Annotated in this window: 47 protein-coding genes, 1 tRNA gene and 1 pseudogene; 18 read left to right on the plus strand and 31 right to left on the minus strand. The window is 71.0% G+C overall.

The features are described 5' to 3' along the window. Positions 1 to 18: 18 nt before the first annotated feature. On the minus strand, positions 19 to 627 hold the full coding sequence (locus KBX71_RS31340) for a DedA family protein (RefSeq protein WP_210821350.1): 609 nt from the start codon (positions 625 to 627) through the stop codon (positions 19 to 21). 101 nt (positions 628 to 728) lie between these two features. Next, complete coding sequence (locus tag KBX71_RS31345) at positions 729 to 1,412, minus strand: methyltransferase (protein ID WP_374102671.1); 684 nt, start codon at positions 1,410 to 1,412, stop codon at positions 729 to 731. Positions 1,413 to 1,605: 193 nt separating this feature from the next. Here KBX71_RS31345 and KBX71_RS31350 point away from each other — a divergent pair, with 193 nt between their 5' ends. Further along, positions 1,606 to 1,809, plus strand: coding sequence for a cold-shock protein (locus tag KBX71_RS31350; protein WP_007462771.1), 204 nt, complete (start codon positions 1,606 to 1,608; stop codon positions 1,807 to 1,809). A gap of 48 nt (positions 1,810 to 1,857) precedes the next feature. On the opposite strand, the gene KBX71_RS31355 is transcribed toward KBX71_RS31350, so the two are convergent. From KBX71_RS31355 to KBX71_RS31375, 5 genes are all read right to left on the minus strand, one after another. Then, positions 1,858 to 3,138: an MFS transporter gene (locus KBX71_RS31355; protein ID WP_210821351.1), complete on the minus strand. Its 1,281-nt coding sequence runs from the start codon at positions 3,136 to 3,138 to the stop codon at positions 1,858 to 1,860. Then, complete coding sequence (locus tag KBX71_RS31360) at positions 3,135 to 3,710, minus strand: helix-turn-helix transcriptional regulator (RefSeq protein ID WP_210821352.1); 576 nt, start codon at positions 3,708 to 3,710, stop codon at positions 3,135 to 3,137. Before KBX71_RS31360 ends, KBX71_RS31355 begins: the two co-directional genes overlap by 4 nt. 107 nt (positions 3,711 to 3,817) lie before the next feature. Continuing rightward, a complete protein-coding gene (locus KBX71_RS31365; RefSeq protein WP_210821353.1) occupies positions 3,818 to 4,693 on the minus strand; it encodes a hypothetical protein in 876 nt (291 codons plus the stop codon). A gap of 159 nt (positions 4,694 to 4,852) precedes the next feature. Then, positions 4,853 to 6,529: a CocE/NonD family hydrolase gene (locus tag KBX71_RS31370; RefSeq protein ID WP_210821354.1), complete on the minus strand. Its 1,677-nt coding sequence runs from the start codon at positions 6,527 to 6,529 to the stop codon at positions 4,853 to 4,855. A gap of 3 nt (positions 6,530 to 6,532) precedes the next feature. Next, on the minus strand, positions 6,533 to 7,048 hold the full coding sequence (locus KBX71_RS31375; RefSeq protein ID WP_196925474.1) for a MarR family winged helix-turn-helix transcriptional regulator: 516 nt from the start codon (positions 7,046 to 7,048) through the stop codon (positions 6,533 to 6,535). Positions 7,049 to 7,171: 123 nt separating this feature from the next. On the opposite strand from KBX71_RS31375, the gene KBX71_RS31380 reads away from it, so the two are divergent. Beyond that, positions 7,172 to 9,298, plus strand: coding sequence for an efflux RND transporter permease subunit (locus KBX71_RS31380; RefSeq protein WP_210821355.1), 2,127 nt, complete (start codon positions 7,172 to 7,174; stop codon positions 9,296 to 9,298). Positions 9,299 to 9,343: 45 nt separating this feature from the next. On the opposite strand, the gene KBX71_RS31385 is transcribed toward KBX71_RS31380, so the two are convergent. Both KBX71_RS31385 and KBX71_RS31390 read right to left on the minus strand, forming a co-directional pair. Further along, positions 9,344 to 10,210, minus strand: a complete 867-nt coding sequence (locus tag KBX71_RS31385) for a lytic transglycosylase domain-containing protein (protein ID WP_210821356.1) — start codon at positions 10,208 to 10,210, stop codon at positions 9,344 to 9,346. Positions 10,211 to 10,245: 35 nt separating this feature from the next. Next, positions 10,246 to 11,664, minus strand: a complete 1,419-nt coding sequence (locus tag KBX71_RS31390) for a DedA family protein (protein WP_210821357.1) — start codon at positions 11,662 to 11,664, stop codon at positions 10,246 to 10,248. 133 nt (positions 11,665 to 11,797) lie between these two features. Here KBX71_RS31390 and typA point away from each other — a divergent pair, with 133 nt between their 5' ends. The 3 genes from typA to KBX71_RS31405 all read left to right on the plus strand — a co-directional run bounded on the left by typA (position 11,798) and on the right by KBX71_RS31405 (position 15,408). Next, positions 11,798 to 13,666, plus strand: coding sequence for a translational GTPase TypA (gene typA, locus KBX71_RS31395; RefSeq protein WP_210821358.1), 1,869 nt, complete (start codon positions 11,798 to 11,800; stop codon positions 13,664 to 13,666). A 115-nt stretch (positions 13,667 to 13,781) separates the two neighbouring features. Continuing rightward, positions 13,782 to 14,633, plus strand: a complete 852-nt coding sequence (locus KBX71_RS31400) for a serine hydrolase (RefSeq protein ID WP_210821359.1) — start codon at positions 13,782 to 13,784, stop codon at positions 14,631 to 14,633. A gap of 73 nt (positions 14,634 to 14,706) precedes the next feature. Then, a complete protein-coding gene (locus KBX71_RS31405; RefSeq protein WP_210821360.1) occupies positions 14,707 to 15,408 on the plus strand; it encodes a lysoplasmalogenase in 702 nt (233 codons plus the stop codon). Here KBX71_RS31405 and KBX71_RS31410 read toward each other — a convergent pair. Continuing rightward, complete coding sequence (locus KBX71_RS31410; RefSeq protein ID WP_210821361.1) at positions 15,377 to 16,174, minus strand: tyrosine-protein phosphatase; 798 nt, start codon at positions 16,172 to 16,174, stop codon at positions 15,377 to 15,379. The genes KBX71_RS31405 and KBX71_RS31410 overlap by 32 nt on opposite strands. A gap of 44 nt (positions 16,175 to 16,218) precedes the next feature. Here KBX71_RS31410 and KBX71_RS31415 point away from each other — a divergent pair, with 44 nt between their 5' ends. Together KBX71_RS31415 and KBX71_RS31420 are read left to right on the plus strand one after the other, a co-directional pair. Further along, on the plus strand, positions 16,219 to 17,316 hold the full coding sequence (locus tag KBX71_RS31415) for a mandelate racemase/muconate lactonizing enzyme family protein (protein WP_124816683.1): 1,098 nt from the start codon (positions 16,219 to 16,221) through the stop codon (positions 17,314 to 17,316). 60 nt (positions 17,317 to 17,376) lie between these two features. After that, entirely contained in the window at positions 17,377 to 18,300 is a 924-nt protein-coding gene (locus KBX71_RS31420) for an NlpC/P60 family protein (protein ID WP_210821362.1), read from the plus strand. An 86-nt stretch (positions 18,301 to 18,386) separates the two neighbouring features. On the opposite strand, the gene KBX71_RS31425 is transcribed toward KBX71_RS31420, so the two are convergent. The 3 genes from KBX71_RS31425 to pnuC form a co-directional block, all read right to left on the minus strand. Continuing rightward, positions 18,387 to 19,385 (minus strand): TerC family protein, encoded by a 999-nt coding sequence (locus KBX71_RS31425; protein ID WP_210821363.1) that lies wholly within the window; start codon positions 19,383 to 19,385, stop codon positions 18,387 to 18,389. Between the two features lie 312 nt (positions 19,386 to 19,697). Next, positions 19,698 to 20,783, minus strand: coding sequence for an AAA family ATPase (locus tag KBX71_RS31430; protein ID WP_307847425.1), 1,086 nt, complete (start codon positions 20,781 to 20,783; stop codon positions 19,698 to 19,700). A 35-nt stretch (positions 20,784 to 20,818) separates the two neighbouring features. Then, on the minus strand, positions 20,819 to 21,475 hold the full coding sequence (gene pnuC / locus KBX71_RS31435) for a nicotinamide riboside transporter PnuC (RefSeq protein ID WP_210821364.1): 657 nt from the start codon (positions 21,473 to 21,475) through the stop codon (positions 20,819 to 20,821). A gap of 82 nt (positions 21,476 to 21,557) precedes the next feature. Between pnuC and KBX71_RS31440 the strand changes: the two genes are divergently transcribed. After that, the gene (locus KBX71_RS31440; protein ID WP_210821365.1) at positions 21,558 to 21,851 is read left to right on the plus strand and encodes an antibiotic biosynthesis monooxygenase; all 294 of its coding nucleotides are present in this window, start codon (positions 21,558 to 21,560) and stop codon (positions 21,849 to 21,851) included. A 121-nt stretch (positions 21,852 to 21,972) separates the two neighbouring features. Here KBX71_RS31440 and KBX71_RS31445 read toward each other — a convergent pair whose 3' ends face one another. From KBX71_RS31445 to uvrB, 4 genes are all read right to left on the minus strand, one after another. Continuing rightward, entirely contained in the window at positions 21,973 to 22,830 is an 858-nt protein-coding gene (locus KBX71_RS31445; protein WP_210821366.1) for a helix-turn-helix transcriptional regulator, read from the minus strand. A gap of 180 nt (positions 22,831 to 23,010) precedes the next feature. Next, positions 23,011 to 23,379 (minus strand): VOC family protein, encoded by a 369-nt coding sequence (locus KBX71_RS31450; RefSeq protein ID WP_210821367.1) that lies wholly within the window; start codon positions 23,377 to 23,379, stop codon positions 23,011 to 23,013. A gap of 117 nt (positions 23,380 to 23,496) precedes the next feature. Beyond that, positions 23,497 to 24,309 carry a helix-turn-helix domain-containing protein gene (locus KBX71_RS31455; protein WP_307847427.1) on the minus strand — a complete coding sequence of 271 codons (813 nt, stop codon included), beginning with the start codon at positions 24,307 to 24,309 and terminating at the stop codon, positions 23,497 to 23,499. Positions 24,310 to 24,382: 73 nt separating this feature from the next. Beyond that, positions 24,383 to 26,491: an excinuclease ABC subunit UvrB gene (gene uvrB / locus KBX71_RS31460; RefSeq protein WP_196925464.1), complete on the minus strand. Its 2,109-nt coding sequence runs from the start codon at positions 26,489 to 26,491 to the stop codon at positions 24,383 to 24,385. Positions 26,492 to 26,709: 218 nt separating this feature from the next. Between uvrB and KBX71_RS31465 the strand changes: the two genes are divergently transcribed. Next, a complete protein-coding gene (locus tag KBX71_RS31465; RefSeq protein WP_374102674.1) occupies positions 26,710 to 28,422 on the plus strand; it encodes a hypothetical protein in 1,713 nt (570 codons plus the stop codon). A 9-nt stretch (positions 28,423 to 28,431) separates the two neighbouring features. Here the strand turns inward: KBX71_RS31465 and coaE are convergent, their stop codons facing one another. Then, complete coding sequence (gene coaE / locus KBX71_RS31470; protein WP_210821369.1) at positions 28,432 to 29,613, minus strand: dephospho-CoA kinase; 1,182 nt, start codon at positions 29,611 to 29,613, stop codon at positions 28,432 to 28,434. A 382-nt stretch (positions 29,614 to 29,995) separates the two neighbouring features. Next, a complete protein-coding gene (rpsA, locus tag KBX71_RS31475; RefSeq protein WP_196925462.1) occupies positions 29,996 to 31,507 on the minus strand; it encodes a 30S ribosomal protein S1 in 1,512 nt (503 codons plus the stop codon). A gap of 427 nt (positions 31,508 to 31,934) precedes the next feature. Here rpsA and KBX71_RS31480 point away from each other — a divergent pair, with 427 nt between their 5' ends. The 3 genes and pseudogenes from KBX71_RS31480 to KBX71_RS31490 all read left to right on the plus strand — a co-directional run. Next, positions 31,935 to 32,741, plus strand: coding sequence for a class I SAM-dependent methyltransferase (locus KBX71_RS31480; RefSeq protein WP_210821370.1), 807 nt, complete (start codon positions 31,935 to 31,937; stop codon positions 32,739 to 32,741). 54 nt (positions 32,742 to 32,795) lie between these two features. Continuing rightward, on the plus strand, positions 32,796 to 33,401 hold the full coding sequence (locus tag KBX71_RS31485; RefSeq protein WP_210821371.1) for a Uma2 family endonuclease: 606 nt from the start codon (positions 32,796 to 32,798) through the stop codon (positions 33,399 to 33,401). A gap of 94 nt (positions 33,402 to 33,495) precedes the next feature. After that, a pseudogene (locus KBX71_RS31490) lies at positions 33,496 to 33,840 on the plus strand (DUF3140 domain-containing protein); the annotation flags it as partial. A gap of 171 nt (positions 33,841 to 34,011) precedes the next feature. Here the strand turns inward: KBX71_RS31490 and polA are convergent. From polA to KBX71_RS31540, 10 genes are all read right to left on the minus strand, one after another. Continuing rightward, entirely contained in the window at positions 34,012 to 36,711 is a 2,700-nt protein-coding gene (polA, locus tag KBX71_RS31495; protein WP_210821372.1) for a DNA polymerase I, read from the minus strand. Between the two features lie 101 nt (positions 36,712 to 36,812). After that, positions 36,813 to 37,565, minus strand: a complete 753-nt coding sequence (locus KBX71_RS31500; protein WP_210821385.1) for an amino acid ABC transporter ATP-binding protein — start codon at positions 37,563 to 37,565, stop codon at positions 36,813 to 36,815. A 53-nt stretch (positions 37,566 to 37,618) separates the two neighbouring features. Continuing rightward, a complete protein-coding gene (locus KBX71_RS31505; RefSeq protein ID WP_196925458.1) occupies positions 37,619 to 38,596 on the minus strand; it encodes an amino acid ABC transporter permease in 978 nt (325 codons plus the stop codon). A 3-nt stretch (positions 38,597 to 38,599) separates the two neighbouring features. Beyond that, complete coding sequence (locus tag KBX71_RS31510; RefSeq protein ID WP_210821373.1) at positions 38,600 to 39,511, minus strand: ABC transporter substrate-binding protein; 912 nt, start codon at positions 39,509 to 39,511, stop codon at positions 38,600 to 38,602. 37 nt (positions 39,512 to 39,548) lie between these two features. Further along, positions 39,549 to 40,259, minus strand: coding sequence for an ABC transporter ATP-binding protein (locus tag KBX71_RS31515; RefSeq protein ID WP_124815740.1), 711 nt, complete (start codon positions 40,257 to 40,259; stop codon positions 39,549 to 39,551). Continuing rightward, positions 40,249 to 41,040 carry an ABC transporter ATP-binding protein gene (locus KBX71_RS31520; protein ID WP_167492923.1) on the minus strand — a complete coding sequence of 264 codons (792 nt, stop codon included), beginning with the start codon at positions 41,038 to 41,040 and terminating at the stop codon, positions 40,249 to 40,251. Before KBX71_RS31520 ends, KBX71_RS31515 begins: the two co-directional genes overlap by 11 nt. 46 nt (positions 41,041 to 41,086) lie before the next feature. After that, complete coding sequence (locus tag KBX71_RS31525) at positions 41,087 to 42,196, minus strand: branched-chain amino acid ABC transporter permease (protein ID WP_124815743.1); 1,110 nt, start codon at positions 42,194 to 42,196, stop codon at positions 41,087 to 41,089. Next, positions 42,193 to 43,143, minus strand: a complete 951-nt coding sequence (locus KBX71_RS31530) for a branched-chain amino acid ABC transporter permease (protein WP_210821374.1) — start codon at positions 43,141 to 43,143, stop codon at positions 42,193 to 42,195. Before KBX71_RS31530 ends, KBX71_RS31525 begins: the two co-directional genes overlap by 4 nt. A 109-nt stretch (positions 43,144 to 43,252) precedes the next feature. Further along, complete coding sequence (locus KBX71_RS31535; protein WP_210821375.1) at positions 43,253 to 44,410, minus strand: branched-chain amino acid ABC transporter substrate-binding protein; 1,158 nt, start codon at positions 44,408 to 44,410, stop codon at positions 43,253 to 43,255. A gap of 639 nt (positions 44,411 to 45,049) precedes the next feature. Further along, positions 45,050 to 45,670 carry an ANTAR domain-containing response regulator gene (locus KBX71_RS31540; protein ID WP_112582684.1) on the minus strand — a complete coding sequence of 207 codons (621 nt, stop codon included), beginning with the start codon at positions 45,668 to 45,670 and terminating at the stop codon, positions 45,050 to 45,052. 97 nt (positions 45,671 to 45,767) lie between these two features. Between KBX71_RS31540 and KBX71_RS31545 the strand changes: the two genes are divergently transcribed. From KBX71_RS31545 to KBX71_RS31555, 3 genes are all read left to right on the plus strand, one after another. Then, positions 45,768 to 45,842: transfer RNA gene (locus KBX71_RS31545), tRNA-Leu, on the plus strand. A 36-nt stretch (positions 45,843 to 45,878) separates the two neighbouring features. Next, positions 45,879 to 46,628: a transcriptional regulator gene (locus tag KBX71_RS31550; protein WP_210821376.1), complete on the plus strand. Its 750-nt coding sequence runs from the start codon at positions 45,879 to 45,881 to the stop codon at positions 46,626 to 46,628. A gap of 85 nt (positions 46,629 to 46,713) precedes the next feature. Next, positions 46,714 to 47,364, plus strand: a complete 651-nt coding sequence (locus KBX71_RS31555) for an NAD-dependent epimerase/dehydratase family protein (protein WP_210821377.1) — start codon at positions 46,714 to 46,716, stop codon at positions 47,362 to 47,364. Positions 47,365 to 47,368: 4 nt separating this feature from the next. Here the strand turns inward: KBX71_RS31555 and KBX71_RS31560 are convergent, their stop codons facing one another. Next, entirely contained in the window at positions 47,369 to 48,547 is a 1,179-nt protein-coding gene (locus KBX71_RS31560; RefSeq protein WP_210821378.1) for a PLP-dependent aspartate aminotransferase family protein, read from the minus strand. A gap of 83 nt (positions 48,548 to 48,630) precedes the next feature. Here KBX71_RS31560 and KBX71_RS31565 point away from each other — a divergent pair, with 83 nt between their 5' ends. Together KBX71_RS31565 and KBX71_RS31570 are read left to right on the plus strand one after the other, a co-directional pair. Further along, positions 48,631 to 49,110, plus strand: coding sequence for an Lrp/AsnC family transcriptional regulator (locus KBX71_RS31565; RefSeq protein WP_124815755.1), 480 nt, complete (start codon positions 48,631 to 48,633; stop codon positions 49,108 to 49,110). Positions 49,111 to 49,183: 73 nt separating this feature from the next. Next, positions 49,184 to 50,194 carry an LLM class flavin-dependent oxidoreductase gene (locus KBX71_RS31570; protein WP_307847428.1) on the plus strand — a complete coding sequence of 337 codons (1,011 nt, stop codon included), beginning with the start codon at positions 49,184 to 49,186 and terminating at the stop codon, positions 50,192 to 50,194. A 200-nt stretch (positions 50,195 to 50,394) separates the two neighbouring features. Here KBX71_RS31570 and KBX71_RS31575 read toward each other — a convergent pair whose 3' ends face one another. Then, complete coding sequence (locus KBX71_RS31575; protein ID WP_210821380.1) at positions 50,395 to 52,638, minus strand: cellulose binding domain-containing protein; 2,244 nt, start codon at positions 52,636 to 52,638, stop codon at positions 50,395 to 50,397. A gap of 257 nt (positions 52,639 to 52,895) precedes the next feature. On the opposite strand from KBX71_RS31575, the gene KBX71_RS31580 reads away from it, so the two are divergent. Then, positions 52,896 to 54,320 (plus strand): pyridoxal-dependent decarboxylase, encoded by a 1,425-nt coding sequence (locus KBX71_RS31580; RefSeq protein WP_210821381.1) that lies wholly within the window; start codon positions 52,896 to 52,898, stop codon positions 54,318 to 54,320. The last annotated feature ends 586 nt before the right edge of the window (positions 54,321 to 54,906 follow it).

A 54,906-nucleotide genomic window follows, 5' to 3' on the forward strand; every position in this document is an offset into this window, starting at 1 on the left:
CCCCGGCACGAAGACAACTCAGCCAACGACGGAGAACAACCGCCGCCGCGCCCCCAGCAACGCGACGGAGGCCAGCACCAGCCCCACCCCCATCGTGACCAGCAGCGGGCTGGGGTTCCCCGGCACCAGCCCGGCCACCGACCGTGAGGCGGTGCCCAGGGCGAGGTAGAGACCGGCCCAGGCGGCCGCGCCGATCGTCGCGCAGCCGAGGAATCGGCGGTACGACATCCGCAGCCCGCCGGCGGCCAGTGGCAGCAGCGCGTTGAAGACGGGCAGGAACGGCGCCACGACCATCATCCGGCCGCCGCCGCGGCGCAGGATTCCTTCCGCCGCCGTCCAGCGGGTCTCACCGATCCAGCCGCCGACGCGGCTGTGGCGCAGTCGGTCGGAGTAGCGGCGGCCGATCAGGAAACTCAGCGACCAGCCGGCCAGGCAGCCGATCAGCACCGCGGTGAAGGTGGCCAGCCCGGTGCTCGGGCGGCCGACCCCGACGGCGGCGAGGATCGCGATGTCGCCGGGAATGAGGACACCCAGCAGGGGTACGGCGTCGAAGAGCATGACGAGCCCGAGCGCACCCATCAGCAGCAGAACCGGTAGTTCTCCGATCTGGGCCAGCCATTGCGTCATGCGTCGACGCTATGGCCGGCGCGCCACTTCGGACATCGGGTCGTAGCCCCCAGTCACCCCTGGTATCCACCTCGGGGTCGCCCCTGAGTGGGAACCCTGGCTCAGGCGGGGCGCAGCACCTGCACGTGGCGTAGCGACGAGTCGACCGACGGTTCGGTGGTGGGCACCGGGTAGTCGGCCAGCACGGTCAGGCGGTCCGCCGGTAGGTGTCCGCGGCCGGGGTCGCCGACCAGCACGTCGGCGCCTGCGGCGGCGGCCCGCTGTAGGAAGGGCAGCATCCGGTCGGCCATCGCGCGGTCGTAGAAGACGTCTCCGGCGACCACCAGGTCGACCTTCGCCTCGGTGCTGTCGAGCAGGTCGTCCCCGGTGGCGTCGACGGCGACGTGGTTGGCCCGCGCGTTGACGGTGACGGCGGCGACGGCGTACGGGTCAATGTCGTTGGCGACCACCTCCGCGGCGCCGGCCAGCGCGGCGGCGATGGCCACCAGCCCGGACCCGGCGGCGAGGTCGAGCACCCGGCGGCCGGCGACCAACTCCGGGTGGTCCAGGAGGTGACGGGCCAGGGCTTGTCCTCCGGCCCAGGCGGACGCCCAGTACGGCGCCGGCAGCGCGTGCCCGGCGGCCGCCTCCATCCGGGCCCACCAGACGATCGCGTCCTCGGCCAGGTGCAGCCGTACCTCGGGGACGAACGGGGTGGGCATCAACCGGAGCCGGTCCAGACCGGCGCCGGGTGCGTGGATCTCGCGTTCCAGCTCGGTCAGCGCGTCGGCAGCGGCATCCTTCATCGGCGCAAGCATGCCCCAGCGGCGGTTGGTCGGGGCGGGTTTCGCATGCCGCCGCGCAGAGTTCACCCGAGTTCAGTCAAATACCTACGGCACTTCGGCCAGCGGATCGGGGTTTTGCCCGTTACTGTCGAACAGGTACGGGCGATCATCGGCCAGAGGCCGAGGGTCAGCCGCTTTGAACAGGGAGAGATGCATGGCAACCGGCACGGTTAAGTGGTTCAACTCGGAAAAGGGCTTCGGCTTCATCGAGCAGGACGGTGGAGGGCCGGACGTGTTCGTCCACTACTCCGCCATCGCTTCGAGCGGCTACCGGGAGCTCAACGAGGGCCAGAAGGTCGAGTTCGAGGTGACCCAGGGGCAGAAGGGTCCGCAGGCGGACAACGTCCGCCCGATGTAGCTCCGTGCCGGTGACGGCGGCCGGTCTCCGGCCGCCGTCGCAGCGCACTCAAGACGCCGCCGGGGCGGCGGGCAGGTCCCGCCGCCTCCGGATTGGCCCGACCAACAGAATCAACGGGGTGAGCGCCAGCCAGGCGGTCATCCCGACTATTGCTGTCTCGACGCCGTAACGTGCGCCGATCGCACCGGCCAGCACGGCTGCCACCGGGATCGTGCCGTAGTTGAGCAGGTGCATGCTCACCGTCACCCGGCCCAGCAGGTGGTGCGGCGTGTAGGTCTGCCGGAAGGCGCCCTTGACCACGTTGCCGATGGCCACCCCCAGGCCGATCAGCAGACCGCCGAGGGCCGGCCAGGCCAGCCCGACGCCGGGTGCGGCGAGCGGGATGAGCAGCGCGGGCGGGCCGGTGAGCACCGCCGCGATCAGCAGGGCCCGTGCGGTGCCACAGCGCCGGGCCACAGTGGTGGCGAGCAGCGCGCCGATGATCCCGCCAGCGCTCATCACCCCGACGAGCCCGCCCACCAGGCCCGGTTCGAGACGCAGTTCGCGGACCAGGAAGACCACCAGGACGGCCTGGTAACCGGTCAACCCGATGTTGCTGGCCGCGCCGAAGACCGTGAGCACCCGCAGGTACGGGTCCCGGACGACGAAGCGCAGCCCCTCGGTGATGTCGCGGCGCAGCGATCGGGACCGCTCGGACGGGCGTACGCGGGGCTCGCGGGTGCGGATGCGCAGCAGGAACACCGCGGAGAGCAGGAACGTGAGCGCGTCCAGCAGCAGTGCGGCGACGGCACCGATGAGCTGGGCGATCAGGCCGGCGAGGCCGGGCCCGACGACGTAGCTCGCGGTCTGGGTCGCCTGGAGCTTGGCGTTGCCCTCCGCCAGTTGCCCCGGTCGCAGCAGCACCGGCAGGTAGACCTGGTCGGCGGTTTCGAAGAAGACCCGCGCGGCGCCCGCGCTGAGGGCGACCACCAGCAGCTGCGCGACGGTGAGCCGGTCCAGCAGGGCGGCCAGCGGCACGCTGAGGAAGGCCGCCGCGCAGAGCAGGTCGCAGATCACCATCACCGGCCGACGGGGCAGCCGGTCGACCCACGCGCCGGCCGGCAGGCCGATCAGCAGCCAGGGCAGCCACGCCGCGGCGGTGAGAACCGCCACCTGGAAGGTGCCGGCGTCGAGGACGGCGACCGCGACCAGGGGCAGCGCGACAGTGGTGACGTTGCTGCCGACGCTGCTGACCGCCTGGCCGGCCCAGAGCAGCCGGAAGTCGCGGTGGCGCAGCAACCCTCCGGTCGGCCGGACGTCGGTGGGGTCGTCGCGGGTGGCGGTGGTCACGGTCGGGCCGGTACGCCGTGGACGAAAACGAAGACCGTCCTGCGGTCGGCGTCGTCGTCGGGCAGGTCCCGGTCGGCCCAGCGCCTGAGGAGATCGATCATCTCGCGGCTCAGCTCGGCCAGCTCCTCGGGCGTGAGTCGCAGCCAGTGGTCGGTGGAGAACGGCGCGTCGTTCCAGGTGGCCTGGGTGGTCTCGTCGGCGGCGTGCCAGGCCCGGGCCAGGGCGACGTGCCGGTCCAGGTTGAGCGAGGTGGCGGCGTCGGCGACCGCTCGGTCGGCCGGATCGGCGTCGAAGTCGACGTTGGACCAGCGCAGCGCCCGGTTGACCAGGCGCCACCACCGCTCGCGCCGGTCCCTGGCGAACTCGGGCGCCTCGGTGACCAGGTCCGCGGCGGCGAGGACCTTGAGGTGGTGGCTGACGTTCGCGGGGGCCTGGTCGGTGCGCTCGGCGAGCAGCCCGACGGTGGAGGGTCCGTGGACCTTGAGCACGTCCATCAACCGGCGGCGCAGCGGGTGGGACATGGCGGCCAGCACCCGGGAGTCGCTGATCTGGCGTACGTCAGGTCTGTCCATGCCAGCAGCCTGACATCCGCAACGCCTGTTGCGCAACATCTATTGCTCAACAGTCGTTGCGGATTGCGTCAAGAGGGGCGGCCCGGCGGCTACGAGCCGCCCCTCGCTCAGGCGACGAGCCGCCGGGCCAACTCGTCGGCTACCTGCTTGGCAATCGTGGGTGGGATCGCGGCCGCGATCTCCTCCGGCGTCAGCCCGGCCAGCACGCCCTGGATGATCGCCTCCTCGTCGGTGAAGTCCCGGTTGGACAACGCCGTCAGCGCGGCCTGCAGGGCGGTCAACTGGACGCCAAGCGACGTCAGCGTCGGGTGCGCCGAGACGAAGTTCGGGACTGTGGCATCCTCACCCATCGCCATCCGGGTGTAGATCTGCCCGACCGGGTTGCGGCCGTCCAGCACTGTGAGGTTCTTGTGGACGGTGGCCAGCCAGTTGTGTTCTTCGGGGGTCATGTCGTCGTCCTCCAGGAGTCCGATGGAGCTGAGGTAGCGGCGGAACAGGGGCCGCTGGTCGCGGCCCGCCTTGATGGCGTCGCGGAAGAAGCTGAAGTGGGTGTGCCAGCGGTGTGAGCTGTCGCCGCTGGTGCGCTTGCCGAGGCGATCCCACCGCTTCACCGTGCTGCCGTCGAGGCTGTAGATGATCTCCCGGATGTCCCGGGTGTCGGCCGCGTTCGCGGTGCACTGCGCGACGCACCACGCCGAGAAGCTGGCCAGGGTGTTGGTACGGCCACCGGAGCGGACATCGAACATGCCGACGTCCAGCGCCGCCGCGTCGAGGGTCAGCCCGGCCCGGTCCCGGGGCGACTCGACCACCGAGTAGTCGTTGGTAACCACCCGGTCCGATCCGCAGTGGTAGCCGCCCCGGTGGGCCGGGTCGCCGACGATGCCGACCTCGCCCGGCTCCAGGTCGTCCGGCCCGGGGGCGTTGTCGAGGTGAGTGAGGAGGAGGCTTCGGACGGCCAGGAGATTAGCCGGGGCCCGGGTCATGGGGTCCCCCTTTCCGAGAGGCGGGGACCGGGCACGACGTCACACCGCGTACGCGGTGCTGGGCTTTGGGACGAGCCCGGCCTACTGGTGCACGGCGCCGGGCGTTGACTCAACCATAGCCCGCAGTTTCGGCAAATGCCCAGCTCAGGATGGGTCTGTTCAGATTGGAGGCTGCGGCGGGGCAGAGTGGACGATCGGCAACACCAGCGCCGAGGGGTGAGTCGGGTCGTGCAGAATCTGCCGCCGGCCGGCACACAGCGTCACCGCCGTGCCGAGGGGTTCCCCGGTGCCGGGGTTGCGGGCCCACCGTGGATGGGCGCCACCGGAGACCTGCACCCGCAGTCGGTGCCCGGCGGCGAACCGGTACGCGGTCGGCCAGAGCGGCACCGGAATCCGCAGCGCTCCGGAAGAATCGGCCGGGAAGCGCTCGGGTGTGACCCGCACCAGACCGTCGCACACGTTCCACGAACGACCTCGGCGGTCCACGTCGCACAGACGGACGAAGACGTCCAGGTACGGCAGGTCGCTGCGGACGTGGATCTCGGCGTGGACCGGGCCGATCACCTCGACCGGCCCGGTCAGCGGGGCGCTGGTGTAGGTCAGCACGTCGGGGCGGGCCTCGACGCGCCGGTTGTCCACCGGGCCGGCCCGCTGGGCGACGAGCAGTGGCCCGCCCAGTGACGGGGTGGGGTCGGCGGGGTCGTAGCGGAACTCGTCAGGTGTCGACACGACCGGCGGGCGCGCCGCCAACTCACCACCGGGTTGCAGGTGCCAGGCGGTCTCGACCGCCGGTGGCGGCCAGTCCGGCAGGTCCCGCCAGCCACCGCCGGCGCCGCTGACGTGCAGCCGGACGGGCGCCGCGGTGGGCCGCGCCCGTCCGCGCGGCCGAGGCGCGGCGGGCAGGCGCTCGTCGAGCCAGGCCAACCCCTCGCGCAGCGCGGCCACGAACAGTCCGGGGCTGCCGTGCGTCCACGGGCCGATCACCAGGCGCAGCGGGGTGCCGGCGGCGCGCAGAACGGCGTGGTCGTCGAGCTGGGCGGGCAGGAAGATGTCGTGCCAACCGGTGACCATGACCACCGGCGCCCGCACCTTCGCGACCTGGTCGGCGAAGACCCGGGTCCGCCAGTACGCGGCCTGCGGGGTGTGGTGGCGCAGCCACTCCTGGAAGAACGGGATGGTCACGCCGGTGGCCACCCGGTCGGCGTCGGCCAGGGGCAGGTGCTCCAGCGCGGCGGCCAGCCGGGGTTGCCCACGCTTGAGCTCCCACTGCCGGGCCAGCCACGGCACGGTCTGCGCGTGCAGCAGCTCCGCCCAGGTCAGCACGGTGTCCAGGGCGAAGGACTCCCCCGCGTACGTCGAGTCGCGGGTGGCCGAGGCGGTCACCACGGCGACCATCGCCCGCAGTTCCTCGCCGGCGTCGGCGGCCAGCGCCCACTGCGCGAAGCCCTGGTAGCTGACCCCGAACATGCCGAGTTGCCCGGACCACCAGGTTTGGCGACGCAGCCAGTCCAGGGTGTCCGCGCCGTCGTCGCGCTCGTGCACCAGCGGGGCGAACGTCCCGCCGGAGCCGCCGGTGCCCCGACAGGACTGGATCACCGCGTGGCAACCCCGCGCGGCGAGCAGCCGACCGAGCAGTCGCAGGGGCCCGCCCCGCCCGTAGGGGGTGCGGATCAACACGGTCGGCGCGTCGCGGACGGCCGGGGCGTAGTGGTCGGTGCGCAGCACCACACCGTCGCGGGCCCGCACCGGGAGGTCCCGACCGACCCGCACCGGGCCGGGACGGGTGGGAGGCAGGCGCAGCGCGGCGCTGGCGAGGCGGGTGACGGGGTCCGGCAACGGTCAGCCCGTCGGGCGGCGGGGTGGCTCCGGCCGGGCGGCGCGCACCGCGTCCCGGTGCCCCCGCAGCGACTCGCTCATCTCCGCCATGAAGCGGTGCACGATCTCCAGCTCGTCCTCGGCGAAGCGTGCCATCACCGTGTCGGTACGGGCGCCCAGCGGCTGGAAGAACTCCATGGCCAGGGCGGCGCCCTGGTCGGCGTAGTGCAGCAGCACCTTGCGCCGGTCGACGGTGTCCCGGTCACGGCGGATGTGCCCGGCGCGTTCCAGCCGGTCGATCAGGGCCGTGACCGAGCCGGAGGAGAGGTTCAGCTGCTCACCGAGGCGGCCGGGGGTGATCGGGTCACCGAGCAGTTCGGCGTCCATCACCGCGATCAACGCCTGCAGGTCGGTCGGGTTGAGGCCGTGCAGGTTGGCGAAGGCGTGGCCGACCTGTTGGGCGTCCACCGCGTACCGCCGAAGGTTGTTGGTGATCTCCGCGACCAGCTGCTCGCGGCGCGTGTCGCGCCGTCGGTACATGCCGTGAGTCGCCACCTCGCGCCGCTCTTCCCGTCGTCGGTCCCCCGGGTTGCAGCATAGAACAGCCCTCGATAATCTCGGCTATCAAGATACTCGACTAGCGAAAGACCTTGGGGTTCCCTGATGTCCGTGTTCGCCAGAGTCGCTCGCGGCCGGCTGGCCGCCTGGCTCACCGTTGCCGCAGCGATCGTCGTGGGCGCGGCCGTCTTCGGAACGCCCCAGCCGGACAACCCGGCGCCGGTCTCCGCCACCGGACTGTCCGTGCGCTGGCAGTCGACCCAGGTGCAGCGTCTCCAGGACCAGTTGCCGTCGCGGGACGTGCAGCCGGCCATCGTGGTGGTCAGCCGGGGCGACGGCGGCGCGCTGAGCGAAGCCGACCGGGCCACCGTCGGCGTGCGCGCCCAGGACCTGCGCCGCTTCGCCGTGGGCGGGCAGGTCAGCCCCGCACAGGTCTCCCCGGACGGCGCGGTGGCCCTCGTCGCCGTGCCGCTGGACACCGCCGGCGGGCAGGAGGTCGTCACCGACACGGTGACCCAGCTACGCACCGCCCTGGCGGACCTGCCCGACGGCCTGACCGTCGAGGTGACCGGCGCCCCGGCCTTCACCGCCGACCTGTCCTCGGTCTTCGACGGCGCCGACGTCACACTGCTCGCGGTGACCGCCGCCGTGGTCGCGCTGCTGCTGCTGATCACCTACCGCAGCCCGTTCCTGTGGATCGTGCCGCTGGCCGTCGTCGCCGCGACCGAGCAGCTCACCCTGCGCGCGGTGGACGTCATCGTGCCGGGCGTCGGCATCAACCTCCAACAGGGTCAGGTCACCGGCATCGCCAGCGTGCTGGTCTTCGGCGCCGCCACCGACTACGCGCTGCTGCTCATCGCCCGCTACCGGGAGGAGTTGCGCCGCGAGGAGGACCGGTTCGCGGCGATGCGCGCCGCCCTGCGCCGCACCGCGGAGCCCATCCTGGCCAGCGGCGGCACAGTCGTGCTCGGCGTCCTCACCCTGCTGCTCAGTGAGCAGGAGACCAACCGGGCGCTGGCGGTGGCCTGCGCCACCGGTGTGGTCTTCGCCATGCTCTCGGCCCTGTTCGTGCTCCCCGCCGTGCTGGTGCTCTTCGGTCGCGGCCTGTTCTGGCCGTTCGTACCCCGGGTCGGCGGCCCGGTCCGCGAGGGCCGCCTCTGGGGTCGACTCGGCGCCGCCGCGCAACGCCGCCCGGTGGTGGTCGCGACGCTGGCCACAGTGCTGCTCGGCGGCCTGGCACTGGGTGGGCTGGGCATCCGCACCGGCCTGTCCGAGACCGAACAGTTCCGCGCCGAACCCGAGGCGGTGACCGGGGCGCAGACCCTGGCGCGGGCCTTCCCCGCCGGCAGCACCCAACCCGTCGCGGTGATCACCACCCCGGCGGCGGTGCGGGCGGTCACCGACGCCGCCACCGCGGTACCCGGTGTCGCCTCGGCGCGCCCCGGCGACGCTGGCGCGGCCGTCGCCCAGGTCGACGTGGTCCTCGACGCCGAACCCGGCACCACCGCCTCGGACCGGGCGATCGAGGCGCTGCGCCAGGCCGTCGCCGCCGTTCCCGACTCCGCGCCGCCGGCCGCCACCGGCGCCGACGCCCCGTCCGGGGCGATCGTCGGTGGCTCCGTGGCCGCCACCTACGACTCCGACGAGGCCAACGACCGGGACCTGCGACTCATCCTGCCGATCATCCTGCTGCTGGTCGGCGGCGTGCTCGTGCTCCTGCTGCGTGGCCTGCTCGCGCCGCTGCTGCTGGTGCTCACCGTGATCGCGTCGTTCTTCGCCAGCCTCGGCGCGGCCTGGCTGCTCTTCGACCACGTGCTGGGCTTCCCCGCCCTGGACAGCGGTGTCCTGCTGCTCGCCTTCGTGTTCCTGGTGGCGCTCGGGGTGGACTACAACATCTTCCTGGTCACCCGGGCCCGGGAGGACGCCCGCACCGCCGGCACCCGCGCCGGGATGCTTTCCGCCCTGCGGGTCACCGGCGGCGTCATCACCAGCGCCGGAGTGCTGCTCGCCGCGGTCTTCGCCGTGCTCGGCGTGCTGCCGCTGATCACCCTGACCCAGATCGGCATCATCGTCTGCATCGGTGTCCTGCTCGACACCCTGCTGGTCCGTACGGTCCTCGTGCCGGCGCTGGCATTCCTGCTCGGCGACCGCTTCTGGTGGCCCGGCCGCATCACCCGCGACCCGGTGGAGACCACCCCGCGGTCGCCCGAGCCGGTCGCCGCGCACGACTGACCGACGCGTCGGGGCCGTGGCGTATCCGTCGCGGCCCCGACGAGGTCAGTACGCCAGGCAGACGCACTCGTTCATCAGCGCCCGCACGTTGCGCACGTACGACGGGTTGGGAATGGCCAGCGGCTTCCCCTCCTGTGCCACCGCGCCGTGCCCGAAGTTGTACGCGGCGATGACCGCGTTGAGCAGGCAGGAATTCAGCGCGCTGGTGCACAGTGCCGGGTCGAGACGGAAGTCGGACTCGAAGTACATGTCGCCGATGTACTTCGTCGCCCAGGCCAGGTAGGTGGCGCCCAGGTAGGCGTTGTCCTGGTAGGCGTCGATCTTGTAGCTCTTCTCGAACCGCTGGTTCATCCAGCTCGCGGTGGCCGGCATCACCTGCAACAGCCCGACCCCACCGTCGCAGGCGTAGATGTTGGACTGCCAGCCGCTCTCCTGCCAGGCGGTCGCCTTGAGCAGGGTGAGCGGGATCTTGATGTCTGGCGCCGAGACCGGCCAGTAGGTGCGGTCGGCCGCGTCGGTCAGCGCCGCCTTCACCTCGGCCCGGGTCGCCTTGGTGCCCTTGTAGGTCGGCTTGCAGGAACTCGGCGCCGGCTTCGGGGGCGCCGGCGGAACCTCGGTCTCGGTGGGCGGCTTCGGCACCGCGCGCGGTTTCGGTGCCCGGGTCGGCTTCTTCGTCGGCTTCGGGGTCGCGCTACGACTCGGCGCGGCGCCCATCGACTCCACGGCGCTCACCGACGGGCTCGGTTCCTCGCTGACCTCGTCGGACGGGGCATCCGTCGGCCCGTCGGTGACGGCGACCGGCGCGGCCACGTCCTGCGGGCTCTCCCCCTTGGCGGCGCAGCCGACCATGGCGCTCGCCAGCAGGAGCCCGGCGAGCACCGCGGCGCCCAGCCGATCGGTCCGTCGAACCATGCCGTTGCCTCCCCCGGTGTGATTGTCGCCGCACCCTAACAAGGCTCGACCGGTCGGCGGTGCCCCTGCGACGGCCGCCGGGACTGGTCCACCGGCGGCTGACCATCCCCCACCGCCCGGTCCCGGGTCGCCCAGGCGACCATGAACACCACGGTCCAGAGCACCCCGAGCAGCACCGCAGCGGCGGTCCCGCTCGCCGTCTCCAGTCCCAGGTAGAGCCGCGCGCCGCCGATCCCGAGCACCCCCGCCGCGGCGGTGGTCCAGGCGGCCACGGCCACCGGCCAGTGGGCGCCGCGCGACACCAGCCAGGCCAGGGTGCAGAAGCTCGCCGCGACCACGGCGTTCTGGGTCGAGAGCGGGCCCACCTCACCGCCGCCCGGGGCGGTCCCGTTCGGGCCGGTCACCTCGGCCACCACGGCCAGCACCACAAGCGGCACGAACGCGCCGACAGTGCCGACCACGCTGAGCAGATCCGTCCGCCAAGGTCGGTTGCGCCACGCCAGCACCGCCGCCACCACGGCCACCAGCAGGATCAGCACCGACCCACGTACCACCGACACCACGACCAGCGTGGCATCGGCGGCGTCCGGGGTACGCCGGGCGGCGAACCACCCCGCGATGGCCCCGTCCAGCGCGGCCAACCCACTGTTGCGGACCGCCACCGCGAGCAGACCGGCGATGGCGAGCCCGGCGGCGAACAACAGCAGCAGCCCGGCGGCCAGATTCAGCAGCAGCGTCCAGGCCGGGCCGATCCGCATGGCCACCAGGAAGAACAGCACCCCGTAGCGGGCGGTGAGCCACCGCACCGGCGGCACCGCGCCCGCCCGGGACAGCAGCGCACGCACCGGATCGGGGTTACGCCCCAGCCAGCGGCCGACGAGCACCACACCCACCAGGCCGGCCAGCAGCAGGAACGCCACCCCGGTGGCCCGACCGAGCAGCCGGGAGACCGTGTCGTACGACTCACCGGCGAGGTGACCGAGCAGCACGGAGCCGCTCACCCAGGTCGCCACCCCGGCCAGGTTCCACAGGGCGAACCGCCGGTACGGCATGTCTGCCGCACCGGCCAACCGGGGGACCAGGGTGCGGGCGAAAGCCACCCATCGGGCGGCGAACACCCCCCGCCCACCGAGGCGGGCGAGCATGGCGTCGGCGCGGGCCCACCGCTGCGGCCCGACCCGGTGCCCCAGTCCGGCGCGCAGCCGAGGGCCGTACCGCCGCCCGGCGCGAAAGGCCAGCCCATCGCCGAGGACCGCCGCGACGATCATCGCGAGCAACGCCGGCCCGAGCCGCAAGGTACCGTTGTAGGTGAGGAAGCCGACGAGCAGCAGGGTAGCCTCACCCGGCACGAGCAGGCCGAAGATCACCGCGGTCTCGCCCGCCACGATCAGCGCGGCGACCAGGTAGATCCACAGGGTGGGCAGACCCTGCACCCAGGTCAGCAGGTCGTGCACTCAGGCCCCCGGGACACGGGAGCCAGCATGCCAGCCGGACGAACCACCGGCACAGCGGTTTCACCATAGATCAGGGGCACCTGGGGGTGACCCCGACGCAGCCTGCGCGAGCGCGGGCGGAAGGATAGAGGGTATGCAGCTTCGCACCGACCTCCGCAACGTCGCCATCATCGCTCACGTCGACCACGGCAAGACCACCCTGGTCGACGCCATGTTGCGGCAGGCCGGCGCGTACGGCGCCCGCGGCGAGAACACCGAGCGGGTGATGGACTCCGGAGACCTGGAGCGGGAAAAGGGCATCACGATCCTGGCCAAGAACACCGGTGTGCGCTACCTGCCGGCGGACGGCTCCGACCCGGTCACCATCAACATCATCGACACCCCCGGCCACGCCGACTTCGGCGGCGAGGTCGAGCGCGGTCTGACCATGGTCGACGGCGTGGTGCTGCTCGTCGACGCCAGCGAGGGCCCGCTGCCGCAGACCCGCTTCGTGCTGCGCAAGGCGCTGCGGGCCCGGATGCCGATCATCCTGGTGATCAACAAGGTCGACCGGCCCGACGCCCGGATCAAGGAGGTCGTGGACGACACCTACGAGCTCTTCCTCGACCTGGACGCCGACGAGGAGCAGATCGACTTCCCGATCGTCTACGCGTGCGCCCGCGACGGCATCGCCTCGCTGACCCAGCCCGCCGACGGCTCGGTGCCCGAGGACAGCACCTCCCTGGAGCCGCTGTTCCGCACCCTGCTGGACACCATCCCGGCACCCTCGTACGAGGACGGCGCGCCGCTGCAGGCCCACGTCACCAACCTCGACGCCTCGCCGTTCCTCGGCCGGCTCGCGCTGTGCCGGGTCCGCCAGGGCACCATCAACAAGGGTCAGACGGTGGCCTGGTGCCGCACCGACGGCAGCACCCAGCGGGTCCGCATCTCCGAGATGCTGATGACCGAGGGCCTGGAGCGCACGTCGGCCGAGACCGCCGGCCCGGGCGACATCATCGCCGTCGCCGGCATCCCGGAGATCATGATCGGTGAGACCCTCGCCGACGTCGAGAACCCGGTCGCGCTGCCGCTGATCACCGTCGACGAGCCGGCCATCTCGATGACCATCGGCACCAACACCTCGCCGCTGGTCGGTCGGCTCAAGGGCTCCAAGGTCACCGCGCGGATGGTCAAGGACCGGCTCGACAAGGAGCTGATCGGCAACGTGTCGCTGCGGGTGCTGCCCACCGAACGCCCGGACGCCTGGGAGGTGCAGGGCCGCGGCGAGCTGGCGCTGGCCATCCTGGTCGAGCAGATGCGCCGGGAGAGCTACGAGCTGACCGTCGGCAAGCCGCAGGTGGTCACCCGGGAGATCGACGGCAAGATCTGCGAGCCGGTCGAGCGGCTGACCATCGACGCCCCGGAGGAATACCTGGGCGCGATCACCCAGCTCCTCGCCACCCGCAAGGGCCGGATGGAGCAGCTGGTCAACCACGGCACCGGCTGGATCCGGATGGAGTGGCTGGTTCCGGCGCGTGGCCTGATCGGCTTCCGCACCGAGTTCCTCACCGACACCCGGGGCACCGGCATCCTGCACCACGTCTTCGAGTCGTACGAGCCGTGGTTCGGTGAGCTGCGCACCCGTAACAACGGCTCGCTGGTCGCCGACCGGGCCGGCGCGGTCACCGCCTTCGCGATGACCAACCTGCAGGAGCGCGGTCAGCTCTTCGTCGAGCCGACCACCGAGGTGTACGAGGGCATGATCGTCGGGGAGAACTCTCGCTCCGACGACATGGACGTCAACATCACCAAGGAGAAGAAGCTCACCAACATGCGGCAGTCGACCTCCGACGAGACCGAGAAGCTGGTCCCGCCGCGCAAGCTCACCCTGGAGCAGGCGCTGGAGTTCTGCCGCGAGGACGAGTGCGTCGAGGTCACCCCGGCCACGGTGCGCATCCGCAAGGTGGTGCTCGACCAGCAGCTGCGGGGCCGGGCCACCGCCCGCCGCAAGCACGCGGGCTGACCCCACCAGCACCCGACACCGGGCGCGTCGGCCGCTTGCGGCCGGCGCGCCCGTCGCTTTTTCCCCCCGACGGGTACGCGAGCCCGCCCACCCGTGATCGGCTACGGTCACCGGCATGACCTGGGATGATCTCGACGCCCACCTGGACCGGGTGCCCGGCACCGTCTCGGCGTACGTGGGGCGGCTCGACGCGCCGCCGGCCTTCACCCGCCACGCGGACGCCGCCCACTACGCCGCGAGCACCATGAAGGTGGCGGTACTCGCCGCCCTGCACCGCGCCGCAGAGGCCGGCACCCTGGACCTGGACGCCCCGGTCCCGGTCGTCAACGAGTTCGACTCCGCCCAGCCCGGCGCACCCCGATTCGCCAACGCGCGGCCCTACGACAACGACGACGCGGTCTGGGACCGCATCGGCGGCACCGCGTCGCTGCGCTGGCTGGCCGACCGGATGATCGTGCGTTCCAGCAACCTCGCCACCAACCTCGTCCTCGGCCACGTCGGGCTACCCGCGGTCGCCGAGGTCTGGGCGCTCGCCGGGGCCCGCAACAGCAGCACCGGCCGCGGCATCGAGGACTTCGCCGCCCGCGAGGCCGGCATCACCAACACGGTCACCGCCGCCGACCTGGCAGCCCTGCTCGGCGCACTGGCCGCCGGCGCCAACACCCCCGGCCGACTCGCCTCGCCGGCCGCCTGCACCACGATGCTGGACGTCCTGCTCGCCCAGGAACACCGCGAGGACCTCGCCGCCGGCCTGCCCGAGGGCACCCGCATCGCGCACAAGAACGGTTGGGTACGCGGTGTCCGCCACGGCGCCGGCCTGGTGCTGCCCGACGACGCCCCGCCGTACCTGATCGCCGTCTGCACCACCACCGACCTGGCGGGGGGCGACGACCAGGTGGAGGACGACGCCTGCCTGCTGCTCGCGCACATCTCGGCGCAGGTCTGGGCCGCCCGCCACCGGCTCTGACCCACAGCCTCGGCGCCAAGGCCAGCGCCGCCGACTCCGGTTAGGCTGCTCGCACCCCACCCCGGAGCCGCCGATGCCCCGCAGTCGTACCCTGCTGATCGCCTTCCTCGTCGTGACGGCGGCGAACCTGCTGGCCAACGCCACAGGCGGTGGCCTGGCCTTCCTGCTCACCAAGCCGCTGCTGATGCCGCTGCTCGCCGCGTACCTCTGGCGGGCCAGCACCGAACGCGCGGCGCGACCGGACCGGCTGGTCCTCGCCGGGTTGGCCTTCGCCACCGGCGGCGACATCGCCCTCATGGTCGACGGCACCTACTGGTTCCTCGCCGGCATGGCCTGTTTCCTCGGCACGCACCTCTGCTACCTCGCGGCGTTCACCCGACACGGCGCCGCGACCGCGCTGCGCCGCCCGCCGCTGGTCGCCGTCCCCCTGGGGTACGCGGTACTGACCGTCGTCGCCCTGACCTGGATGTGGGCGGGGCTGACCGACGCCGGCCTGGCCGTGCCGGTGGCCGGCTACGCGCTCGCGCTGGCCGCCATGGCCAGCACCGCCACCACCCAGGGCTGGCGGATCGGTATCGGCGCCGCGCTGTTCCTCGGCTCCGACCTGCTGATCGCCGCCGGGGTGGCCGAGGTGGCCCAGCCACCCGGCGCGCCGGTGCTGGTCATGGCGACCTACGCCGCCGGCCAGGCGCTGATCGTCACCGGTTGGGTCGCCCGCGCCGGCGCACCCACCGGCGCACCTGTCACTCCAGCAGCTGCGCCCGCAGCGCCCTGAGGTCGGCGTCGGTGAGCCCCAGCCCGTCGCGCAGGTACACGTCGAACGAGCCGTGCACCCGACGCACCTCGGCGTAACCGGCGTCGAGGTACTCGGCGCGAACCTCCAGCACCGGCAGCACCGCGTCGACGTCCAACTCGGGATTCCGCCGGCGCATCGCCTCGACGATCACCGCCCGCAGGCTGTCGGTCAGCTCGTTGTTGCGCAGGTAGTCGGCGCGGATCGCCGCCTCGTCCACCCCGAGCGCCGTCAAGAGGATGACGGTCAGCCAACCGGTACGGTCCTTGCCGGCGGAGCAGTGGTAGAGCAGCGGCAGATTCTCCGGCCGGGCCGCCAGCCGCACCGCCTCGGCGAAACCGACCCGCGCCGACTCACCCGTGACGAACCAGCGGTAGATCGCCGCCATCGCCCCCGCGGTGCCCTGCCGGGCCAGCTCCGCGTACGCGTCCAGGTCGTGACCGAGCAGCACCGCCGAGACGTACGTGAAGACCGGGTGCTCCGGATCGTGTACCGGCAGGCGCACCACCCGCGGCTCGGCGGCGAACCGGTCATCCGGGGCGACCGCGATCTCCGTGGTGGCGCGCAGATCGACCACGCACGCCGGCCCCAGCTTCGCCAGCACCGGTAGGTCCTCGTCGGTCAGCCGACCCAGCGCCGGAGTGCGGATCAACTGCCCGACGCGGACCCGCCGCCCGTCCGCGCCCACCAGCCCACCCAGGTCACGCGCGTTCGGTGCGCCCACCAGCTCCCAACTCTGCCCGGTCATCCGGTCTCCCCTCCCATCGTGAACCTCCGTATAGGGTGCCTGACATGACGATCTCGGCGGTACGCACCCACCGGGTTTCCGCCCCCTTACACACCCCGTTCGTCACCGCACTACGCCGTACCACCACAGTGGACACCCTGGTCGTCGAACTCGTCGACAGCGACGGCCGCTCCGGCTTCGGCGAGGCGCCCCAGGTCTGGCAGGTCACCGGCGCGTCGGTCGCCGGCGCGCAGGCGTGCGTCCACGAGCTGCTCGGCCCGCAACTGATCGGCCGTGACCCGGACGACCTGGTGACCCGTTGCGCCGAGGTGCAGCGCGCGGTGGTCGGCAACGAGGCCGCGAAGGCGGCGGTGGACGTCGCCCTGCACGACCTCGCGGCGCGGCGGCTGGGCGTACCCCTGGTGCGGTTGCTCGGGGGCACCACGCTGCGGGTCCCGACGGACGTCACCCTCGCCGCGGGCGACGCGGTGGACCTGGCGGCCGCGGCACGGCAGCGGCAGGCCGACGGTTTCGGCGTGCTCAAGTTGAAGGTCGGCACCGACGCGGCAGGTGATCTGGACCGGGTACGAGCGGTGCGGGCGGCCGTCGGCCCGGGCACTCGGATCCGGCTGGACGCCAACCAGGGCTGGACGCCCCGGGAGGCCGTCCGGGTGATCCGCGGCATCGAGGACGCCGGGCTCGACGTGGAGTTGGTCGAGCAGCCGGTGGTCCGCTGGGACCTGGACGGGCTGGCCTGGGTCAGCGACCGGGTGTCCGTGCCGATCCTGGCCGACGAGGCGGTCTTCGGGGTCCGCGACCTGGTGGAGGTGATCCGCCGCCGGGCCGCCGACCTGGTCAACGTCAAGCTGGCCAAGTGCGGTGGGCTGCACCCGGCCCGTACCCTCCTCGACCTGGCCACCGCCCACGGGCTCGGCACTGTGGTCGGCTCGATGATGGAGAGTCAGGTCGGCATCGGGGCGGCGGCGAGCCTGGTCGCCGCGTACGGCACCACGGCGGTCGCCGACCTGGACGCCGCCTGGTGGCTGGCCTGGTCACCGGTGCAGGGCGGGATACGCTACGACGGGGCGACCGTGGTGCTGCCGGACGCCCCTGGCCTGGGAATCTCCGGTCTCGCTGAAGCAAAAGTGCAGGCTCATGGTTGATGGCCGTCGGTTTCTTTCATAGAGTTCGCCCTGGACAGCCGACACGATCTGGGGGTTGACGTGGAGCTGCAACCGGGCCGTGAGGCCGTCGTCCGGGTCGCCGTGGCGACGCTGTGGACCTCGCCCGAGGCGGTTCGCCCGGTCGACTGCCCAGCGCTGACCGCCGGCGTCGACATCCCGACCTGGGTCTCCGGAATGGACACCGAGCAGCAGGTCGGCGACTGCGTGCTGAGTCAACTCCTGCTCGGCGAACGGGTCATCGTCAGCGAGCTACGCGCGGACGGCTGGGCCCGGGTCGTCGCCGTCGAACAACCAGCCGCCAAGCTGGACCCTCTCGGCTACCCGGGCTGGCTCCCCGCCGGGCAGTTGGCCGTCCCCGGCCCGGCCCACACCAGCACCGACCACCCGCTGGTCGTGGACGCCACGGTCACCGGGCTGCACGCCACCCCGAACGGGCCGGTGGTGCTGCCCGGCGTCGTCGTCGGCACCCGCCTCGTCCCCGCTGGTCCCCCGCGCGGCGACTGGCGGCCGGTGCACGTCCCCGGCCGGCCCACGCCGCTCTGGCTGCCCGACGCCCACCTCGTCCCGGCGCCGGCCGCGTCGCCGACCGCCGAGCAGGCCCTCGCAGTGGCACAGCGGCTGCTGGACGTGGTCTACATCTGGGGCGGTCTCTCCGCGCACGGCATCGACTGCTCGGGGCTGGTGCACCTGGCCTGGCGGCGGTTCGGGGTGCTGCTGCCCCGCGACGCGGACGACCAGGCCGTTGCCACCACCCCGCTGCCGTTGGGTGCGGAACGCCCCGGCGATCTCTACTTCTTCGCCCGACCCGGCCGCAAGATCCACCACATCGGCATCGTCACGGCCACGCCCGGCGACGGCGGCCACCGCCGGATGCTGCACGCCTGCTACCGGCGGCGGCGGGTCATCGAGGAGCCGCTACCGGCCGACCGGACCGCCACGCTGGTGGGCGCGCACCGGGTCTAGGGAGAGCTTTTCGGAAGTGTCGGCCAGCACTTGCGAAACACGCCCTGCACCGGCCGGGCGCGTGTCCGCACCCGGCCGGTGACCGGTCAACGTCGGGCGTCGGCCAACTCGCGACGCCGGTCCCGGGAGGACTTGATCAGGCTGGCGGCGGTGGCGATGCCCAGGGTGCCGATGATGACCAGCAGCGACAACCAGATCGGGATGTGCGGCGCCCAACCGACGTGCTCGCCACCGTTGATGAACGGCAGTTGGTTGTCGGCCAGCGCCTCCAGCACCAGCTTGACCCCGATGAAGCCGAGCACGACGGCCAGGCCGTAGCTCAGGTAGATCAGCCGGTCGAGCAGGCCACCGAGCAGGAAGTAGAGCTGCCGAAGGCCCATCAACGCGAAGACGTTCGCGGTGAAGACCAGGTACGGCTCCTGGGTGATGCCGAAGATCGCCGGGATCGAGTCCAGTGCGAAGATCAGGTCGGTGGTGCCGATCGCGATCATCACGATCAGCATCGGGGTGAACAGCCGCTTGCCGGCCGCGTGGGTGGTCAACTTCGCGCCGTCGTAGTCCTTCGAGATCGGCAGGGCCTTGCGGCTCCACCGGATCAGCACGTTCTCGGAGAACTCGTCCTCGTCCGGCTCACCCTGCCGGGCGAGGTTGACCGCGGTGTAGATCAGGAACGCGCCGAAGATGTAGAAGACCCAGGAGAACTGCGTGATCAGCGCCGCACCCGCGGCGATGAACCCGCCGCGCATCACAAGCGCCAGCACGATGCCGACGAGCAGCACCTTCTGCTGGTACTGCCGAGGCACCCCGAAGCGGGCCATGATGATCACGAAGACGAAGAGGTTGTCCACCGAGAGGCTGTACTCGGTGAGCCAGCCGGTATAGAACTGGCCGGCCGCGCTGGCCCCGGAGGTCAGCCAGACACCCACGCCGAAGATCAGGGCAAGGCCGACGTAGAAGGCGACCCAGAGGCTCGACTCCCGCACACTCGGCTCGTGCGGGCGCCGCCCGATGATCAACAGGTCGACGAGCAGGACCGCAGTCAGTGCGACAAGCGTTCCCGCCCACACCAATCCGGACACGTCCAACGTTCATTCCTCCGGCAGACACGCGGCGTCGGGCACACCGTACGCCCCCGCGAGGGCCGGTGTGCCGCTGTCGCTCACTCTGGTGACTGTCGGAGGTCTCTTCCGCCGTCGCCCCGGAATGGGGCGGCGACCTACGGGGCCGGGTCGGGCCGCCGTGGTTCCGGCGATCGACCGTGCTGACGACTCCGTTGCGGGGGAATACTCCCCTCCTCGGTGACCATTGTTGCCCACCACGCCCCGTGATCACACCCCGGGCACCCGGTGGCGCTGGACACCAGGCCGACGTCACACCCGGCAGGGCTTCCTAGGAGGCTAGTGCAGATCTGGTGCGGCGATCGGGTCCGTGAACGACCAGCCGGCCGCGAGCAGGTCCTCGCAGGCCCCCACCGCCCGGGCCAACCGCTCGGCGTGCGACCCGGTCAGCTCCACCACCGGCACCCCGCACCCCGCCAGCTCGGCCCGGAACCGCTCGGTCATCCAGGCCCGCAGGTGCTCACCGTCACGGAGACCGTCATCGGCGAACGGCACCCCCCGGTGATCCGTCAGCAGATACAGCGCCGGCCGGCGGGCCGCCGCCCGCACCTCCCCCGACGCGCTGCCCAGGTAGCGCTCCTCCCACACCGCCGTCGCCCGCGCGTCGGTGTCGCAGACCAGCAACGGCCCGCTCGTCCGGGCCGCCGCGTCCTCGGCCGCCTGCTGCTCGCGGACCACGGCGCGGAAGTCGTCAGGGTCCCAGGTGACGTCGAAGACGGTCGCCTCCGGCGTCCGTTCCCGCAGCCGGGCCAGCTTGCGGGCGGTCAACTCCCGGCCGTACTCCGGCACCCAGGACGTGCCGTAGTGCCCCGCCAGCGCCGCCGCCATCGTCGTGGTCCCGGTCGACTCGGCCCCGACCACCACCACCCGCCGGACGAACCACGCCCGCACCGGCGGACTCAGCCACCGCCAGTGAGCCGCCGGGTCCGCGCGCACGGCGGTCCCGGACACCGGCGTGGCCCGCCGATCCGGATCCACCGACACGGGTACGGCGTCGAAGCGGCGCGCCAACTCGACGCCGTACGCCTCGGAGGAGAAGACCGCGTCCACCGGCCCCGACCCGACCGCCTCGCGGAACACCGCGCAGTGCGCGTCCCAGACGGCCGGATCGGCGTAGTCCACCGGATGGTCGTCGTACCGGCCGACGAAACGGACCCACGGCGTGTCCGCATGCACCTCCCGCAGCCAGTCGAGGCGCAGCGGGAGCGGGATGGACTCCCGCCGCGAGGGCGCCACGACGACTGTGACCTCCGCGCAGCGGGCGGCGGCGGCCCCGATCAGCGCGTGGTGCCCGGCGTGCGGTGGATAGAACTTGCCCACCACCATCCCGTGCCCGAACTCCGCGGCGGTCGAGCGCGCCGACACGCGTGGTTGCGGGGCACGGCCTGACGTCTCGGCGCTCACGCGGTGACCGGGGCCGGGCCGGGCGGGACCGCGCTCGGCCGGGCGGCCCGACGCATGTCGGACCGCCAGGCGCGCAACCCGAGCACACACAGGGCGAGGAAGACCAGGTAGAGGACGGCGGTCAGGTGCAGCCCCTTGTACGCGTACAACGGGATGTAGATCAGGTCGGCGGCGATCCAGAGCCACCAACTCTCCACCCGCTTGCGGGTCTGCCCGTACGTGGCCAGCAGGGACAGCGCGGTGGTCAACGCGTCCGGCAGCGGCACTGTCGAGTCGGTGGCCCGGTCCAGCAACACCCAGAGGGCGCCGGTGAGCAGCACCCCGGCGGCGGCCAGCGCCAGCCACTCCCGTCGCCCCGTCCGGCTGACCGTGAGCCGGGTGCGCCGCTCGCCACCGAACAGCCAGTGCCACCAGCCGTAGCAACCGAGTGCGACGTAGACGACCTGGAGCCCCGCGTCGGCGTACAGCCCGGCGGTCCAGAACAACAGCATGAGCAGCAGCACGTTGGCGATGCCGATCGGCCAGTTGGCGATCTTCTGCCGGGCCACCAGCCACACGTTGAGCACACCCGTCGCGAACCCCAGCAGCTCCGCCCAGGTAGTGCCGGTGCCGGCCACCCGAAACGCGGTGCCGGTGAGCCAGTCGATGATCATCAGGACACCCTAGGGGCGTCGCCGGCGTCGGAACAGACCCCGCGACACCGGCCGCCCCGACCGCCGTGGGAGGCTGTCCGACATGGTGCTTGAGGTCGCGCTGATCGATGTACTACCCGGACACGAGGACGCGTTCGCCGCCGCGTACGCCGAGGGTCACCCGGTGCTCGCCGGGGCGACCGGCTGCCGGTCCGTGCGGATGACCCGAGGAGTCGAGTCGCCGACCCGCTTCGTGCTGCTCGTCGAATGGGACTCGGTCGAGGCGCACGAGAAGAACTTCCGGGCCACCGAACGGTTCGAGCAGTGGCGGGCGCTGATCGGGCCCCACTTCGCCGGACCGCCAGTGGTCGAACACTTCCTCGACGTGCCGGCCTGAGCCGAGCTGTCGTACCCCACGGTTATGGTGCCGGGCGCACGCGCCGGCCGCCGGTCCCGACGGGCTCGGGGGCGCCGGGCCCGGTGGCCGCGCGGCGCGTCACCCTGGGCACCCGCGACAGTTACTCGCCGACGCGGCGGGCCAGCACGGTGATCGTCTCCTCCGGGGACAGCGCCGCGGCCAGCAGCGCCTCGGTCATCCGCTCGTAGCGGTCGACGTCGAGCACGGTGGCCAACCGGACGTCGGTGGTCAACGCCTCGAGCATCACCGTCCGCGGGTCCGCCGGGTCGGGAAAGGCATAGCAGGAATACGGTGTGAGCGGGTGCAGCCCGCCACCGGCCGCCCCGCGTGGCAACAGCCGCACCGTGACGTGGGACAGCCCCGTCACGGCGACCAGGTGCCGCAACTGTTCACGCCAGACCGCCACCGGTAGGTCACCCGGGTCGCAGACGGCCTCGGCGAGCACCGCCGTGTAGCGCGGCGGATAGGCCCGCCGCAGCACCTCCTGCCGCAGTGCCCGGGCGCGCACCTCGGACTCCACGTCGACCTCAGGCGTGAGCTGGGCGCCGGCCGCGACCAGCACCCGGGCGTACGCGGGCGTCTGGAGCAGCCCCGGCACCACCGACGGCTGGTACTCGACGATGTCGGCGGCGCCCGCCTCCAACTCGGCGTACGTACGCTGCCGCTCGCTCATCTCGCCCAGCGTCTTCCACCAGCCTCGACTGGTCGCCGCGTCCCGGGCTATGACGATCAGCGCCTCCCGGGCGGGCGTCGGCACCTTGTAGACGTCCAGCAGATCGAGCACGTCGGCGAGGTCCGGGCGACTCTGGCCCAGCTCGATGCGGGACAGCTTCGACGTCGAGGCCCAGCCCAACCGGTCGCAGACCTGTTCCAGGGTCAGCGACTCGCGCCGACGGAGCTGGCGCAGTTCCGCGCCGAGACGTGCACGTCGAATGACAGGACTTGTTGGCAGCGGCATCCCGGCCTCCCCACCGTGGGAGACTACGCAGGACGATCACCCAGTGCAATAGCGCGCTCGCACACCGCAATCAGCGCATTCGGTGCCGTCAGCCGGCCGGGCCGACCCAAACCTGCCGTTCACGCAGCTCAGCAGCGGTCGCGGGGCGCGAGTCCCCCGGTCGGCTGGGCTGGGCTGGGCTCAGGGTCGGTAGGTGCCGAAGGACCAGACGTTGCCGGCCAGATCACGCGCGGCGTAGTCACGGGAGCCGTAGTCGGTGTCGAACGGCTCGCGGATGATCTCGGCGCCGGCCGCGCGGGCCTGGGCGCAGTGCGCGTCGACGTCCGGCACTGCCACGTAGACGGACCAGTCGTCCTCGGCCGGCCGAGGCGCGGCGTCGGCCCGACCACCGAGCATGATCATGCCGGTGTCGAGGACCAGCTCGGCGTGCGCGACAGTGCCGTCCGGCGCCTCGTGCACGGCATGCACCCGGAAACCGAACGCGACACCGAGCCAGTCGATCGCGGCACGGGGATCGGCATAGCGGAAGATCGGATAGATGGTTCGCATGAGCCCATTCTGCGGCCGACGGCGCGGATCCGGATTGGACGAATGTGACCTCCGCCGCCACGGGCAGCCGACCACGACTGCGGATCGCCGTCGCGACTGCGGGTCAGCCGGCCGTCGTCACCGGGCAGCGAGCAGCGCGGCCGGCGTCGCCCCCGCGAACTGGTGGAAGTCCCGGATCAGGTGGGACTGGTCGTAGTAACCGCAGCTCGCCGCCACCGCGGCCCAGTCGACCGCCCGCCCGGTCGCGCCGACCTGAGCCGACGCGGCGTGCGCCCGCTGGAAACGCAGCAGTCGGGCGGCCATCTTGGGCGGCAGCCCGACCTCCTGCCGGAACCGGGACGCGAGGTGCCGCCGGCTCCAGCCCAGCTCGTCGGCGAGCACACCGACACTCCCCCGCCCACCGCTGCCGACCAGCCACCGCCACGCCCGGTCGAGGCGCGGGTCCACCGGCGGGGACGCCGCCAGCCGGGCAGCGAGCACCCTGTCGAGCAGGGCGAACCGCTCCGGCCAGCCGGGGGCCTCGGCGAGCCGGTCACGCAGCCGCTCCAACCAACGGCCCGGGAGCTGCCCGACGCCGACCGCCCGATTGGTCAGCTCGCTCAGCGGCAGGCCGAGGAGCCGGCGGGCGGTCAGGGGGGCGAGCAGCAACTCGACGCCCTCCCCCACACCCACAGTGCGCGTGGTGCACCAACTGTCGAAGGTGCCGGCCACGAACGAGTCGACAGCTGTGACGCCGCGCTCCGCTCCGCGCGGGTCGGTCACGTCCAGCGGAGCGCCCCAACCCACGATCAGCACCACGAAGACGCCCGCCGACTCCCGGCGGAGCAGTGGCACGTCCGCCCGTTCCCGGTACCCCACGTACCTGTCGACGAACGGACGCAGGATGGCGTCGGGCAGCCCGAGGACCATCTCGCCGATCGGAGCCGTCACCCGTGCCCGCCCTTCGCGTACCCCGGTCGGCCGGGCCCGAGCGGAACCCTGGACGTGGCCGACCGGGTGGCCGTCACTTCACGCCGGCGGCGTCCATGCCGCGCAGCTCCTTCTTCAGGTCGGAGACCTCGTCACGGATCCGGGCCGCCAGCTCGAACTGCAGCTCGCGGGCGGCGGCCAACATCTGGTCGCTGAGCTCCTGGATGAGCTGGGCGAGGTCGGCGCGGGCCATCCCCTCCCGCGAGGTGATGGTGGCGGCGGACCGGCTGCGGCTGCGGGTCTCCTTGACCGGCGCCTTGCCTCGGGAAAGCTGACGCACCGCACCGCCGACCCGGGAGTTCTCGGTGTCCTCCGCCTCGCGGTAGATGTCGTCGAGGATGTCGTGGATCTTCTTGCGCAGCGGCTCCGGGCTGATGCCGTGCGCCTCGTTGTGCGCGATCTGCTTGGCCCGACGCCGATCGGTCTCGTCGATCGCCGCCGCCATCGACGGGGTGATCTTGTCGGCGTACATGTGCACCTGACCGGAGACGTTACGGGCGGCTCGCCCGATGGTCTGGATCAGCGACCGGCCGCTGCGCAGGAAGCCCTCCTTGTCGGCGTCGAGGATCGCCACCAGCGACACCTCGGGCAGGTCCAGACCTTCGCGGAGCAGGTTGATGCCGACGAGCACGTCGTAGTCGCCCTTGCGCAGCTCGCGCAGCAGCTCCACCCGACGCAACGTGTCGACCTCCGAGTGCAGGTAGCGCACCCGGATGCCGTTCTCCAGGAGGTAGTCGGACAGGTCCTCGGCCATCTTCTTGGTCAGCGTGGTGACCAGCACCCGCTCGTCCCGGTCGGTGCGCAGCTTGATCTCGTGCATCAGGTCGTCGATCTGGCCCTTGGTCGGCTTGATCACGACCTCCGGGTCGATCAGACCGGTGGGTCGGATCACCTGCTCGACGAACTCGCCCTGGGCCTGCTCCATCTCCCAGGTGCCGGGGGTCGCGGAGAGGTAGACCATCTGGCCGACCCGCTCCAGGAACTCGTCGAAACGCAGCGGCCGGTTGTCGGCCGCGCTGGGCAGCCGGAAGCCGTGGTCGATGAGCATCCGCTTGCGTGACGCGTCGCCCTCGTACATGCCGCCGATCTGCGGGATGGTCACGTGCGACTCGTCGACCACGGTGAGGAAGTCGTCGGGGAAGTAGTCGAGCAGGGCGTGCGGCGGGCTGCCGGGCAGCCGCCCGTCCATGTGCATCGAGTAGTTCTCGATGCCGGAGCAGAAGCCCACCTGCCGCATCATCTCGATGTCGTAGGTGGTGCGCATCCGCAGCCGCTGTGCCTCCAGCAGCTTGCCCTGCCGCTCCAGCTCGGCGAGGCGCTCGGCCAGCTCCACCTCGATGTCCCGGATCGCCCGTTCCATCCGCTCCGGACCGGCCGCGTAGTGGGTGGCCGGGAAGATCACCAGCTGGTCGACCTCGCGGACCACGTCACCTGTCAACGGGTTGAGGTAGTAGAGCTTCTCCACCTCGTCACCGAACAGCTCGATCCGGATCGCCAGCTCCTCGTACGCCGGGATGATCTCCAGCGTGTCGCCGCGGACCCGGAAGGTGCCCCGCTGGAAGGCCATGTCGTTGCGGGTGTACTGGATGTCGACCAGCCGGCGCAGCAACTGGTCGCGGTCGAGCTCCTGCCCGACCTGCGCCTTCACCGCCCGGTTGAGGTATTCCTCCGGGGTGCCGAGACCGTAGATCGCCGACACGGTCGCCACCACGATCACGTCGCGGCGGGTGAGCAGCGACATCGTCGCCGAGTGCCGCAGCCGCTCCACCTCCTCGTTGATCGAGGAGTCCTTCTCGATGTAGGTGTCGGTCTGCGGGATGTAGGCCTCGGGCTGGTAGTAGTCGTAGTACGAGACGAAGTATTCGACGGCGTTGTGCGGCAGCAGCTCGCTGAACTCCTTGGCCAGCTGCGCGCAGAGCGTCTTGTTCGGGGCGAGCACCAGGGTGGGACGCTGCAGCCGCTCGATCAGCCACGCCGTGGTGGCGCTCTTGCCGGTGCCGGTCGCGCCGAGCAGAACTGTGTTGCGGTCGCCGCGCCGAACCCGACGCTCAAGGTCATCGATGGCCGCCGGTTGGTCGCCGGCCGGCTGAAAGTCACTGACGACCTGGAAGCGGCTGTCCAGCCGGGGAATGTCGAGCGCCATGCCGTCAACGGTACGCCGGAGGTCCGACAGGAACGGCCGTCACGCCAGGTACGTGATCAGCTTCAATATTCCCATTGTGTGGCCCATGTCACCGGGACTACCCTCTTCATGTAGGCCGCTCGCGGCGGCCGACCGGGCCGGTGGCCAGGCCAACATCACGGCCGGTCACCCCCGGCACTGCGGTCGCAGCACCCGGCTCGTCCGGCGTGCGCACCCGTGTGGTCGCGCTCGAGGCGCAGACCGGCCGCCGCGAGCGCCCCTGCTCGTCACCCCGGCACCTCCCCGTCCGTTTCACAGCCGTGGACACCTCTCCGACCCCGGCGCCCGACACCGCCCGCACCGCCACACCCCGGCCGGACGACACCAGCACCGGCGACGACCCCGGTGGCAGCGGCGGCTCGGCCCGGGGCAGTGGGCGGCACCGCACCGGCCCAGCCAGCGCCGACGCCGCTGACACCACCGACACCACCGGCCCGGTCCCGGCCGGCCGTCGTCGGCGTACGGTGCTGATGTTGCTCGGTCTGACGGCGGTGACGTCCGCGACGGCGCTGGTGCTCGGGCTGCTGAGTTGGGCGCCCGACCCGCCCGAGCCGGCCCGGCCGCTGACCGTGACGGAGGGCGAACGGTTGGCCGCCGTGCGGGTCACCAACCTGCGGGACCTGCGCGCCGGCGTACGCGTCACGGCCGGCACGGGCGCCGCCCGCATCGAACTGGTGGGCTGGGTTGACTGGTCCCGCTCACTGCTCTATCTCGACGTGGGTGGGCCGGGCGCGGGCGCCGAACGCGGGCTGTTGCAGAAGAGCGGCACGGTGCTGGTGATCCGGCCCGATCCGGCGGCGGTGCCCACTCCCGCCGCACCGCCACTGGTGCCCCCGGCGGGTCGGTGGCGGCTGCACCGACTGGCACCCGGGGCGCACCTGGCGCCGGTGCTCGACCTGCTCCTCGATCTCGCCGCCGACCGCCCGGACACGACCCGGACGGCTCCGTCCAGCGAGGCGCGCTGGATCGCCCGGGACACCGTGCCGGCCGGCCCACTGGACGTCATACAGGCGCCGCTGGCCACCGGCGCGCCGGCCGCCAGCGCGGCGCCCGGCACCCCCGGCGCCGCGACACCCGTCCCGGACGAACCGGCCCGATACTGGCTCGACCAGGACGCCCGGCTGCACAAGCTGGTGACCCAGCTGCCCGGTGTCGGCCCGGTCACGATGATCTTCAACCGGGCGGACCGGCCGACACTACGGCCGGTGGACGCCCTCGGCGGCCGGCCCGGTCTGCCCCGCGCGCTGACCGACGCCGAGCAGCGTCGGCTGGACCGGCTGCCGACCCGGCTCCGGGCCCAGGGTGGCGCCACGGTGACGCTGACCGCGCCGATGGGCACGGACACCAACCTGCGGGGCACCGGCTGGTTGAGTTGGACCGCGCGTACCGCGTACCTCGCGGTCGCCGACCTTGGCGTACCGGATCGCCGGACCCTGCTGCGACGCGACGCCGCCGGTCTGGCCCGGACGGACCTGCCGGCGGCCGCCGCTGGTGGCGGCACCGCGGAGGCGCCGGCCCGGCCGCCGCTGCCGCCCCCGGCCGGGACCTGGCGGGCCTCCCGACCCGGCGGGGACGACCTGGGCGTGCTTGTCGACGCCGCGGTGGCCGCCGGGTCCGTCGGGCACCGCGGCGCGGCCGTGCGGGTACGCGAGGACGTCGTCGCCGCACGGACCGTGGACGTGATCGAGTCGGGCCCGGCCGACGCGCGGCTGCGCTACTGGATCGACCGGGACGGGTCGCTGCGCCGGCTCGAGTTGCGCACCGATGCCGGCGCGTGGGCGCAGCTGGATCTCCAGCCCGCCGTCGTGCCCCGACTGGCTGCCAACCCTCGGCCCGCCACCCCTCGACCGTCGGCCCCGCGGTCGTCGGTCCCTCGGCCCGGCGCCCGCTGACCGGTGCCCTCAGGGGCGCCAGCCGGTCTGCGCGGCCCACTGCTCGGCCCGCAGGTACTCCTCGTCGAACCACGGGTTCCGGGCCGTGCCGGAATCGCCGACCTCCGGCGCCGCGTCGACCAGGTCCCGCTTGAGCACCAGGTACGCGGCCCGCTGATCCGGGTCGGCACGCAGGTGGTCGCGCATCAGCAGCGCGTACCGCCAACCCGGCGAATCCGCCACCCGCACGTGCAGGCGAACCGGGCGGGCCGGGTCCGCACTGCCGTGCAGCCGCTTCTCCCACCGGCCCCTACCGGCCGGGCGCGGGTCGTCCCACCACTGTCCCGGCACCCGCGGGAACCCGGCGGTCGCCAATCGATCGGCCAACGGTCCGTCGGCGTCGGCGAGGCTGGAGACCGCCACCTGCACGTCGATGACGTTCTGGGCGGCCAGGCCGGGCACCGCCGTCGAACCGATGTGATCGATCCGCAGGGCGTCCGCACCGAGCGTGTGCTGGATCCGGGCGGCCAGCCGCGCGTACTGCTCCGGCCAACTCCCGTCGGCCCCGCCCAGCTCGGTCGGGTCCGGCAGGACCACCCGCCGCTGGCGCAGGTTGTCCTCGTAGGGCACCAGCCGCTGCCTCCACAGCACGTCGACGGCGTCGTGCAGCGCCGTCAGACTCCCGTCGTTGGTCAGCACCACGTCCGCCGCCGCACGGCGGCGGGCGTCGTCGGCCTGGGCGGCGATCCTCCGTTCGGCCTCCGCGCGACCCATCCCCCGGTCGCGCGCCAGCCGCTCCAGTCGGGTCGGCACGGCCGTCTGCACCACGACCACCAGGTGGTACGTCGGCGCGAGACCCACCTCGACCAGCAGCGGTACGTCGTTGACGACGATCGCGTCGGGTGCCGCCGCGGCGGCCAGCTCCGCGGTGCGGGCCCGGACCCGAGGGTGGGTGATCGCCTCCAGCCGACGCCGGGCGGTCTCGTCGGCGAACACCACAGCTCCCAGTGCGGCACGATCCAGTGCGCCGTCGTCGTCCAGCACCGCGTCGGAGAAGGCGGCAACGATCTCGGCCAGCCCGTCCGTACCCGGCGCCACCACCTCCCGGGCCACCCGGTCGGCGTCGATGAGCACCGCGCCCCGTTCGACGAGCCGCGCGGCCACCGCACTCTTGCCCGACCCGATCCCGCCGGTCAACCCCACCCTCAGCACCCGAACAGTCAACCGGATCCACAAGCCCGCCGCCAAACCCGCCCACGGCCCGGCGACCTCCCAACCACCCCGCCCCGCGCCCCGCGCCCCGCGCCAAGATCGCGCTCGAACCAGGATGTAGTGGTGTTCGGTGCCCGGGATGCCCCTCCATCATGGATCGAGCGCGATCTTGGGCGGTCGACGCCAGCCGCGCATGCCGCGCCCACAGCGGCGCCCCGGCCCACCGGAGCGCCGCGCCCACAACTCGCCCGGGGCACCCGAGCCCGCAACTCGCCGGGCTACTCCCCGCCCGCAGCTAGCGCGGGGCACGGCGGGTACGGCGAAGGCCCCGCCCCCAGCGATCCGGAGATCGTGGGGACGGGGCCCGTCGTCGTTCAGCGGGTCACTTACCGCCGGCGAGCTTCTCCCGCAGTGCGGCGAGCGCCTCGTCGGTGGCCAGGGTGCCTGCCGGCTCCTCGGCCTGCCGGCTCGGCGCCGGGCTGGACGAAGAGGTGGTGCCACCGCCACCGCCGCCGGCAGCGGCCGGGACGACCGGAGTCGGGTTGGCAGCGGCCTCGGCGTCGGCGGCCCGAGAGGTCTGCACCTGCTTGGTGTGGGCCTCCCAGCGCAGACGAGCCTCGGCGTACTGGCTCTCCCAGGTCTCGCGCTGCTTGTCGTACCCCTCGAGCCACTCGCCCGTCTCCGGGTCGAAGCCCTCGGGGTAGATGTAGTTGCCCTCGGTGTCGTACGTCGCGGCCATGCCGTAGAGGGTCGGGTCGAAGTGCTCCTCGCCCTCGACGAAGCCCTCGTTGGCCTGCTTGAGCGACAGCGAGATCCGCCGACGCTCCAGGTCGATGTCGATGACCTTGACCATGACCTCGGAGCCGACCTGGACGACCTGCTCCGGGATCTCCACGTGGCGCTCGGCCAGCTCGGAGATGTGGACCAGACCCTCGATGCCGTCGTCCACCCGGACGAACGCACCGAACGGCACCAGCTTGGTGACCTTGCCCGGCACGATCTGCTGGATCGCGTGGGTGCGGGCGAACTGCCGCCACGGGTCTTCCTGGGTCGCCTTCAGCGACAGCGAGACGCGCTCGCGGTCCAGGTCGACGTCCAGGACCTCGACCTCGACCTCCTGGCCGACCTCGACGACCTCGGACGGGTGGTCGATGTGCTTCCAGGACAGCTCGGAGACGTGCACCAGACCGTCGACGCCGCCGAGGTCCACGAACGCGCCGAAGTTGACGATCGAGGACACGACGCCCTTGCGGACCTGGCCCTTCTGCAGCTTGTTGAGGAACTCGGTGCGCACCTCGGACTGCGTCTGCTCCAGCCAGGCCCGGCGGGACAGAACCACGTTGTTGCGGTTCTTGTCCAGCTCGATGATCTTGGCTTCGAGCTCCCGCCCGACGTACGGCTGCAGGTCGCGCACACGACGCATCTCGACCAGGGACGCCGGCAGGAAGCCGCGCAGCCCGATGTCGAGGATGAGGCCGCCCTTGACCACCTCGATGACCGAACCGCGGACGACGCCGTCCTCGTCCTTGATCTTCTCGATCGTGCCCCAGGCCCGCTCGTACTGTGCCCGCTTCTTGGAGAGGATCAGACGACCCTCCTTGTCCTCCTTCTGGAGGACCAGGGCCTCGATGTGGTCGCCAACCGTCACAACCTCGGCGGGGTCCACGTCGTGCTTGATCGACAACTCCCGAGAGGGGATGACACCCTCGGTCTTGTAGCCGATGTCGAGCAGGACCTCGTCCCGATCGACCTTGACGACGGTGCCTTCGACAATGTCGCCGTCGTTGAAGTACTTGATGGTCTCGTCGATCGCGGCGAGGAATGCCTCCTCGGAACCGAGATCGTCGTGGGTGACCCGGGTGGCGCTCGAGGGGGCCTCGATGCTGCTCGTCATGTGGGCGGTTGCTCCGGTCGGTGGGTTGTCACAGCAGGCTGGTGTGTCGCAGTGACCTGTTCGCGCCAGCGGATCCGTCGCCGGGCACACCGAACGATCGCCTAGTGAGATCATGATGTGGCTCCGTCGACCGCGCACCTGCTCCCTGCCGAGGCAACGCGATCCGCGAGCGCATCGTCTAGCCTACCGTGCGCATTACCACAGCGTGCAAGCCCTCCCGGCTTCTCTCCGTGCGATGACCTGCGAAAGCCGAACAATCGCCCGGAAAACACCCCCGCTGTCTCCTGCGTCACAGCAGACCCAGGCGCGCCGCCGGCCCGCGCCGCTGCCGCGCCGCGCTTGATCGACTCGGTTTCCCGGCCTCAGCCACGCAGATCGTGGACGCGCCGCCGTACACAAGGGGGTGGGTGGGGCCTAGCGTGGGCGCGTGGATGACGACAGCCGGGTTACCCGGCGCCGGGTGGGTGACGCCGAGGCCCGGCGCGCCAACCGCGGCTGGTGGGACACGGACGCCGACGACTACCAGGCCGAACACGGCGCGTTCCTCGGCGACGTGGACTTCGTGTGGTGCCCCGAGGGCCTGCGCGAGGCCGACGCCCGGCTGCTCGGCGACGTGTCGGGGCGGCGGGTGCTGGAGGTGGGCGCCGGCGCCGCGGCCGCCGCCCGCTGGCTCGCCACCCAGGGCGCCCGGCCGGTCGCCTTCGACCTGTCCGCCGGCATGTTGCGGCACGCCGCCGAGGCCGCCGACCGCAGCGGGGTACGCGTACCGCTGGTGCAGGCCGACGCGCTCGCCCTGCCGTTCGCCGATCGGTCGTTCGACGTCGCCTGCACCGCGTTCGGCGCGATCCCGTTCGTGGACGACTCGGCGGCGCTGCTCGCCGAGGTGCACCGGGTGCTGCGTCCGGGCGGGCGGTGGGTGTTCTCGGTGACCCACCCGATGCGGTGGATCTTCCTCGACGACCCCGGCGAGGGCGGCCTGACGGCCGTGCACTCGTACTTCGACCGCTCCCCCTACGTGGAGCAGGACGAGACAGGCGTGGCCACCTACGTCGAGCAGCACCGCACCCTCGGCGACCGGATCCGCGAGTTGGTCGGCGCCGGGTTCCGACTGCTGGACCTGGTGGAGCCGGAGTGGCCGGAGGGACACGAGGGGATCTGGGGGCAGTGGAGCCCGCTACGCGGACGACTCTTCCCCGGCACCGCCATCTTCGTCACCGAGAAGCCTACCGACTGAGCGCCGCACGCGGAGTGCGACGGCCCCGAACGCCACCGGCGCTACGGTCCGCCGGTGAGCGCATGGCCGAACCCGACACCACCGGACCGCTGGCGTCCGGACCCGGCACGACAACAGCGGGCCGACTATCAGGTCGCCGACCTGTCGAACCTGCCAGACGACGACTCCCCGCGCGTCGAACTCGTCGACGGAGCCCTCCAGGTGACGCCCTTTCCGACACTGGATCACCAGGACATCTCCGGACTGCTCCGTACGTGGCTGCGCTGCCACGCACCGGCGGACATCCGGGCCACCCAGGCCGTCGCGGTCGAACTCGGTGACAACACCAGCCGGCGCCCGGATGTCCTGTTGTGCCGCGCCGACGTGCCGTCCGACCGGTCCACTCTGCGGCCGCAGGACGTCGTGCTCGCCGTGGAGATCGTTTCGCCGGGCACGCGACGGATCGACAGGTTCGCGAAACCTGGTGAATACGCCGCCGCCGGCATCCCGTTCTACTGGCGTATCGAGCAGGACCCGGTGCACGTGTACGCGTACCGGATCGGCGACCGGGTGGGGCCGGGCGGTGAGCGGCAGTACGAGCTGGTCGCCGACGGGCCCGACGTGATCGAGCTGACCGAGCCGTTCGACATCAAGCTGCCGATCGCCGAGATCACTCCGTAGTCGTTTCGCCCCGACCGCCGCGGGTAGCCGAGAACCATGGCCGAGCAGGGATTCCACCAGGGCGACCATGCCCACCGCCCCGAGGTGCTGCGTCATGAGCAGAGGTGACGACGGCCGGGACACCTACCGGGAGTTCACCGAAGCGGTGAACATGAAGCCCGGCGAGCTGTCCACGTGGCTGGAGACCGACGAGTCGAAGCAGGTCGGCTGGCACAAGGGCGGCCACGCTGGTGGTGGCGAGTCCGTCGGGCACGAATCCGGCCGGAAGATCATCAACCTGCTGCGCCGCAAACGCGGTGACCTGTCCGAGGGCGACTACAAGCACATGCGCAAGGTCGTCGGCTACGTACGCCGGCACATGGCGCAGCGCCCCTCCGGCAACGTCCGCGACACCAGGTGGCGCTGGTCCCTCATGAACTGGGGCCGCGACCCCCTGAAGTAGCCGGCGCAGCCCGACGACCCCTGATGCACCACGCCAACGGCCGCGAGCAGGGCGACGCGGTCAGGGGTTCCGGGGCAGCCCGACCCACGCAGGGATCAAGCCAGACCGCCCGGAGTGGGTCGGGCTGCCCCGGAACCCCCACACCGCAACCACCCAAAGCCGAAACGATCAGTGATCAGCGCTGTTCCAGTCCCGGCCCAGACCGACGGACACCTCCAGCGGCACCGACAGCGGGTACGCCCCGCCCATCTCCCGCCGGACCAGCGTCTCCAACGCCTCCCGCTCACCCGGAGCGACCTCGAAGACCAGCTCGTCGTGCACCTGCAACAGCATCCGCGAGTGCAGCCCGGCCTCGCGCAGCGCGGTGTCGACGTGCAGCATCGCCACCTTGATGATGTCGGCGGCGGAGCCCTGGATGGGGGCGTTGAGCGCCATCCGCTCGGCGATGTCGCGGCGCTGCCGGTTGTCGCTGACCAGGTCGGGCAGGTAGCGGCGCCGACCGAGGATGGTCGAGGTGTAGCCGTCCTGGCGGGCCCGGGCGACGACCTGTTGCAGGTAGTCGCGCACGCCACCGAAGCCGGCGAAGTAGTTTTCCATCAGCCCGCGCGCCTCTTCGGTGCTGATGGTGAGCTGTTGGGACAGGCCGAAGGCGCTGAGCCCGTACGCCAGGCCGTAGTTCATGGCCTTGATCTTGCGGCGCTGGTCGGGGGTGACCTCGTCGAGCGGCACCCCGAAGACCGACGAGGCGGTGGCGGCGTGGAAGTCGGCACCGGAGTTGAACGCGTCGATCAGCGCGTCGTCCGAGCTGAGGTGCGCCATGATGCGCATCTCGATCTGGCTGTAGTCGGCGGTGAGCAGGGACTCGTAGCCCTCTCCCACCACGAAGGCCCGTCGGATCCGACGGCCCTCCTCGGTGCGGATCGGGATGTTCTGCAGGTTGGGCTCGGTGGAGGAGAGCCGACCGGTGGCCGCCACGGTCTGGTTGAAGGTGGTGTGGATCCGGCCGTCGTCGGAGACCGACTTGAGCAGCCCGTCGACTGTCGACTTGAGCTTGGCCACGTCCCGGTGACGCAGCAGGTGGGCCAGCACCGCGTGCGGCTGCTGCGCGTAGAGCCACTGCAGGGCGTCGGCGTCGGTGGTGTAACCCGTCTTGATCTTCTTGGTCTTCGGCAGACCCAGCTCGGTGAAGAGGATCTCCTGCAGCTGCTTGGGCGAACCGAGGTTGAACTCCCGACCCACCGCCTCGTACGCGCCCTGCGCGGCGGCCTTCACCTCGGCGGCGAAGTGGGCCTCCAGCTCGGACAGATAGTGGGTGTCGGCGGCGATGCCGGTGCTCTCCATCGTGGCCAGCACGCGCATCAACGGCAGCTCCACGCCGGCCATCAGCCGGGCGGACTGCTCGCCGTCGCGGGACAGCTCGGCGTCGATCGCGTCGGCCAGGTCGAGGGTGGCCCGGGCCTGGAGCATCAGGTTCTGCTCGACCACCCCTTCGTCGCCGAGGCCGTCCAGGGTGAGCTGGCCGGACTCCGGAACGTCCACCCGCAGCTCCCGGTGCAGGTAGCGCAGCGCCAGGTCGGTCAGGTCGTAGGACCGCTGGTCGGGGCGGGCCAGGTACGCGGCGATCTGGGTGTCGCGGACGATGCCGGCGAGCTGCCAGCCGTGCGCGGCGCAGGCCAGCACGGCCGGCTTGCTGTCGTGCAGCACCTTGGGGCGCTCCGCGTCGGCCAACCAGCCGGCCAGTGCGCCCTCGTCGGTCGCGTCGAGCCCAGCCGGGTCGACCCAGGCCGCCGCGCCACCGGCGGTGGCCAGCGCGAGACCGGTGATCGAGGCGGTGTGCCGGCGGTTGGGGCCGGTGTCGAGTTTGACCGCCAACCCGACCGGGGTGCCGGTCGGGACGTGCGTGGTCAGCCACCCGGCCAGCGCGCCGGGCTCGGTGAGCACCTCGCCGGCGAGGTCGAAGCCGGACTCGGCCTCCGGCTCGACCGCTTCGAGGTACTGGTAGAGACGGTCGCGCAGGATGCGGAACTCCAGGGTGTCGAAGACCTGGTGCACCGCCTCCCGGTCCCAACCCGTCCAGCGGGTGTCCTCCGGGCGCAGCGGCAGCTCCAGGTCGGAGACGAGGCAGTTGATCTCGTAGTTGCGGATCACGTCGGCGAGCCGCTCCCGCAGGCTGTCGCCGGCCTTGCCCTTGATCTCGTCGGCCCTGGCGATCACGCCCTCCACACCGCCGTACGTGGTGATCCACTTGGCTGCGGTCTTCGGGCCGACGCCCGGGACGCCGGGCAGGTTGTCACTGGTCTCGCCGACCAGCGCGGCGAGGTCCCGGTACTGCTGTGGCGGGACGCCGTACTTCGCCTCGACCGCCGCCGGGTCCATCCGGGCCAGGTCGGAGACGCCCTTGCGCGGGTAGAGGACGGTGATCTGATCGTCGATCAGTTGGAAAGCGTCGCGGTCACCGCTGCTGATCAGCACCGACATGCCCTGGTCGCGAGCCTGGCAGGCGAGCGTGGCGATCACGTCGTCGGCCTCGAAGCCCTCTTTCTCGACCACCGGGATCTGCAGCGCGGCCAGGACCTCCTTGACCAGGCTGACCTGGCCCTTGAAGTCGGTCGGGGTCTCGCTGCGGCCGGCCTTGTACTCCGCGTACTTGTCGGTGCGGAAGGAGTGGCGGGAGACGTCGAAGGCCACGACGATGTGGGTGGGCTGCTCGTCGCGCAGCACGTTGATCAGCATCGAGGTGAAGCCGTACACCGCGTTTGTCGGCTGCCCCGTCGTGGTGGAGAAGTTTTCCACAGGCAGGGCGAAGAAAGCCCGGTATGCCATGGAATGTCCGTCGACGAGAAGCAGGCGCGGTGTCGTAGCTGTCACGGCAGCGACTCTAGCCCGCCACTACGACAGGACGGGACACCGGCACGGCGCCCGGCGCGGCCGTCGGACGGCCGCGCCGGGTACCGGCTCAGAGCACCTTCTCAGAGCACCTTGGCCAGGAACGCCTTCGTCCGGTCGTGCCGGGGGTTGGCGATCACCTCGCGCGGCGCGCCGGACTCCACCACCACCCCGTCGTCCATGAAGATCAGCGAGTCGCCGACCTCCCGGGCGAAGCCGATCTCGTGGGTCACCACGATCATCGTCATGCCGTCGCGGGCCAGGTCCTTCATCACGTCGAGCACCTCACCGACCAGCTCCGGGTCCAGCGCGCTGGTGGGCTCGTCGAAGAGCATCAGCTTCGGCTGCATCGCCAACGCCCGGGCGATGGCCACCCGCTGCTGCTGCCCGCCGGAGAGCTGCCCAGGGTAGTTGCCGAGCTTGTCGCCGAGCCCGACCCGCTCAAGCAGCGCGGCGGCCCGGTCCCGGGCGGCAGCCTTGCGCTCCCGGCCCAACAGCACCGGCGCCTCGGCGACGTTCTGCAGGGCGGTCATGTGCGGAAAGAGGTTGAACCGCTGGAACACCATGCCGATCGCGCGGCGCTGGGCGGCGATCTCCTTCTCCCGCATCTCGTGCAGCTTGCCGCCGCGCTCCCGGTAGCCGATCAGGTCGCCGTCCACCCGGATCCGGCCGGCGTTGATCTTCTCCAGGTGGTTGATGCAGCGCAGGAACGTCGACTTGCCCGAGCCGGAGGGCCCGAGCAGACAGCAGACCTCGCCGCTGCGGACCTCCAGGTCGATGCCCTTGAGCACCTCCACCGACCCGAACGACTTGTGCACCTGCTCGGCCCGAACCATCACGCCGTCGCCGGCCGTTCCCGCGGCCTCCGCGGGTGTCGTCACCTGCGTCATCACCGACCTGCCTCGCTCGCGCTACCGCCGGCCTCCGCGGCGATCCCGCGCAGTCTGATCTTCGCTTGGGCGCTCTTGCCGAACCCCTTGGAGAAGTGCCGCTCCAGGTAGTACTGCCCGACGAGCAACACGCTGGTCAGCAGCAAATACCAGAGGCAGGCCGCCACGTACATCGGGAAGACCTGGAAGGTCCGGTTACCCACGGCCTTGAGCTGGAAGAACAGCTCGGTGGAGACCGGCACGAAGGCCACCAGCGAGGTGTCCTTGAGCATCGCGATGGTCTCGTTGCCGGTCGGCGGGATGATCACCCGCATCGCCTGCGGCAGCACGATGCGCCGCAGGATCTGGGTACGGCTCAGGCCCAGCGCCTGCGCCGCCTCGGTCTGCCCCTCGTCCACCGACTGGATCCCGGCCCGGACGATCTCGGCCATGTACGCCGCCTCGGAGAGCCCGAGCGCCAGCATGCCGGCGACGAATCCCGTGAGGATCTCCAGCGCGGAGAAGCCGAAGAGACGTGCCTCGAAGTTGTCAATGCCGAAGAGCGCGCCGAGCTGCCGGTCGAACGGCAGCCCGAACTCGATCCGGGCCCAGAGGATGCCGAGGTTGCCGAAGAGGATCGCCAGCACCAGCCGGGGCACCGCCCGGAAGAACCAGGTGTACGCCCAGGAGACGCCGCGCAGGATCGGGTTCTCCGACAACCGCATGATGGCGATGACGACGCCGAGACTGACGCCGATCACCATCGCCAGAACGGTCAGCGCGAGCGTGCCGCGCAGCCCCTCCATGATCGGCGGCCGGAACATCTCGTCGACCATGAACGCCCAGTTGAACGCCTTGTTCGTCACCAGCAGGTGGACGAACATGGCCACCAACACCCCGATCACGGCGACCGCGACCCAACGTCCGGGATGCCGGACGGGCACGGCCTGGATGGGTTCCGGCCGTGCCCGTTCGGTTGTGTCCGTTTCTGACGACATGCGTCAGTTGGCGGGGTTCAGCGCCGAGGAGGTGATGGCGCCACCGTCGACGCCCCACTTCTTCAACGCGGTCTGGTACGTGCCGTCGGCGATGACCGCCTGGACGGCCTCCTTGAGCACCTCGGCGAAGGCGGTCTGGTCCTTCTTGACCGCGTAGCCGTACGGGGCGGACTCGTAGATGTCGCCGACCAGCTCCAGCCCGCCGTTGCTCTGCTTCACCGCGTACGCCCCGACCGGCGAGTCGGCCAGCATGGCGTCGTTCTTGCCGCTGAACACGGCGGCCGTGGCGTCGCTCTGCGCCTGGTACTGGTCGATGGTGATCGCCGGCTTGCCGCCGGTGGTGCACTTCTTCGACCGCGCGGTGATGTCGTCGAACTGCACGGTGCCGGTCTGCACGGCGATCTTCTTGCCGCAGGCGTTCTCAATGTCGATCTTGCCCGCGTTGCCGGCCTTGGTCGCCCACTGGGTGCCGGCGGAGAAGTAGCTCACCATGTTGACGCTCTTGAGCCGCTCGGCGTTGATGGTGAACGACGACACACCGATCTCGTACTTGCCAGAGTCGACACCGGGCAGGATCGCGTCGAAGGGCGACGACTCGTACTCGGCCTTGAGGCCGAGCTTCTGCGCCACCGCGTTGAACAGCTCGACGTCGAAGCCGACGACCGTCTTGCCATCGGCGTCGAGGAACTCGGCCGGGGCGTACGTCGAGTCGGTGCCGACCTTGATCACGCCGTCGGCCTTGATGGCGTCGGGCACCTTCCCGGCCAGCGCCGAGTCGGCCGCCGCCGTGACGGTCGGACCGGCACCGGGCTGGGCGGTGTTCTCCTTCTCCCCACACGCCGTCAGCGAGAGGGCGAGCAGCGCCGCACTGGCGGCACCGAGCGCCGCCCGGCGGGCACCGTTGGTATTGAACATGTCTCTGCACTCCTTGCGTGAGGGGTGTGACGGCCGCTCAGGCCACGCCGAGGTATGCCTCTTTGACCGCCGGGTCGTGCAGCAGCTCGGCGCCGGTGCCGCTCTTGACGATCCTGCCGGTCTCGAGCACGTACGCCCGGTGCGCTCGGGCCAGCGCCTGCTGCGCGTTCTGCTCCACCAGCAGGACCGTGGTGCCCTGCTCGTTGATCTCCTTGATGATGTCGAAGATCTGTTGGATCAACATCGGCGCCAAACCCATCGAGGGCTCGTCGAGCAACAGCAGCTTCGGCCGGCTCATCAACGCCCGACCGACCGCCAGCATCTGCTGCTCGCCGCCGGAAAGGGTACCGCCGGCCTGCTTACGTCGCTCCGCCAGCCGCGGGAAGAGATCGAGCACCCGGGCCAGGTCCTGGGCGATCCCGGCCCGGTCACGCCGGGTGTACGCCCCCATGTCCAGATTCTCGAGCACCGACATGCCGGGGAAGATCCCCCGACCCTCGGGCGCCTGGCAGAGCCCCCGCCGGACCCGCAGGTCCGCCCGGAGCTTGGAGATGTCCTCGCCCTCGAACCGGATGCTGCCGGTGGCGATCGGCCGGATCCCGGAGATCGCCCGCATGGTGGTCGACTTCCCGGCGCCGTTGGCGCCGATCAGCGCGACGATCTCACCCTCCGCCACGGTCAGGCTGATGCCGTGCAACGCCTGGATCCGCCCGTAGAGCAGGCTCACATCGTCGATCTCAAGCAACATCGTCCGGGACCCCCAGGTACGCCGCGACCACCTTCGGGTTGTCCCGCACCTCGGCGGGCAGCCCCTCGGCGATCTTCTTTCCGAACTCCAGCACGACGATCCGGTCGGTGACGCCCATGACCAGGCGCATGTCGTGCTCGATCAGCAGCACGGTCACGCCGGTGTCCCGGACCTGCCGGATGAGCTGGAGCAGCTCCTCCTTCTCCGCCGGGTTGAAGCCGGCGGCCGGCTCGTCCAGGCAGAGCAGCACCGGATCGGTGGCCAGCGCCCGAGCGATCTCCAACCGCCGCTGCTCCCCGTAGGAGAGGTTGCGGGCGAACTCGTGCAGCCGGTGCCGGATGCCGACGAACTCCAGCAGCCGCTCGGCCTTCTCCCGACCCTCACGCTCCTCGCGCCGGTGCCGAGGCAACCGGAACAGCGCGGAGAGCACGCTGGTCTTGTGGTGCGCGTCCGCGCCGACCTGGACGTTCTCCAGGGCGGTCATCTCCGGGAACAGGCGGATGTTCTGGAACGTCCGCGCCATGCCCAGTTGGGTGATCTGGTGGCGCTTCTTCCCGCTGATCTTGCCGCCACGGAACCGGATCTCGCCCTGGGTGGGCTGGTAGATGCCGGTCATCGCGTTGAAGCAGGTGGTCTTGCCAGCCCCGTTCGGGCCGATCAGCCCGAGGATCTCTCCCTTGTAGAGGGTGAAGTTGACGTTGTCGAGCGCGACCACGCCGCCGAAGCGCAACGTGACGTTGTCGACCTCCAGCAGCGGCTCCCGACTGGGGACCGCCTCCATCGCCGGCGCGCCGGCCTGCGCCGGAACAGCCGGCGTCTGATCGGTGTCACTCACCGACGATCACCTCCTTGCGACGGTCTTTGAACTCCGCCGCCCGTCGTCGGTTCGGAATCAGGCCCTCCGGCCGGAAGATCATCATCACCACGAGGACCAGGCCGAAGATCAGGAACCGGTACTCGTACAGCTCCACGCCGAACAGCTCGATGCCGCGGAACCGCTCGATCATGTACGCCACCAGGCCACCACCGACGATCGCGCCGACGATGTTGCCCGAGCCGCCGAAGATCACCGCCGCCAGAATGATGATCGAGTTGAGCAGCTCGAAGTTCTGCGAGTTGACGAAGTTCTGCTTACCCGCGAAGAGCGCACCGGCCAGGCCGGCGATCGCGGCACCCGAGGCGAACGCCCAGAGCTTGAACTTGAACGTCGGCACACCCATCAGCTGCGCGGCGTCCTCGTCCTCCCGGATCGAGATCCAGGCCCGACCGACCCGACTGTGCGTCAGGTTCCGCACACCGATCACCACCAGGATGATCAGCGTGAGCACCAGCCAGTAGTACGGCCGGGCGTCCAGCACGCCGAAGAACGGCTTGCCGTCGGCGTACTTGCCGGGCGGGTGCGGGATCTGGTTGAAACCCCGCTGGCCCTTGAGGAAGTCCGAGCTGACCGCGGCGATCCGGATCATCTCGGCGAAGCCGAGCGTCACGATCGCCAGGTAGTCACCGCGCAGGCGCAGCGTCGGCGTACCGAGCATCACGCCCGAGAGCATGGTCAGCCCGATCGCCAGCGGCACCACGAGCAGCCACGGCCAGAGCGTCTTGACGTTGCTGCTCGGCGAGGTCAGCACCGCCACGGTGTACGCGCCGACGGCGAAGAAGCCGAAGTAGCCCAGGTCGAGCAGGCCGGCGAAACCGACCACGATGTTCAACCCGACGGCCAGCAGCACGTAGATCGAGACGGTGAAGAGCACCTGCGTGAAGTTCGCACCAGGGGTCGGGATCGGCCCGAGATACTGGTAGAACTCCCTGTTCGGCAGCGCGTAGAAGAACGCGATCACCGCGACCAGCAGCGCCCAGCGCACCCAGCGCGGCGCGCCACGCCACCGTTCTCCAGCCGCCTCGCGGCCGGAGCGCACCCTCTCCAGGACGGTCGTCATGCCCGTGCCCTCCCCAGCGATTCGCCCAGCAGACCGGTCGGCCGGAACATCAGCAGCACCACCAACACCGCGAAGGCGGCGAAGTCCTTCCACTGACTGCCGAACAGACCGGCGGCGTAGTTCTCGACCACGCCCAGCAGCAGGCCACCGATCAGCGCGCCGCGCAGGTTGCCGATACCGCCCAGCACCGCGGCGGTGAACGCCTTGAGCCCCAGCAGGAAGCCGACGCTGTAGGTCAGGGTCTGGATCCGCACGTCGTAGAGCAGACCTGCGACGCCGGCCATGGAGCCACCGGTGATGAAGACCATCAGGATGATCCGGTCCTTGTTCACACCCATCAACGCGGCGGTGTTGGCGTCCTGGGCCACGGCCCGGATGCCCCGGCCGGTACGGCTGCGGTTGATGAAGAGGTCCAGCAGGACCATCATCAGCAGCGCCGCGCCGATCGTCAGCAGTTGGATCGAGTCGATCGGCACGCCGAAGACGTGGAACAGCGGCTTGCTGCTCACCAGACTGGGCGCGCCCTCCGGCAGTCGGCGGGTCCAGATGCCGAAGGCCTCGGAGATCGCGATCGACGCGCCGATCGCGGTGATCAGGAAGGCCAGCGGCGGGGCGTTGCGCTTACGCAACGGCCGGTACGCCACCCGCTCGATCACCGTCGCGGTGCCCGCCGAGGCGATGGCGGCGACGATCATCGCCACCAGCAGGTAGAACAGGATCGAGCCGATCCCGCTGACCTGTGAGTTCTGGTCGAGTCCAAAGCCGTTCCAGGTCCAGATCGCTGCGAACGCGCCGGCGATGAAGACCTCGGAGTGAGCGAAGTTGATGAGTCTCAGTACGCCGTAGACCAGCGTGTAGCCGAGCGCGACCAGGGCGTAGATCGCGCCCTGGGTCAGGCCGGTCGTGGTGAGTTCCCCGAAGTTGGAGAACAGTCCATTGAAGTCCAAGGGAGGGACGCTCCATCACGTCTGGAGAGAAAATTGGGGTGCGGCCGGGAGCGAGCAGCTCCCGGCCGCACCCGCGATCACAACTCAATCGCCGAAGCAGCGACCAACATCAGGACTTCGGGATCTCCTGGTCCGGGACAACCTTGCCGCCGGTGACCTTGAAGGCCCAGACCTTGACCTGAGCCGGGTCCAGCTCGCCGGTCTCGGTGAACTTGTAGCTCGCCGCGACACCCTCGCCGCTGTAGCCCTTCACGAACTCCAGCAGACCCTCACGGGTGGTCTTGCCAGCCTTGATACCGGCCAGCAGGATGTTCGCCGCGTCGTAGGCGGTGTCGCTGTAGGTGCCCGGGTCGGTGCCGGTGAGCGCCTTGAACTCCTGCACGAAGGTGCCACGGGCCTCGGCGGCCGGCTGGCACGGGCAGGTGAGGATGGTGCCCTCGGCCGCCGCCTCACCAGCGGAGGTGATGTACGCACCGTCGTTGACGCCGTCGCCGGCGACCAGCGGCGCGGTGACCCCGGCAGCGGTGAGCTGCTTACGGATCAGGCCGGCCTCCTGGTAGTAACCGCCGTAGAAGATCGCCTTCACGTTGGCGGCCTTGACCTTGGTGACCACGCCGGAGAACTCGGTCTGCTTGCCCTCGCCCTGGACCTTGTCCGAGCCGACAACCGCCGAGCCGAGCACCTTCTTGACCTCGTCGGCCAGGCCAGCGCCGTACGCCGACTGGTCGTCGATGACGTAGACCTTGTCGGCATTCATCACGTTCTTCATGTAGTTGCCGGCCGCCGGGCCCTGGCTGAAGTCGTTGCCGACCGCGCGGAAGAAGGTCTTCCACTTCTGGTCGGCCAGGCTGGGCCGGGTCGCGGACGGGGTGATGGTCACCAGGCCAGCCTCGCTGAACAGCGGGCCGGCAGCCTCGGACTCACCCGAGTAGGCCGGGCCGACGACGCCGAGGATCTTGGTGTCGTCGATCGCCTTCTGCGCCAGACCAGGCGCCTGGTCGGGGCTGCCCTGCGAGTCCAGGGACGCCAGCTCGACCTTGCAGTCGGCGTTTTCCTTGTTGTACTTGTCAACGGCGAGCTTGACACCGTTGTTCTCGTTGATGCCGAGCGCGGCCGAGCTGCCGGTCAACGCGCCGAAGAATGCGATCTTGCTGCCACAGGCGTCACCGCCGCCTGCCGCGTCGTCGCCACTGGAGCATGCGGTTCCACCGGCGACGAGCGCCACCATGGCGACCCCACCGATAACGCGCGCGAGCTTCTGCCTCAAGGCCCGAACCCTCCTCGTCCCATGGTCCGAACCACCCGCTGGCTATTGGCACTTGCGGGGGCGGACGAACCAGACCGTCGTCGCCGGTCTGGGGCCGGACGTTATCCCACCGTGGAGCTGTGACGTAAGCCCCATCGGAGCGGGTTGACCGAACCGTTACACACCGTGGCGGATCAGAACCCATCCCTGTAAGAACCGTCGGCTGCGGGGCTGCTTCGCCTTCGTTTCTTCGGTAACTGATCAACGGCTATGTGTCCGTTACCGATCGAGGTCTGACAACGGCAGCCACCAGGCGCGCGGCGTTTTTCCACCGCCCGTCGCCATCAGCAGTCGATCTTCAGATAGGGCCGCCGCGCCGGCCGTGTCCCCACTGTCCGAAACCGGCCAAGCGCCGCCATCGCCCGCCATGAATCACCCGCATCGACCGAGAGCCACGGTCCGTGACGGTCCCCGTCCCGGGCAGCCGCCCGACACTCCGCCCGCGGACGGCCACCAGCGCGGCGGCCCGCCGTCAGCCGGGCCACGCCGCCGACCGCGGCCTCTCCCCCCTCGGGCCGACCAAGGGTCCGCGGGCGGCCACCAGCACCGCGGAGCGCCGAGAGCAGCGCCCCTACCCGCCGCGACGCGGATCGACGCCGGTCAGGGTGCCGGCAGGGTCACTTCACCGCCGGCGGTCTCCGCGAGGATCCGCTCGGCGACCTCCTTCATGGTCATCCGGTGGTCCATCGCCGTGCGCTGAATCCACTTGAACGCCTGCGGCTCGGTCATCCCGTACGTGGTCATCAGCGCGCCCTTGGCGCGCTCCACCGACTTACGGATCTCCAGGCGGTCGGTCAGGCTCGCGACCTCCGCCTCCAGGGCCGCGACCTCCGAGTAACGCGACAGCGCGATCTCCACCGCCGGAACCAGGTCGCTCTTCTGGAAAGGCTTCACCAGGTACGCCATCGCGCCCGCCGCCCGCGCCCGCTCCACCAGATCACGCTGGCTGAACGCGGTCAGAATGATCACCGGAGCGATCCGGGCACCGGCGATGCGCTCGGCGGCGGCCAGCCCGTCCATGATCGGCATCTTGATGTCGAGGATGACGAGGTCGGGCTTCAACTCCTCGGCGAGGCGCACGGCTGTCTCACCGTCGCCGGCCTCCCCCACCACCTCGTAACCCTCTTCGACCAGCATCTCGGCGAGGTCCAGCCGGATCAGCGCCTCGTCCTCGGCGATCAGTACGCGCCTACGCTCGGCATCCGTCGGCATCTCAGCCACCAGCCCTACCCCCACCAGTTCGAACGCGGCACCCGCCCAGCCGGGTGTCACCGCGTTCAGCGTAGTGGGTATTCTGTCAGGGCTGAATCAGGGAAGCGCCCTCGTAGCCCAACTGGCAGCAGGCAATGGTCTCAAACTCCATACAGTGTGGGTTCGAATCCCACCGAGGGCACAAATTAATGTCGTACGGGTGTTCGAGTATCGCCTCGTGCATCCACCTGAAATCCGCGCCCGCGCACGGCAGTTCTTCCTCGCGGGCAGCACTGTCGCCGACACCGCCAGGGCTGTCGGGTTGCCCTATCGGACGGTCTGGCACTGGTGCAACGACCGGCCGGAGGCGAAGTTTCAGGGCACGCAGCTCCGGTGTTTCCGCTGTCGCGAGGGTGTCGACAGTCCGACAGACCCCCGTGCCTACGTCTATCTCCTCGGTCTGTACCTCGGCGATGGACATCTGGTGACGACGGCACGGGTGCCGGTATTGCGCATCTACTGCTCCAACTCATGGCCAGGGCTCATCGAGGCATGTGACGTTGCCATGCGGGCCGTGCTCGCAGCGAAGGTGCAGCACGTCCAGAAACAGGGCTGCGTCGGCGTACAGAGTTACGGCACGCACTGGCCGTGCCTGTTCCCGCAGCACGGGCCCGGGAGGAAACACGAGCGACCAATCGTCCTGGCCGACTGGCAGCGCGATCTCGTTGCCGCACACCCGGGCGACTTCCTGCGTGGGCTGTTCCACTCCGACGGCTGCCGTATCGCCAACCGGGTCACCACCCGAGGGCGGCATTACGTCTACCCGCGTTACATGTTCGTCAACGAGTCGGCCGACATCATGGCGCTCTGCCAGTGGAGCCTCGACCTGCTCGGCGTCGCCTGGCGCATGAACCGGCGCAACTCGCTGTCGGTGGCGCGGCGCGACGCCGTCGCCACGCTGGACCGGCACGTCGGCCCGAAGTCCTGACCGTTACCGCGCGGATCACCGATCGTGGGAGCCTGGCTGACGATCAGGGCGAGACGCGGGCGGCGACAGGGGTGGGTGGGTTCCGATGCGGGTGGTTGTGTTCGGTGCGACCGGGATGGTCGGTCAGGGCGTGTTGCGCGAGTGCCTGCTCGCCGATGACGTGCGGGAGGTGCTGACTGTCGGTCGGCGGCCGTCCGGTAGGCAGGATCCGAAGCTGCGGGAGCTGACGGTCGCGGACGTGGGCGAGCTGGACGCGGTGCGGGCCGAGTTGACAGGCGTCGACGCGTGTTTCTACTGCCTGGGGGTGTCCTCGTTGGGTGTGGACGAGGCCGCGTACACGAGGGTCAGCTATGACTACCCGATGGCGGCGGCGCGGTTGTTCGCTGAGGTGAGCCCGGATGTCACGTTCGTCTACGTCTCGGGTCAGGGCACCGACTCGTCGGGTCAGGGTCGGGTGATGTGGGCGCGGGTCAAGGGTCGCGCCGAGAACGCGGTCATGGATCTGCTGCCCAACGGTTACGCGGCGCGGCCGGGGTTCATCCAGCCGACGTACGGGGCGGTGTCGAAGACGCGGTGGTACCGGTTCGGGTACGGGGTCACGCGTCCGCTGTTTCCGGTGCTGAGTCGGTTGCTGCCAAACCAGGTCACCACTACCGACGGGATCGGCCGGGCGATGCTGCGGGTGGCTCGGCAGGGTTCGCCCGTCCGGGTGTTGGGCAACCGCGAGCTGCGGTGACCGGTCAGACGATCGTGTCGAGGGCGTGGGCGAGGTCGGCGCGTAGGTCCTCGGGGTCCTCGAGGCCCACCGAGAGACGCAGCAGGGCGGCGGCGGGTTTGGCGTCGCCCTCGACCGGCCGGTGGGTGAGTGAGGCGGGGTGCTGGATGAGGGTGTCGACACCGCCGAGGGACACCGCGTGGGTGATGAGGCGGCAGGCGTCGGCGACGGCGGCCGCGGCGGGCGCGCCGCCGCGTACCTCGAAGGCGAGCAGGCTGCCGGGTCCGGCCATCTGCCGTCCGACCAGCGCCGCAGGATCGTGCACCGAGGGGTGGTGCACCCGGTGTACGGCGGGGTGGTCGGCGAGCCAGCCGGCGAGTTTCTCGGCGGTGGCCTGTTGGGCGCGGACCCGCAGCGGCAGGGTTTGCAGGCCGCGGTGCAGGAGGTAGCCGCCGAGGGGGTGCAGGATCGCGCCGGTGACCGCGCGGACCTGGCGTAGGCGTACGGCCCAGGTGTCGTCGCAGGCGACGACGCCGGCGAGGACGTCGCCGTGCCCGCCGATGCTCTTGGTGGCGCTGTGCAGGACGAGGGTGGCGCCGTGCCGGGCGGGTTGTTGCAGCACGGGGGTGGCGACGGTGTTGTCGACAAGCAGTGGGGTGTCGCCGGCCGCGGCGGCGAGGGCGGCGATGTCGACCAGGTCGACTGTGGGGTTGGCGGGTGTCTCGACGATGATCAGTGCGGTGTCGGGGCGGATCGCGGCGGCGACCTCGTCGGGGCGCGACCAGGTGACTGTGGTGCCGAGCAGGCCGGTGGCGAGGACGTGGTCGGTGCCGCCGTAGAGGGGTCGGACGGCGACGACGTGCCGGCGGTCGTCGCGGGCGGCGGCGAGCAGGGTGGCGGTGAGGGCTGCCATTCCGCTGGCGAAGGCGACGGCCTGGGCGGTGCCTTCCAGTTCGGCGAGGGCGGTTTCGAAGCGGGCGACAGTGGGGTTCCAGAGCCGTTGGTAGACGGCGCTGCCGTCGGTGGGGAGGGTGCCGCCGGTGGCGAGTTGCTCGTACGCGGCGCCGCCGTCGTCGACGGAGGGCAGTGGGTTCGTGGTGGACAGGTCGATGGGTGGTACGTGCACGCCGAGGGTGCGGAGGTCGTCGCGGCCGGCGTGCACGGCCCGGGTGTCCATCGTTGTCATGGCTGAAGCGTCGAACATTTGACGGCCAGTGGGCAATGGCTCGGCAGATGATTCTGTGAATCACGCTTGTTTCCGTGTTGGGTTCGGGCGAGGATGGCGGAATGTCCCCTGAGCCGAATGATGTGCGGCCGTATCCGGCCCTGGACGAGGTGGACCGCGCGATCCTGACCGAGCTGGCGGCGGATGGCCGTCTGCCGAACAACGCGCTCGCCGAGCGGGTGGGCGTGGCGCCGTCGACGTGCCTGACGCGTACGCGGGCGTTGCGCGAGCGTGGTGCGATCCGTGGTTTTCACGCCGAGGTGGACCCGGCGGCGCTCGGTCTGCCGTTGCAGGCGTTGGTGTCGGTGCGGTTGACCGCGCACGAGCGGGCGGCGGTGGACGCGTTCCGTGCCCGGTCGGTGCGGCTGCCGGGGGTGGTGTCGGTGTTCCACGTGGCCGGCGCGGAGGACTACGTGTTGCACGTGCGGGCGGCGTCCGGCGACGCGTTGCGGGACTTCGTGCTGGACCACCTGGCGGTCGACCCGGTGGTGCAACACACGCAGACCAGCCTGATCTTCGAGCAGGCGCGCGGGATGGGCTGAGCGGGCGGGTGAGGTGGCCGACGAAAACCCGTATCCCGGAACAAAGCCGGCCGGCGACGGGTTGGCTGACCGTGTGATCACCGTACCGTTGTCTGTTCTTGATCTTGCTCCGGTTGCCAAGGGCACCACCGCTGGCGCGGCGTTGCAGGCCACCACCGAGCTGGCCCGTCGCACCGAGGAGTTGGGCTACCACAGGTTCTGGGTGGCCGAGCACCACAACATGCCGGCGATCGCCAGCTCCGCCCCCGCGGTGCTGCTGGCGCACCTGGCGGCGAACACGTCGACGATCCGCTTGGGGTCGGGCGGGGTGATGCTGCCCAACCACGCGCCGCTGGTGGTGGCCGAGCAGTTCGGCACCCTGGAGGCGCTGCACCCCGGTCGGATCGACCTGGGCATCGGGCGGGCGCCGGGCACCGACCAGGTGACCGCGTTGGCGTTGCGGCGCACCATGGAGGGCCTGTCGGCGGAGGGTTTCCCGCGCGAGCTGACGGACCTGATGAACTACTTCAGCGGGGAGAAGCCGGGGCAGATCATCGCCACCCCGGGCCGCGGTGAGCAGCCGGCCGTGTGGCTGTTGGGCTCCAGCGGTTTCAGCGCCCAACTCGCCGGCCTGCTCGGTCTGCCGTTCTCCTTCGCGCACCACTTCAGCTCGCAGAACACCCTGCCGGCGTTGGCCCTGTACCGGCAGAACTTCCGGCCGTCGCAGTGGCTGGACAAGCCGTACGCGATGGTGGCGGTCAACGCGGTGTGCGCGGAGACCGACGAGCGCGCCGAGTGGTTGGCCGGGCCGAGCGCCCTGTCGTTCCTGAAGTTGCGCTCGGGGCGGCCGGAGCCGTTGTCGACGCCCGACGAGGCGGCGGCGTACCCGTACTCCGAGATCGAGCGGGAGTTCGTCGTGGCGCGCCGCGACGGTCAGGCGATGGGCTCGCCGGAGACGGTGCGTCGGCAGCTGACCGAGCTGGTGGAGCGCACCGAGGCGGATGAGCTGATGCTGACCACGCTCGTGTACGACGTGCAGGACCGGGTGCGGTCGTACGAGTTGATCGCCGAGCAGGTGGCGGGCGGTCTGCGCCGGAGCGCGTGAAACACGATCTTCACGTCAGCGTCACCCTGCCGACCCGGACGGTGCCTAATGTTGGTTCCGGTGGTGGTACGGCATTCCCGGTCGGGACGGGTTGGGAATGCCGCGGTGTGGCGCACCGGGCCGGAGCTGAGCGGATTCCGCGGCTGCGGCCCGGTGCCTGCCACCCTAGGCGACCCCGCTCGGGATCACCAGGGTTTGCATCAACGTAGGTGGATGTCCGGCGTGGGTGGGGTGCCCATTCCGTTGCCGATGAAGAACCCCGGGTGTGGCGGCTGGTTGTAGGCGGTGTTCTGCCACGCGATCGCCACCCGATACTGCGGGTCGTGCATCAGCGTGTAGATCCGGGTGCTGGTCGGGGTGGGTGTGCTGTAGATGCGCAACGCCCGACTGTCGGTGGTCCGCCAGATCACCTCCTCGCGCCAGTCGCCCAGGATGTCGCCGGAGAGCGCCGGCGTGGACTTGGTGCCGTTGTTGGATGCCACCCCGCTGCCGTCGAGCAGCCGGGTCTCACCGCCGGTGCCGTACTTGTCGATCTTCGTTCCGTCGAGCAGCTCCCGCACCGGGTCACCGTCCCACCAGGCGAGGAAGTTGGCCGAGGACGGCTTGCGGCCGACGTTCTGCCCCCTGGTGTTGGCCAGTCCGGCGACCGCTGACGACCACGACTCCGCCCCGGGGCTGCCCGCCCAGATGTCCGCGGAGACACCCCGGCCGTTGTCGCCGGACGCCGGCGTGGACCAGAGGACCTGACCGGTACGGGCGTCGGCGAAGTAGGAACTGGGCTTGCTGCCGTCCTCGTCGACCTTGAACACCTCCAGGCCGGTGCGGCCAGGGTCCAGGTCCCCGACGTGCATGGCGTCGCCGTGGCCGTTGCCCGTCGAGTGGAGCAACCGGCCGTTGTCGTCGATGGTGGCGGCCCCGTACACGATCTCCTGGCGGCCGTCGGCGTCGACATCGGCGACGGAGATCTGGTGGTTGCCCTGACCGGCGGCGGCGCCGTTGCCGGAGGAGTTCGAGTCGAACGTCCACCGCTTGCGCAGCGTGCCGTCGCGGAAGTCCCAGGCCGCGATCACCGCGCGGGTGTAGTAACCCCGGGCCATGATCAGCGAGGGGCGCTGCCCGTCCAGGTACGCCGTGCCGGCCAGGAACCGGTCCACCCGGTTGCCGTACGAGTCACCCCAGGACGACACCGTGCCACGCGGCGGGTCGTAGTTGACGGTGGAGGCGATGGCACCGGTCTGACCGTTGAACATGGTCAGGTACTCCGGGCCGGACAGCACGTAGCCGCTGGAGTTGCGGTAGTCCGCCGACGACGAGCCGATGAGCTGACCGGTGCCGGAGCGGGTGCCGTCGGCGGTCTTCATGGCCACCTCGGCCCGGCCGTCGCCGTCGTAGTCGTACACCTGGAACTGGGTGTAGTGGGCGCCGGCCCGGATGTTGCGGCCCAGGTCGATCCGCCACAGCCGGGTGCCGGCGAGGGTGTACGCGTCGACGTAGACGTTGCCGGTGTAGCCGGACTGGGAGTTGTCCTTGGCGTTCGACGGTTCCCACTTGAGCACGATCTCGTAGGTGCCGTCGCCGTTGAGGTCACCGACGGAGGCGTCGCTGGCGCTGTAGGAGTAGCTCTCGCCGCTCGGGGTGCTGCCCCCGGGCGGGACCTGCAACGGCACGTCCAGGTAACCCGCGCCGAACTGCAACGCCGGTGCCGACGCCGCCTGCTCGGCGCCGCCCACCACGGCCCGCACGGTGTACGCCGAGCCGGCCGCCGCACCACTGTCGAGGTAGTTGGTGGCGCCGGTAATCGGGCTGGCGTTGACCCTTGTGGAACCCCGGTAGAGATTGAACGCCACCCCGGAGGTCTCGGTGCCGAGCAGTCGCCAGGACACCAGGTTGCCGCTGCCGGAGCGGACGCTGACCAGCCCCCGGTCCAGGTCCTCCATCTGCACCACCCCGGCCGACGGCGGAGGCGTGGTGGGTGGCGGCGTGGTCGGCTCCTCGGTGGGTGGCGGGGTGGTCGGCTCCTCGGTGGGTGGGGCGCCGGTGCAGGTCGTGCCGTTGAGCGCGAAGCTGCTCGGCACCGGGTTGCTGCCGGTCCACGAACCGTTGAAGCCGAACGAGGCGCTGCCGTTCGTGGCGATCGCGACGTTGTGGTCGACGTTGCGCGCGGTGACCTGCGCACCGGACTGGGTGACGGCGGTGTTCCACGCCTGGGTGACCTGTTGACCTGCGGCGTACGACCAGGTGACCGCCCACCCGTTGACCGGGTCGCCGAGGTTGGTGACTGTGACGTTGGCGCCGAAGCCGCCCTGCCACTGGTTCGTGATCTGATAGTCGACCCGGCAGCCGACGGCGGCGGCCGAGGCGACGACCGTGCCGAGGGTGCCGGCCACGACGGTGGCCGCCGTCGTGGCGGCGAGCAGGATCAGCCGATGTCTGGACGGGTGCATGCACTGCCTCCGGGGATCCGGTGGTGATCGCTGCGGCCCACCGACCCTGCCCGGGGAAGCACAGTGGACCGACCCCGCCGTGACGGCGGCGGCCGGCGATCTGATCGGGGATGAAACGCCCTGGAACTCACGGATCCGACTCACGCGCATCGTAAGGCAAGCGCTTTCCGACGCGCAACATCGACGACCGTTACTTGGTCGGGGTCTTGCCCCCGCGATCAATGGCTGGTCAACTCGTTCGGATGAGCGCCCACCACATGGACCCTGACGAATTCCGTCGCGCCGGCCACGCCGTCATCGACTGGATCGCCGACTACTGGGCGACAGTGGAACAACTACCGATCGCCCCTACCGATCCGCCCGGCACGGTGGCCGCCGCCCTGCCCAGCACGCCTCCCACCACCGGCGGCGAACCGGTCGAGGCGATCCTCGCCGACCTGGACTCGATCGTCGTACCGGGGCTGACCCACTGGCAGCACCCGGGCTTCTTCGGCTACTTCCCGGCCAACACCTCCGGCCCGAGCGTGCTCGGCGACCTGGTCAGCTCCGGGCTCGGCGTGCAGGGCATGCTCTGGGCGTCCAGCCCAGCCTGCACCGAGGTGGAGACGGTGCTGATGGACTGGCTGGCCCAGCTGCTGGACCTACCGCCGCGGTTCCGCTCCACCGGCGCCGGCGGAGGGGTCATCCAGGACTCGGCCTCCTCGGCGACACTGGTGGCCACCCTGACCGCACTGCACCGGGCCAGCGGCGGCCGCTGGCGCCACAGCGGCATCGACCGGCGCTACCGCGCGTACACCTCCCTGCACGGGCACTCGTCCATCGAGAAGGCGGTACGGATCGCCGGGCTGGGCAGCGACGGGATCCGCTCGATCGAAGTGGACCCGGACACCCAGGCGATGCTGCCGGGCGCACTGCGGGCCGCGATCGAGGCCGACCTGGCCACCGGCGACACGCCGGCCATCGTGGTGGCGACCATCGGCACCACCTCCACCACCGCCATCGACCCGCTGCCGGAGATCGGGGCCATCTGCGCCGAGTACGGAATCTGGCTGCACGTCGACGCCGCGTACGCGGGATCCGCCGCCGTCTGCCCCGAACTGCGGTGGACGCACGCCGGCCTGGAGTACGCCGACTCCTACTGCTTCGACCCGCACAAGTGGCTACTCACCGGCTTCGACTGCGACGCGTTCTGGGTAGCCGACCGCGCCGAACTGATCGAGGCGCTGACCGTACTGCCGGAGTTCCTGCGCAACGCGGCCACCGAATCCGGTGCCGTGATCGACTACCGGGACTGGCAGGTGCCGCTGGGCCGACGCTTCCGGGCCCTCAAGCTCTGGTTCGTGCTGCGCTGGTACGGCGCCGAAGGGCTGCGCGCTCACATCCGCTCCTCAGTGGCGCTGGCCGAGCGGTTCGCCGAGCGGATCCGCGCCGACGACCGGTTCGAGTTGGCGGCGGCGCACCCGTTCTCACTCGTCTGCTTCCGACTGCGCGCCGACGACGACACCAACGCGGCGCTGCTGGCCTCGGCGAACGCCACCGGACGGGTGTACCTGACGCACACCCGCGTCGCCGGCCGTTACACGCTGCGGCTGGCGGTCGGCGCGCCGCAGACCACCGAAGCGCACATCGACGAGGCATGGACCTTGCTCTCCGAGGCAGCCACCACCCCGCCCACCCCCTAACCGCGCCGCCCCGCCACGGCCCGGCCCCGCCCAGCCCGGCCCCGCCCAGCCCGGGGCCGGGCCGGCCCGGCCCGAAGATCTGCGCAACTTCCCCGATGTTGCTGCCTCCGACGCGCGAGAGACAGCAACATCCCTGATATTGCGGATCGTGCCGACGAACGTCGTCGCCGGTAGGCCGGGGGCGGGGTTTGGGTGCCCGCGGCCGTCAAGGTCACGCTCGATTCAGGATGTAGTGGCCACGAAGCGCCGGGATGCCACTACATCCACGATCGAGCACGATCTTGGGTGGTTCAGCCTCGGCAATCACGACGTTCGACGGGGCATCGCCGCGCTGCGGCCCCCGCCCCTCCGCGCACCCCACCCCCGCGCAGCACCCGCGCGTCGATCATGGAGTTGCGGTGCCCGACGAACCGCACTGACAGCGACATTCATCCCACCACAACTCCATGATCGGCGCGAGGCGCGAGGCGCGAGGCGCGAGGCGCGAGGCGCGAGGCGCGAGGCGCGAGGCGCGAGGCGCGAGGCGCGAGGCGCGAGGCGCGAGGCGCGAGGCGCGAGGCGCGAGGCGCGAGGCGCGAGGCGCGAG

This window comes from Micromonospora sp. D93 (assembly GCF_018070365.1).
Lineage (GTDB): Bacteria > Actinomycetota > Actinomycetes > Mycobacteriales > Micromonosporaceae > Micromonospora > Micromonospora ureilytica.

Excerpts from the sequence above, each read along its gene's own strand:
- KBX71_RS31340 (WP_210821350.1), bottom strand. The coding sequence starts at position 627 with ATGACGCAATGGCTGGCCCAGATCGGAGAACTACCGGTTCTGCTGCTG.
- KBX71_RS31345 (WP_374102671.1), bottom strand. The coding sequence starts at position 1,412 with ATGAAGGATGCCGCTGCCGACGCGCTGACCGAGCTGGAACGCGAGATC.
- KBX71_RS31350 (WP_007462771.1), top strand. The coding sequence starts at position 1,606 with ATGGCAACCGGCACGGTTAAGTGGTTCAACTCGGAAAAGGGCTTCGGC.
- KBX71_RS31360 (WP_210821352.1), bottom strand. The coding sequence starts at position 3,710 with ATGGACAGACCTGACGTACGCCAGATCAGCGACTCCCGGGTGCTGGCC.
- KBX71_RS31365 (WP_210821353.1), bottom strand. The coding sequence starts at position 4,693 with ATGACCCGGGCCCCGGCTAATCTCCTGGCCGTCCGAAGCCTCCTCCTC.
- KBX71_RS31375 (WP_196925474.1), bottom strand. The coding sequence starts at position 7,048 with ATGTACCGACGGCGCGACACGCGCCGCGAGCAGCTGGTCGCGGAGATC.
- KBX71_RS31380 (WP_210821355.1), top strand. The coding sequence starts at position 7,172 with ATGTCCGTGTTCGCCAGAGTCGCTCGCGGCCGGCTGGCCGCCTGGCTC.
- KBX71_RS31385 (WP_210821356.1), bottom strand. The coding sequence starts at position 10,210 with ATGGTTCGACGGACCGATCGGCTGGGCGCCGCGGTGCTCGCCGGGCTC.
- typA (WP_210821358.1), top strand. The coding sequence starts at position 11,798 with ATGCAGCTTCGCACCGACCTCCGCAACGTCGCCATCATCGCTCACGTC.
- KBX71_RS31400 (WP_210821359.1), top strand. The coding sequence starts at position 13,782 with ATGACCTGGGATGATCTCGACGCCCACCTGGACCGGGTGCCCGGCACC.
- KBX71_RS31405 (WP_210821360.1), top strand. The coding sequence starts at position 14,707 with ATGCCCCGCAGTCGTACCCTGCTGATCGCCTTCCTCGTCGTGACGGCG.
- KBX71_RS31410 (WP_210821361.1), bottom strand. The coding sequence starts at position 16,174 with ATGACCGGGCAGAGTTGGGAGCTGGTGGGCGCACCGAACGCGCGTGAC.
- KBX71_RS31415 (WP_124816683.1), top strand. The coding sequence starts at position 16,219 with ATGACGATCTCGGCGGTACGCACCCACCGGGTTTCCGCCCCCTTACAC.
- pnuC (WP_210821364.1), bottom strand. The coding sequence starts at position 21,475 with ATGATCATCGACTGGCTCACCGGCACCGCGTTTCGGGTGGCCGGCACC.
- KBX71_RS31440 (WP_210821365.1), top strand. The coding sequence starts at position 21,558 with ATGGTGCTTGAGGTCGCGCTGATCGATGTACTACCCGGACACGAGGAC.
- KBX71_RS31445 (WP_210821366.1), bottom strand. The coding sequence starts at position 22,830 with ATGCCGCTGCCAACAAGTCCTGTCATTCGACGTGCACGTCTCGGCGCG.
- KBX71_RS31450 (WP_210821367.1), bottom strand. The coding sequence starts at position 23,379 with ATGCGAACCATCTATCCGATCTTCCGCTATGCCGATCCCCGTGCCGCG.
- uvrB (WP_196925464.1), bottom strand. The coding sequence starts at position 26,491 with ATGGCGCTCGACATTCCCCGGCTGGACAGCCGCTTCCAGGTCGTCAGT.
- rpsA (WP_196925462.1), bottom strand. The coding sequence starts at position 31,507 with ATGACGAGCAGCATCGAGGCCCCCTCGAGCGCCACCCGGGTCACCCAC.
- KBX71_RS31500 (WP_210821385.1), bottom strand. The coding sequence starts at position 37,565 with ATGGTTCGGGCCGAGCAGGTGCACAAGTCGTTCGGGTCGGTGGAGGTG.
- KBX71_RS31505 (WP_196925458.1), bottom strand. The coding sequence starts at position 38,596 with ATGTCGTCAGAAACGGACACAACCGAACGGGCACGGCCGGAACCCATC.
- KBX71_RS31510 (WP_210821373.1), bottom strand. The coding sequence starts at position 39,511 with ATGTTCAATACCAACGGTGCCCGCCGGGCGGCGCTCGGTGCCGCCAGT.
- KBX71_RS31515 (WP_124815740.1), bottom strand. The coding sequence starts at position 40,259 with ATGTTGCTTGAGATCGACGATGTGAGCCTGCTCTACGGGCGGATCCAG.
- KBX71_RS31520 (WP_167492923.1), bottom strand. The coding sequence starts at position 41,040 with ATGGAGGCGGTCCCCAGTCGGGAGCCGCTGCTGGAGGTCGACAACGTC.
- KBX71_RS31525 (WP_124815743.1), bottom strand. The coding sequence starts at position 42,196 with ATGACGACCGTCCTGGAGAGGGTGCGCTCCGGCCGCGAGGCGGCTGGA.
- KBX71_RS31555 (WP_210821377.1), top strand. The coding sequence starts at position 46,714 with ATGCGGGTGGTTGTGTTCGGTGCGACCGGGATGGTCGGTCAGGGCGTG.
- KBX71_RS31560 (WP_210821378.1), bottom strand. The coding sequence starts at position 48,547 with ATGTTCGACGCTTCAGCCATGACAACGATGGACACCCGGGCCGTGCAC.
- KBX71_RS31565 (WP_124815755.1), top strand. The coding sequence starts at position 48,631 with ATGTCCCCTGAGCCGAATGATGTGCGGCCGTATCCGGCCCTGGACGAG.
- KBX71_RS31575 (WP_210821380.1), bottom strand. The coding sequence starts at position 52,638 with ATGCACCCGTCCAGACATCGGCTGATCCTGCTCGCCGCCACGACGGCG.
- KBX71_RS31580 (WP_210821381.1), top strand. The coding sequence starts at position 52,896 with ATGGACCCTGACGAATTCCGTCGCGCCGGCCACGCCGTCATCGACTGG.